This window comes from Streptomyces sp. NPDC096105 (assembly GCF_044763335.1).
Lineage (GTDB): Bacteria > Actinomycetota > Actinomycetes > Streptomycetales > Streptomycetaceae > Streptomyces.
The window spans coordinates 1-54,733 of the sequence record NZ_JBIWGC010000011.1; the positions used below are offsets into that span (position 1 = coordinate 1).

Annotated in this window: 51 protein-coding genes, 8 pseudogenes and 2 riboswitches (1 of these 61 cut by a window edge); of the genes and pseudogenes, 32 read left to right on the forward strand and 27 right to left on the reverse strand. The window is 73.0% G+C overall.

Translation table 11 applies throughout. The features are described from left to right. Nucleotides 1-468, forward strand: a pseudogene (locus ACIQ8B_RS18855) (methyltransferase); the annotation flags it as partial. 59 nt (nt 469-527) lie between these two features. Here ACIQ8B_RS18855 and ACIQ8B_RS18860 read toward each other — a convergent pair. The 5 genes from ACIQ8B_RS18860 to rpmG all read right to left on the reverse strand — a co-directional run bounded on the left by ACIQ8B_RS18860 (nt 528) and on the right by rpmG (nt 3,770). Further along, the gene (locus tag ACIQ8B_RS18860; RefSeq protein WP_403548097.1) at nt 528-1,088 is read right to left on the reverse strand and encodes a GNAT family N-acetyltransferase; all 561 of its coding nucleotides are present in this window, start codon (nt 1,086-1,088) and stop codon (nt 528-530) included. A gap of 793 nt (nt 1,089-1,881) precedes the next feature. Further along, nucleotides 1,882-2,118, reverse strand: a complete 237-nt coding sequence (gene rpsR, locus ACIQ8B_RS18865; protein WP_403548099.1) for a 30S ribosomal protein S18 — start codon at nt 2,116-2,118, stop codon at nt 1,882-1,884. 35 nt (nt 2,119-2,153) lie between these two features. Continuing rightward, a complete protein-coding gene (locus ACIQ8B_RS18870) occupies nt 2,154-3,308 on the reverse strand; it encodes a CobW family GTP-binding protein (RefSeq protein WP_403548100.1) in 1,155 nt (384 codons plus the stop codon). Next, nucleotides 3,308-3,562 (reverse strand): type B 50S ribosomal protein L31, encoded by a 255-nt coding sequence (locus ACIQ8B_RS18875; RefSeq protein ID WP_106411211.1) that lies wholly within the window; start codon nt 3,560-3,562, stop codon nt 3,308-3,310. The genes ACIQ8B_RS18870 and ACIQ8B_RS18875 overlap by 1 nt, the downstream gene beginning before the upstream one ends. A gap of 43 nt (nt 3,563-3,605) precedes the next feature. After that, nucleotides 3,606-3,770, reverse strand: coding sequence for a 50S ribosomal protein L33 (gene rpmG, locus ACIQ8B_RS18880; RefSeq protein ID WP_106411210.1), 165 nt, complete (start codon nt 3,768-3,770; stop codon nt 3,606-3,608). Nucleotides 3,771-3,840: 70 nt separating this feature from the next. Between rpmG and rpmB the strand changes: the two genes are divergently transcribed. Both rpmB and rpsN read left to right on the forward strand, forming a co-directional pair. Next, a complete protein-coding gene (rpmB, locus tag ACIQ8B_RS18885) occupies nt 3,841-4,077 on the forward strand; it encodes a 50S ribosomal protein L28 (protein WP_030833456.1) in 237 nt (78 codons plus the stop codon). Then, on the forward strand, nt 4,077-4,382 hold the full coding sequence (rpsN, locus tag ACIQ8B_RS18890; RefSeq protein ID WP_403548103.1) for a 30S ribosomal protein S14: 306 nt from the start codon (nt 4,077-4,079) through the stop codon (nt 4,380-4,382). The genes rpmB and rpsN overlap by 1 nt, the downstream gene beginning before the upstream one ends. Nucleotides 4,383-4,764: 382 nt before the next feature. Here the strand turns inward: rpsN and ACIQ8B_RS18895 are convergent, their stop codons facing one another. Further along, nucleotides 4,765-5,781 (reverse strand): GlxA family transcriptional regulator, encoded by a 1,017-nt coding sequence (locus tag ACIQ8B_RS18895; RefSeq protein WP_403548105.1) that lies wholly within the window; start codon nt 5,779-5,781, stop codon nt 4,765-4,767. Between the two features lie 53 nt (nt 5,782-5,834). Between ACIQ8B_RS18895 and ACIQ8B_RS18900 the strand changes: the two genes are divergently transcribed. Genes ACIQ8B_RS18900 through ACIQ8B_RS18910 form a run of 3 tightly spaced genes read left to right on the forward strand, consistent with a single transcriptional unit; the run spans nt 5,835 to nt 7,866 of the window. Continuing rightward, the gene (locus ACIQ8B_RS18900) at nt 5,835-6,488 is read left to right on the forward strand and encodes an HD domain-containing protein (protein WP_403548106.1); all 654 of its coding nucleotides are present in this window, start codon (nt 5,835-5,837) and stop codon (nt 6,486-6,488) included. 2 nt (nt 6,489-6,490) lie between these two features. After that, nucleotides 6,491-7,135, forward strand: a complete 645-nt coding sequence (locus tag ACIQ8B_RS18905) for a DJ-1/PfpI family protein (protein ID WP_403548108.1) — start codon at nt 6,491-6,493, stop codon at nt 7,133-7,135. Next, the gene (locus ACIQ8B_RS18910) at nt 7,132-7,866 is read left to right on the forward strand and encodes a DJ-1/PfpI family protein (RefSeq protein WP_403548110.1); all 735 of its coding nucleotides are present in this window, start codon (nt 7,132-7,134) and stop codon (nt 7,864-7,866) included. The genes ACIQ8B_RS18905 and ACIQ8B_RS18910 overlap by 4 nt, the downstream gene beginning before the upstream one ends. A gap of 71 nt (nt 7,867-7,937) precedes the next feature. On the opposite strand, the pseudogene ACIQ8B_RS18915 reads toward ACIQ8B_RS18910, so the two are convergent. The 6 genes and pseudogenes from ACIQ8B_RS18915 to ACIQ8B_RS18940 form a co-directional block, all read right to left on the reverse strand. Next, nucleotides 7,938-8,387 (reverse strand): annotated as a pseudogene (locus tag ACIQ8B_RS18915) (ABC transporter substrate-binding protein); the annotation flags it as partial. 230 nt (nt 8,388-8,617) lie between these two features. After that, nucleotides 8,618-8,739: riboswitch (cobalamin riboswitch) on the reverse strand. Between the two features lie 87 nt (nt 8,740-8,826). After that, the gene (locus ACIQ8B_RS18920) at nt 8,827-9,576 is read right to left on the reverse strand and encodes a class I SAM-dependent methyltransferase (RefSeq protein ID WP_403548112.1); all 750 of its coding nucleotides are present in this window, start codon (nt 9,574-9,576) and stop codon (nt 8,827-8,829) included. Further along, a complete protein-coding gene (locus ACIQ8B_RS18925) occupies nt 9,545-10,813 on the reverse strand; it encodes an MFS transporter (RefSeq protein ID WP_403548114.1) in 1,269 nt (422 codons plus the stop codon). The genes ACIQ8B_RS18920 and ACIQ8B_RS18925 overlap by 32 nt, the downstream gene beginning before the upstream one ends. Further along, nucleotides 10,806-12,047, reverse strand: coding sequence for an ATP-grasp domain-containing protein (locus tag ACIQ8B_RS18930; protein ID WP_403548116.1), 1,242 nt, complete (start codon nt 12,045-12,047; stop codon nt 10,806-10,808). Before ACIQ8B_RS18930 ends, ACIQ8B_RS18925 begins: the two co-directional genes overlap by 8 nt. Next, a complete protein-coding gene (locus tag ACIQ8B_RS18935; protein ID WP_290002888.1) occupies nt 12,044-13,066 on the reverse strand; it encodes a cysteine synthase family protein in 1,023 nt (340 codons plus the stop codon). The genes ACIQ8B_RS18930 and ACIQ8B_RS18935 overlap by 4 nt, the downstream gene beginning before the upstream one ends. Beyond that, nucleotides 13,063-13,971 carry a hypothetical protein gene (locus ACIQ8B_RS18940; RefSeq protein ID WP_403548118.1) on the reverse strand — a complete coding sequence of 303 codons (909 nt, stop codon included), beginning with the start codon at nt 13,969-13,971 and terminating at the stop codon, nt 13,063-13,065. Before ACIQ8B_RS18940 ends, ACIQ8B_RS18935 begins: the two co-directional genes overlap by 4 nt. A gap of 208 nt (nt 13,972-14,179) precedes the next feature. Continuing rightward, nucleotides 14,180-14,346, reverse strand: a riboswitch (cobalamin riboswitch). A 254-nt stretch (nt 14,347-14,600) separates the two neighbouring features. On the opposite strand from ACIQ8B_RS18940, the gene ACIQ8B_RS18945 reads away from it, so the two are divergent. After that, a complete protein-coding gene (locus ACIQ8B_RS18945) occupies nt 14,601-15,581 on the forward strand; it encodes a ferric reductase-like transmembrane domain-containing protein (RefSeq protein ID WP_403548120.1) in 981 nt (326 codons plus the stop codon). A gap of 108 nt (nt 15,582-15,689) precedes the next feature. On the opposite strand, the pseudogene ACIQ8B_RS18950 reads toward ACIQ8B_RS18945, so the two are convergent. The 3 genes and pseudogenes from ACIQ8B_RS18950 to ACIQ8B_RS18960 all read right to left on the reverse strand — a co-directional run. Next, a pseudogene (locus ACIQ8B_RS18950) lies at nt 15,690-15,977 on the reverse strand (5-methyltetrahydropteroyltriglutamate--homocysteine S-methyltransferase); the annotation flags it as partial. 249 nt (nt 15,978-16,226) lie between these two features. Further along, nucleotides 16,227-16,799 (reverse strand): GNAT family N-acetyltransferase, encoded by a 573-nt coding sequence (locus ACIQ8B_RS18955; protein WP_403548122.1) that lies wholly within the window; start codon nt 16,797-16,799, stop codon nt 16,227-16,229. Then, nucleotides 16,799-17,185, reverse strand: a pseudogene (locus ACIQ8B_RS18960) (tRNA (adenosine(37)-N6)-threonylcarbamoyltransferase complex transferase subunit TsaD); the annotation flags it as partial. The gene ACIQ8B_RS18955 and the pseudogene ACIQ8B_RS18960, both read right to left, overlap by 1 nt. A gap of 646 nt (nt 17,186-17,831) precedes the next feature. Between ACIQ8B_RS18960 and ACIQ8B_RS18965 the strand changes: the two are divergent. From ACIQ8B_RS18965 to panD, 5 genes and pseudogenes are all read left to right on the forward strand, one after another. Continuing rightward, the gene (locus ACIQ8B_RS18965) at nt 17,832-18,473 is read left to right on the forward strand and encodes a superoxide dismutase (RefSeq protein ID WP_290002899.1); all 642 of its coding nucleotides are present in this window, start codon (nt 17,832-17,834) and stop codon (nt 18,471-18,473) included. Nucleotides 18,474-18,780: 307 nt separating this feature from the next. Continuing rightward, nucleotides 18,781-19,392 (forward strand): annotated as a pseudogene (locus ACIQ8B_RS18970) (metal ABC transporter ATP-binding protein); the annotation flags it as partial. 18 nt (nt 19,393-19,410) lie between these two features. Next, nucleotides 19,411-19,752, forward strand: a pseudogene (locus ACIQ8B_RS18975) (heavy metal translocating P-type ATPase); the annotation flags it as partial. After that, a pseudogene (locus tag ACIQ8B_RS18980) lies at nt 19,749-20,266 on the forward strand (copper chaperone PCu(A)C). The pseudogenes ACIQ8B_RS18975 and ACIQ8B_RS18980, both read left to right, overlap by 4 nt. Nucleotides 20,267-20,646: 380 nt before the next feature. Next, complete coding sequence (panD, locus tag ACIQ8B_RS18985; RefSeq protein WP_365421233.1) at nt 20,647-21,069, forward strand: aspartate 1-decarboxylase; 423 nt, start codon at nt 20,647-20,649, stop codon at nt 21,067-21,069. A 658-nt stretch (nt 21,070-21,727) separates the two neighbouring features. Here the strand turns inward: panD and gndA are convergent. Next, the gene (gndA, locus tag ACIQ8B_RS18990; RefSeq protein WP_403548124.1) at nt 21,728-23,167 is read right to left on the reverse strand and encodes an NADP-dependent phosphogluconate dehydrogenase; all 1,440 of its coding nucleotides are present in this window, start codon (nt 23,165-23,167) and stop codon (nt 21,728-21,730) included. A gap of 429 nt (nt 23,168-23,596) precedes the next feature. On the opposite strand from gndA, the gene ACIQ8B_RS18995 reads away from it, so the two are divergent. Then, complete coding sequence (locus ACIQ8B_RS18995) at nt 23,597-24,859, forward strand: transglycosylase family protein (RefSeq protein ID WP_403548126.1); 1,263 nt, start codon at nt 23,597-23,599, stop codon at nt 24,857-24,859. 29 nt (nt 24,860-24,888) lie between these two features. Here ACIQ8B_RS18995 and ACIQ8B_RS19000 read toward each other — a convergent pair whose 3' ends face one another. Further along, on the reverse strand, nt 24,889-26,031 hold the full coding sequence (locus ACIQ8B_RS19000; RefSeq protein WP_403548128.1) for a DMT family transporter: 1,143 nt from the start codon (nt 26,029-26,031) through the stop codon (nt 24,889-24,891). Between the two features lie 228 nt (nt 26,032-26,259). Between ACIQ8B_RS19000 and ACIQ8B_RS19005 the strand changes: the two genes are divergently transcribed. From ACIQ8B_RS19005 to ACIQ8B_RS19040, 8 genes are all read left to right on the forward strand, one after another. Beyond that, nucleotides 26,260-27,063, forward strand: coding sequence for a (2Fe-2S)-binding protein (locus tag ACIQ8B_RS19005; protein WP_403548130.1), 804 nt, complete (start codon nt 26,260-26,262; stop codon nt 27,061-27,063). 37 nt (nt 27,064-27,100) lie between these two features. After that, the gene (gene glgA / locus ACIQ8B_RS19010) at nt 27,101-28,252 is read left to right on the forward strand and encodes a glycogen synthase (RefSeq protein WP_290003017.1); all 1,152 of its coding nucleotides are present in this window, start codon (nt 27,101-27,103) and stop codon (nt 28,250-28,252) included. 51 nt (nt 28,253-28,303) lie between these two features. Further along, nucleotides 28,304-29,524 (forward strand): glucose-1-phosphate adenylyltransferase, encoded by a 1,221-nt coding sequence (glgC, locus tag ACIQ8B_RS19015; RefSeq protein WP_290003019.1) that lies wholly within the window; start codon nt 28,304-28,306, stop codon nt 29,522-29,524. A 188-nt stretch (nt 29,525-29,712) separates the two neighbouring features. Then, nucleotides 29,713-32,331 (forward strand): PA14 domain-containing protein, encoded by a 2,619-nt coding sequence (locus ACIQ8B_RS19020; protein WP_403548133.1) that lies wholly within the window; start codon nt 29,713-29,715, stop codon nt 32,329-32,331. 252 nt (nt 32,332-32,583) lie between these two features. Next, entirely contained in the window at nt 32,584-34,011 is a 1,428-nt protein-coding gene (locus ACIQ8B_RS19025) for a wax ester/triacylglycerol synthase family O-acyltransferase (RefSeq protein WP_403548135.1), read from the forward strand. A gap of 103 nt (nt 34,012-34,114) precedes the next feature. Beyond that, complete coding sequence (locus ACIQ8B_RS19030) at nt 34,115-35,608, forward strand: SDR family NAD(P)-dependent oxidoreductase (protein ID WP_403548137.1); 1,494 nt, start codon at nt 34,115-34,117, stop codon at nt 35,606-35,608. Nucleotides 35,609-36,026: 418 nt separating this feature from the next. Continuing rightward, on the forward strand, nt 36,027-36,200 hold the full coding sequence (locus ACIQ8B_RS19035; RefSeq protein ID WP_106411183.1) for a hypothetical protein: 174 nt from the start codon (nt 36,027-36,029) through the stop codon (nt 36,198-36,200). 53 nt (nt 36,201-36,253) lie between these two features. Further along, on the forward strand, nt 36,254-36,736 hold the full coding sequence (locus ACIQ8B_RS19040; protein WP_403548139.1) for a GNAT family N-acetyltransferase: 483 nt from the start codon (nt 36,254-36,256) through the stop codon (nt 36,734-36,736). Between the two features lie 12 nt (nt 36,737-36,748). On the opposite strand, the gene ACIQ8B_RS19045 is transcribed toward ACIQ8B_RS19040, so the two are convergent. Beyond that, nucleotides 36,749-37,144, reverse strand: coding sequence for a VOC family protein (locus ACIQ8B_RS19045; RefSeq protein ID WP_290003030.1), 396 nt, complete (start codon nt 37,142-37,144; stop codon nt 36,749-36,751). A 485-nt stretch (nt 37,145-37,629) separates the two neighbouring features. On the opposite strand from ACIQ8B_RS19045, the gene ACIQ8B_RS19050 reads away from it, so the two are divergent. The 3 genes from ACIQ8B_RS19050 to ACIQ8B_RS19060 all read left to right on the forward strand — a co-directional run bounded on the left by ACIQ8B_RS19050 (nt 37,630) and on the right by ACIQ8B_RS19060 (nt 40,794). Then, nucleotides 37,630-38,061 (forward strand): DUF3291 domain-containing protein, encoded by a 432-nt coding sequence (locus ACIQ8B_RS19050; RefSeq protein ID WP_403548141.1) that lies wholly within the window; start codon nt 37,630-37,632, stop codon nt 38,059-38,061. Nucleotides 38,062-38,334: 273 nt separating this feature from the next. Beyond that, nucleotides 38,335-40,470, forward strand: coding sequence for a SpoIIE family protein phosphatase (locus tag ACIQ8B_RS19055; RefSeq protein WP_403548143.1), 2,136 nt, complete (start codon nt 38,335-38,337; stop codon nt 40,468-40,470). Between the two features lie 114 nt (nt 40,471-40,584). After that, complete coding sequence (locus tag ACIQ8B_RS19060; protein WP_403548145.1) at nt 40,585-40,794, forward strand: hypothetical protein; 210 nt, start codon at nt 40,585-40,587, stop codon at nt 40,792-40,794. Here ACIQ8B_RS19060 and ACIQ8B_RS19065 read toward each other — a convergent pair. The 3 genes from ACIQ8B_RS19065 to ACIQ8B_RS19075 form a co-directional block, all read right to left on the reverse strand. Next, on the reverse strand, nt 40,740-41,393 hold the full coding sequence (locus ACIQ8B_RS19065; protein WP_403548147.1) for a zf-HC2 domain-containing protein: 654 nt from the start codon (nt 41,391-41,393) through the stop codon (nt 40,740-40,742). The genes ACIQ8B_RS19060 and ACIQ8B_RS19065 overlap by 55 nt on opposite strands. 200 nt (nt 41,394-41,593) lie before the next feature. Then, nucleotides 41,594-42,106 (reverse strand): hypothetical protein, encoded by a 513-nt coding sequence (locus ACIQ8B_RS19070; RefSeq protein WP_365421202.1) that lies wholly within the window; start codon nt 42,104-42,106, stop codon nt 41,594-41,596. Between the two features lie 134 nt (nt 42,107-42,240). Next, nucleotides 42,241-42,786, reverse strand: a complete 546-nt coding sequence (locus tag ACIQ8B_RS19075) for a sigma-70 family RNA polymerase sigma factor (protein WP_290003038.1) — start codon at nt 42,784-42,786, stop codon at nt 42,241-42,243. 211 nt (nt 42,787-42,997) lie between these two features. Here ACIQ8B_RS19075 and ACIQ8B_RS19080 point away from each other — a divergent pair, with 211 nt between their 5' ends. Next, nucleotides 42,998-44,161: a CapA family protein gene (locus ACIQ8B_RS19080; protein WP_403548149.1), complete on the forward strand. Its 1,164-nt coding sequence runs from the start codon at nt 42,998-43,000 to the stop codon at nt 44,159-44,161. 223 nt (nt 44,162-44,384) lie between these two features. On the opposite strand, the gene ACIQ8B_RS19085 is transcribed toward ACIQ8B_RS19080, so the two are convergent. Next, nucleotides 44,385-44,858: a MarR family winged helix-turn-helix transcriptional regulator gene (locus ACIQ8B_RS19085; protein ID WP_290003041.1), complete on the reverse strand. Its 474-nt coding sequence runs from the start codon at nt 44,856-44,858 to the stop codon at nt 44,385-44,387. A gap of 57 nt (nt 44,859-44,915) precedes the next feature. Here ACIQ8B_RS19085 and ACIQ8B_RS19090 point away from each other — a divergent pair, with 57 nt between their 5' ends. Beyond that, nucleotides 44,916-45,731 (forward strand): alpha/beta fold hydrolase, encoded by an 816-nt coding sequence (locus tag ACIQ8B_RS19090; RefSeq protein ID WP_403548151.1) that lies wholly within the window; start codon nt 44,916-44,918, stop codon nt 45,729-45,731. A gap of 82 nt (nt 45,732-45,813) precedes the next feature. On the opposite strand, the gene ACIQ8B_RS19095 is transcribed toward ACIQ8B_RS19090, so the two are convergent. Beyond that, nucleotides 45,814-45,966 (reverse strand): hypothetical protein, encoded by a 153-nt coding sequence (locus tag ACIQ8B_RS19095; RefSeq protein ID WP_403548339.1) that lies wholly within the window; start codon nt 45,964-45,966, stop codon nt 45,814-45,816. Between the two features lie 23 nt (nt 45,967-45,989). Beyond that, nucleotides 45,990-46,164: pseudogene (locus ACIQ8B_RS19100) on the reverse strand (universal stress protein); the annotation flags it as partial. Nucleotides 46,165-46,308: 144 nt separating this feature from the next. Between ACIQ8B_RS19100 and ACIQ8B_RS19105 the strand changes: the two are divergent. Then, nucleotides 46,309-47,148 (forward strand): polysaccharide deacetylase family protein, encoded by an 840-nt coding sequence (locus tag ACIQ8B_RS19105; RefSeq protein ID WP_403548153.1) that lies wholly within the window; start codon nt 46,309-46,311, stop codon nt 47,146-47,148. A gap of 44 nt (nt 47,149-47,192) precedes the next feature. On the opposite strand, the gene ACIQ8B_RS19110 is transcribed toward ACIQ8B_RS19105, so the two are convergent. Beyond that, nucleotides 47,193-47,858, reverse strand: a complete 666-nt coding sequence (locus ACIQ8B_RS19110) for a class F sortase (protein WP_403548155.1) — start codon at nt 47,856-47,858, stop codon at nt 47,193-47,195. Nucleotides 47,859-48,194: 336 nt separating this feature from the next. Here ACIQ8B_RS19110 and ACIQ8B_RS19115 point away from each other — a divergent pair, with 336 nt between their 5' ends. Next, nucleotides 48,195-48,692 (forward strand): hypothetical protein, encoded by a 498-nt coding sequence (locus ACIQ8B_RS19115; protein WP_106411170.1) that lies wholly within the window; start codon nt 48,195-48,197, stop codon nt 48,690-48,692. 118 nt (nt 48,693-48,810) lie between these two features. On the opposite strand, the gene ACIQ8B_RS19120 is transcribed toward ACIQ8B_RS19115, so the two are convergent. Further along, the gene (locus tag ACIQ8B_RS19120; RefSeq protein ID WP_290003052.1) at nt 48,811-49,575 is read right to left on the reverse strand and encodes a DUF4239 domain-containing protein; all 765 of its coding nucleotides are present in this window, start codon (nt 49,573-49,575) and stop codon (nt 48,811-48,813) included. Between the two features lie 30 nt (nt 49,576-49,605). Then, nucleotides 49,606-49,767: a hypothetical protein gene (locus ACIQ8B_RS19125; RefSeq protein ID WP_290003053.1), complete on the reverse strand. Its 162-nt coding sequence runs from the start codon at nt 49,765-49,767 to the stop codon at nt 49,606-49,608. 622 nt (nt 49,768-50,389) lie between these two features. On the opposite strand from ACIQ8B_RS19125, the gene ACIQ8B_RS19130 reads away from it, so the two are divergent. From ACIQ8B_RS19130 to ACIQ8B_RS19145, 4 genes are all read left to right on the forward strand, one after another. Beyond that, nucleotides 50,390-51,316, forward strand: coding sequence for an SCO0930 family lipoprotein (locus ACIQ8B_RS19130; protein ID WP_403548333.1), 927 nt, complete (start codon nt 50,390-50,392; stop codon nt 51,314-51,316). Between the two features lie 280 nt (nt 51,317-51,596). Further along, complete coding sequence (locus tag ACIQ8B_RS19135) at nt 51,597-52,409, forward strand: SAM-dependent methyltransferase (protein WP_290003056.1); 813 nt, start codon at nt 51,597-51,599, stop codon at nt 52,407-52,409. After that, nucleotides 52,406-54,547, forward strand: a complete 2,142-nt coding sequence (locus tag ACIQ8B_RS19140; RefSeq protein WP_403548159.1) for a putative bifunctional diguanylate cyclase/phosphodiesterase — start codon at nt 52,406-52,408, stop codon at nt 54,545-54,547. The genes ACIQ8B_RS19135 and ACIQ8B_RS19140 overlap by 4 nt, the downstream gene beginning before the upstream one ends. Before the next feature lie 10 nt (nt 54,548-54,557). Continuing rightward, nucleotides 54,558-54,733, forward strand: the beginning of a protein-coding gene (locus tag ACIQ8B_RS19145; protein ID WP_403548161.1) for a DUF4440 domain-containing protein. Its footprint extends 214 nt past the window's final position; only the first 176 of its 390 coding nucleotides appear in the window; its start codon is at nt 54,558-54,560; its stop codon lies beyond the right edge, outside the window.

Below are 54,733 nucleotides of genomic sequence, written 5' to 3' on the forward strand. Positions count from 1 at the left end.
GAACGCCCCCTGGACGCTGCCGTCTCGACGACCGCGCTGCACTACCTGCCCGAGCCGGCGCTGCTGCGCACCTACCGCTCCCTCGCGTCCCTGCTCCGCCCCGGCGGCGTCCTCGTCAACGGAGACCACTTCCCGCCGGACGCGGCACCGTGTGCGGGCCTCACCGCCCATGTGGGCCGGCGCAGGGCGGAGCGCACGGGCGGCCGTGCCCCGGAGGACTGGCGGTCCTGGTGGGACGCCGCGGCCCGCGACCCCGAACTGGCCGATCTGCTCGACGAACGCGGACGGCGCCAGGCCGTCCATGCCGGGAACGGCGGCGACGAGCGGGTCACGGTGAGCCGCCACGCCGAACTGCTGCGCCGGGCCGGCTTCGCCCACGCCGCGCCGGTCTGGCAGTTCGGCGACAGCACCGTCCTGGTGGCGGTCATGGACGACACGCGCGGACTCCCCGCTCCCGTCAGGACCTGAGGCCGGCAGCGGAGAAAGCCGCTGGGGAGCGTTGCGGAGAACGGGGAGGCCAGGGCGTTTCACAGAGCCAGACTCATCAGGATCTCGTCCCGGTCGTCACCGGGCGCCACCCGCAGCGCGCCCGGCCACCTGCCGACCTCCGTCCAGCCCGCCTTGCGGTAGAACTCCTCCAGCCCCAGACCGGACCGTACGGCGAGCTGCAGCCGCTCCAGCCCCATCTCGTCGCGCCCCACGCGCTGGGCGTGCCGCATCAGCGCGGTGCTGACACCCATGCCACGGAAGCGCACATGTGTCTGGACATGGTTCACCACGCCGCAGTGCGCCACGAGAGGATGCGGCTCGCGGCGAAGCAGCAGCCAGCCCGCGAGCGCGCCGTCCACGGTCGCCAGGAGGAGCCTGCTGTGCTCGGGGGACAGTCCACGGGTGATTCGCCCGACCGCCGGCCGGAGCGCCGCCTCGGTCACCGGCGGGAGCGGGCAGTCCATGGGGACGACGGCCCCTCCTGCGTTGACGACTGCCGTCCAGCACGCGGTGAGGTCCCGCCGGACGGCCGCGGTGGCGTCACGGGGCCTGCTGAGTTGTGCGATCACGGGAGCGGGTGACACCTCAGGCGCTGTCATACCCGGTAGCCTGCCAGGCGCACGCACCTCCGCGTGCGCCGTCCGCCGACCCTGTCAGCGTTCTTCGTACGGGTCCGGCGGCTCCGCGACCCGTACGACGGTCGTGGCCGTCCGGCCCCGTCGCGAGCGGCGCTGTACGAACCGGGCGCGGGTGGCGGGAAGAGGAGCAGGGCGGCGGCGGGCAGCACGAGCAGCCACGCCACCCGAGGGCCTCCCTCGTGCGGGTGGGGGTGTCCGTGCCCCTCCGCGACGGGGCGCGCGCCCCGGCCGGCGGCGTCGACGCCGTACCGTGCCGCTCGCGCGGTCAGCACCGCGCACGCACCAGACCGAGCAGCCCCGGCGACACCGAGGTTGTTGCCCCTTCTGGATCGATGTGTCGGCCACGGCAGGTCGGTGCCGGAGGGCCGGTGCGAAAGCCGACCGTGCACACCGGAATCGGTTGGCCGCATTCCCTGACCCGGCAGCGGAAACCGTCACCGGGAACGGTGAGGGAATCCGCCGTCGCCCATGAACGGTGGTCTGTCCTCATGGAGATGAGGGAAGGGGCGCCATCCTTGCGACACCGGCCACATCCCGGACACGACCATGCGCACGGCGAGGGCTGTGGGCATGCCGGGGTTCCCCGCGGTGACCGCATGGGCTACGTGCACGACGGTCACCGGCGTGCCGCTCCGAGGGCCACGGGGACGACCACTGACTGCTCCACGGAATGCACCCCTCCGCCCAGGGGTGCATTCCGTGTGCCTCCGTGCCGCCGGAGGAAAATGCTTGTGCGGGACTGAGGGGTCGCTTCTCACCGAGTCGAGTAGGGAAGGAGCGCCATCTCCCGGGCGTTCTTGATCGCCGCGGCGATCTGCCGCTGCTGCTGGGCCGTGACGCGGGTGACGCGGCGGCTGCGGATCTTGCCGCGGTCGGAGAGGAACTTCCGCAGCAGATCGGTGTCCTTGTAGTCGATGTACGTGATCCCGGCCGCGTCCAGCGGGTTGGGACGGGACTTGACCGGCTTGCGCGGGCCTTGGCGGGGGCTCATGGTGCTCCTTCTGCGATGTGGTGGATGGGGCGCCGTCACGCGACGGGGTCGAGCAGAGAGTCGAAGGCGGCCGGCAGCCGCTTCCATGCTTCGGGGCCTGCCGTGTACTCGGCGTCGGTGAGCAGGCAGGACTCCAGCACCCGCGCGAGCCCGTCGCGGTCCAGGCCGGGTGAGGTGAAGACGAGGTGCTGACAGCGGTCGCCGTGCTCGGGGTGCCAGTCCAGTGCGGCGGCCGCTCGGCGCACTGGCGGGACCATCTCCCAGGCGGCGTCCGGCAGGGAGGCGAGCCACGGGCCGGCGCTCTCGACGCACAGCGCTCCGCCCGCGGCGTCCCATGCGAGCAGGGTGTCGGGGCGGTCGGCGAGCCAGAACCGTCCGCGGCTGCGGGCCGCGGCGCAGCAGAGGTCCTCCAGCGCCTGGTAGAGGCGTTCGGGATGGAACGGGCGGTGCCGGCGCCAGACGAAGGTGGTGACGCCTGCCTCGTCGGCTTCCTGGGGGAGCAGGGCGCAGGCCGGGTGCTGGGCTGCGGCGGCAGCTTCGGCGTCGAAGCCCGCGAAGGCCAGCCGGGCGAGTTCCCGGGAGTCGGCGCTCACCTGACGGGCGGTGGGATGGAGTTGGGTGAGGAGCGCCCGGTCCTCGTCGTCGGCGTCCTCGCTCTCCACGACGGCGAGGACGGGGGCGTACTCCAGTTGTCTGGCCCAGGTGTCGCCGACCGTGCGCTGGTCGCCGGCCGCGGCCGCGAGGCCCGCCTCGGCCAGGTCGTCGCCGTTGCCGAGGCAGGGGAGGACGAGAGCCGGATCGACCGCGGTGATCACGTTGGTGAGCCGGACCGCGTCGCCGCCGTGCCGGACGACGACCTCGGCCATCCCCCTGGGTTCGACGGAGTCCCACAGCTCGACGACGGCGAGCCGGGTGAGGCCGGCGTCGGCGAGCCGTTCCAGCTCGGGGACCAGGTCCTCGCGCAGCGCGCAGCACGCGCAGTCGTTGACCAGCGGGGTCTCGTCCCGGGACAGCTCGCCCGAAGCATCGCGCACCTGACGCAGGACGGTGCCGTCAGCCGCCGCGGACAGGTCGTGATGGAGGGCGACGCTGTCGGGTACCAGGCGCAGGAGGTGCTCCACGACCTGGCGGCGTGCCTCGGAGTGGAGCCCGGCGACGATGACGACGGGGAGTCCGGTTCCGTCCCGCATCAGTTGGCTCCGCGTCGGCCGTACCGGCGCTCGAAGCGCTCGACCCGCCCGGCGGTGTCCAGGACCCGGGCGGTCCCCGTGTAGAAGGGGTGGCTGACGTTCGAGATCTCGACGTCGACCACCGGGTAGGTGTTGCCGTCCTCCCACTCGATCGTCTTGTCACTGGTCATGGTGGAGCGGGTGAGGAAAGCGTAGTTCGCGGCACGGTCGCGGAAGACGACGGGGCCGTAAGCGGGGTGGATTCCGGGCTTCATGGGGCGTCCTCGAGTTCGGGGCCGGTGGCGGATCGGCGGGAGGTCAGCGTTCCTCGCGGAAGTCGACGTGGCGCCGGGCGATCGGGTCGTACTTGCGCAGCATCATGCGGTCGGGGTCGTTGCGGCGGTTCTTGCGGGTCACGTACGTGTAGCCGGTTCCCGCGGTGGAGCGGAGCTTGATGATCGGGCGTATCTCGTCGCGTGCCATGAGCGGTACTATATGGGAATGGTTTCCATTACCAAAAACTAGCCGTCCCCGACGAAAGGCAGGTACGACCTTGTCCGCCCACTGCCAACTGACCGGCGCCCAGCCGGGCTTCGGCAACACCATCTCCCACTCGCATCGGCGCACTTCGCGCCGCTTCGACCCCAACATCCAGCGCAAGCGCTACTGGCTGCCCAGCGAGGGGCGGTATGTCCGGCTGACGCTCAGCGCGAAGGCGATCAAGACGGTCGACAGCATCGGCATCGAGGCCGCCGTGGCCCGCATCCGCGCCCGAGGGGGGAAGGTCTGATGGCCAAGAAGAGCAAGATCGCGCAGAACGAGAAGCGCAAGGCGGTCGTCGAGCGGTACGCGGCCCGCCGTGCGGAGCTGAAGGAGATCATCCGCCGGCCGTCCTCCACCGACGTCGAGCGCCGGGCCGCACTGGAAGAACTGCGGCGCCAGCCCCGCAACGCGAGCGCTACCCGAGTGCGCAACCGGGACAGCGTGGACGGGCGGCCGCGCGGTCACCTCCGGAAGTTCGGCCTGTCGCGCGTCCGCGTGCGTGAGCAGGCCCACGCCGGCTTCCTGCCCGGGGTCACCAAGTCCTCCTGGTAGTCGCGCCGCTCGCGCGACGGCCCCGGTTCCGGCCGTGCCTCGGCGGAGTCACGGCCGGAACCGGCCGCGGAGCGTGCCTGCGGATGCCAGGGCAGGCGCAGGAGGTGGAGCCGGAATCCCCGGCCCGGGGGAGCCGCTGCGCGGCGACGGCGGACACCATCTGCTGGTGGGGGAGCGGCAACTGCGCCGCCAGGCCCTCGGGCAGACTGGTGAGGGTGGCGTGCTGTTCCTGAGTGCCGAAGAAACCGGGGCCGGCGGTGCCCAGGCCGGAGCGGTTCATCGAGGTGGCGGCCGAGGCCGACGGCATCGGCGACGCCCAGGTCACTGTCGGCACCGGCCGTTTCCCGCCATCGCGCGCCAGGTCCCACGGCAGCGGCGGCGACTACGGCGTAGCCGCCGTCGGGGTGCGTGCCTGGCCGGGGTCCGGCTGTGCCGTCGCGGCGAACGCCGCCCGGTACGCGGTGGGCGTCGTGCCCAGGACGCGCCGGAAGTGCAGCCGCAGATTGGAGGGGCTGCCCAGGCCGCATCGGTCGGCGATGTGGTCGACGGCGAGTCCGGTGGTCTCCAGCAGTTCCCGGGCACGGTCGAGCCGGGCGGCGAGCAGCCACTGCAGGGGTGTCGTGCCGGTCTCGGTGACGAACCGCCGGGCGAAGGTCCGCGGCGCCATGTGCGCGTGTGCGGCGAGCCGTGGGACTGTCAGTGGTTCGTGCAGACGGGCCAGCGCCCAGGCCCGGGTGGGCGCGAGGGTGACGCCGGGTTCCTCGGGGGTCAACGGCCTTTTGATGTACTGCGCCTGCCCGCCGTCGCGGTGGGGCGCCGAGACCAGGGTGCGCGCCACCTGGTTCGCCGTCCACGCGCCCAGGTCGCGTCGCACCAAGTGCAGGCACAGGTCGATGCCGGCGGCGACGCCTGCCGAGGTCAGTACCTGTCCCTCGTCGACGTAGAGCACACGAGGATCCACCGACACCGTCGGGTACCGCGCGGCCAGCTCGTCGGCGTACTTCCAGTGGGTGGTGGCCTTGCGGCCGTCCAGGATCCCGGCTGCCGCCAGTGCGAAGGCGCCGGTGCAGATGGACACCAGTCGCCGGCCCCGGGTGTGGGCCTCGGCCAGTGCCGCGAGCACGTCCTCCGGGAGCTCCCGCCGGTGCGGCGCGTACCCCGGGACGATGACGGTGTCCGCCTCGCGTACGACCTCCAGCCCGGCGGCCACCGTGACCGCGAAGCCCGCGGCGGTCGTGACCGGCCGCGCGGTCCGTCCGCACAGGGTCAGTCGGTAGGGGTCCCCGGGTACGGCGATGAAGACCTGGGCCGGGATGCCCAGGTCCAGGGGCAGTACGTCGTCCATGACCAGCACCGCCACTCGATGCGGTGCGGCAGGGGTGGCAGCTTCCTCGCGCATAATGGCAAGTCTGCCACTTTCAGCGGTAGTTGGCGCGAACGATCGTTTGTGCCATGACCGATGTGACGACCACCGGCGTACCGCCGCTGCCCGACTCGCCCGTCGCCCGCCGCGCGCTGGCCCTGGTACGCGAGACGGAGTCCACCGCGACCGCCAACCACAGCGTCCGCAGCGCTCTGTTCGCCCGCCTCCGCGCCGACCACGAAGGTGCGGAGGCGGGACGTGACTACGATCCGGAACTGCTGTTCCTGGCCTGCGTCCTGCACGACATCGGCCTGACGCAGGCCGGTGACCGCCACCAGCGGTTCGAGGTGGACGGCGCCGACACGGCCGCGGAGTTCCTCACCGCGCAGGGTCTGCCGGCCGTCGACGTCGACGCCGTGTGGGAGGCCATCGCCCTGCACACGACACCGGGCATCGCCGAGCGCCGCGGCACCCTGTGCGCCCTGGTGCACCAGGGCACCGGCATGGACTTCGGCCTGGACACCGATTGCGTGGACGACGCCACCGGCGCCGCGATCCACGCCGGCTACCCGCGGCTGTCCATGGCCACCACCCTCGTCGACGAGATCACCGCTCAGGCCCGCAACCGCCCGGAGAAAGCCCCGCCCTTCACCCTCGCGTCCGAACTCCTGCGAGAGAGGTCCGTGCCACCGCACAGGACCCGCATGGAGACCATGGCCGACGCCGCACGCTGGGGCAACTGACCGTGACCACGTACGGAATCCTGCTGTTCGACTCGGCGCAGGAACTCGACTTCACCGGCCCGTGGGAGGTGTTCACCACCTCCTCCGGACTGCGGGACGGCGCGGACGACGTCCTGCTCGTCGCCGAGCGTTCCGCGCCCGTCCGGTGCTCCCAGGGCATGCGGGTGCTGCCGGACCACGGACTCGATGACCACCCGCCGCTGGACGTCGTCCTCGTACCGGGCGGTCACGGCGCCCGGGAGGCCGAGACCCGCAACGAGCGGATCACCGGCTGGCTCACCGACACCGCCGCGCGCGCCGCCTGGGTGCTCGGCGTCTGCACCGGGACCTTCCTGCTGCACGCCGCCGGCCCGGCCCGGTCCCGCCGGGTCGCCACCCACTGGCAGTACGAGGACGCGCTCGAGGAGCGCGGTGACGTCACCGTCGTACGCGACGCCCGCTATGTCGTCGACGGCAATCTCCTCACCAGCCAGGGCGTCTCCGCCGGCATCGACAGCACCCTGTGGCTCGTCGGCCACCTGCACGGACGCGAGCACGCCCGCGCCGTGCGCCGTGCCCTCCAGTACGACTCGGCTCCTCCCTGCCTGGCGGACGAACCCGTCCCCCTGTCCCCGGCCGACCGAGAAACGGAGTACCGACCGACATGAACCGCCGGACCCTCCTGCACGCCACCACCGCTCTCGGGACCGCGACACTGATGGCCGGGGGCGCCGTGCCCCGGGCCGACGCCGCCGAGTCCGAGGCCCCCGGACGTGACCGGCCCCTGCGCGTCCACGTGGTCATGTTCGACGGCGTGGAGGAACTCGACTTCTCCGCCCCGTACGAGGTGTTCTCCGCCTCCGGCTACTTCACCGACCGGGAAGTGGAGACCCGCTACGTGACGCTCGACGGTCCGCGTACCGTCAAGGCGTCCTACGGCACCCGACTACGTGTCGACCACGGGTGGGCCCCTGAGCAGGCGGACGTCCTGGTGGTTCCCGGCGGCGGCTACGCACGCCGCGAGGATCCCGGCGTGTGGGCCGAGATCCGGCGAGGCTCACTGCCACGGGCCCTGGCCGCCGCGACCCGCCCGGGCCTGACCGTCAGCGCGCTGTGCACCGGCGTGATGCTGCTCGCCGCCGCCGGGCTGACCGCGGGGCGCCCGTGCACCACGCATCACCGGGCGCGGGCCGACCTGGAGCGGCAGGGCGGCGTGCTGAAGAACGCCCGCGTGGTCGACGACGGCGACCTGGTCACCGCCGGCGGGGTCACCTCCGGGCTGGACCTCGCCCTGTGGCTGGTGCGCCGGGAACTCGGCGCGGACGCCGCGGTCGGTCTGGAGGAGATGCTCGAGTACGAGGCACGCGGCACGGTGTGGACGGAGCGGAGCCGACGGTGAGGGGGTTTCGGCGGCACCGTTCCGGCCTGTCCGTCACCCTGGGCGACGTCCGCTGCCGGTGGCGGCCGGGGTCACCGGAAGCTCTCGGGGCGCAGCCCGCGGGCCAGGTCCTCGACCGCGCAGGCCGAGCGGATGCCGACCAGGGCGGCGGTCAGGGGGAGGACGACGAACCGCTTGTTCCTGATGGCGGGTACGTCGGCGAGCGCGGGCTGGGGGAGCAGGAACTTCTTCTTCTGCTCGACGCTGCCGGCGCCGGCGTAGTCGTAGACGGCGATGACCTCCGGCTTGCGCTCGACGACCTGCTCCCAGGAGACGTCGCCGAAGACGTCGTCGAGGTCGGCGAAGACGTTCTCGCCGCCGGCCAGCCGGATCAGTTCGGTGCCCAGGCTCTTGCCGCCCGCGGTGAAGGCGCTCTTGTCGCCGCTGTCGTAGACGAAGACGGGCACCTCGGGCGCGCCCTCGGCCCTGCCGGTGGCCTTGCCGACGCGGCCTTCGAGGTCCGCGACCAGCTGGTCGGCTTGACGCCGCAGTTGTCGATGATGACCGGGAAGCCCGTGGGCACGGCCGCGGTGGCCTTCGCGTCCCCGCCGCCCTCGTCGGACGAACCGCAGCCGACGGCCGGCAACATGGACGAAAGGGCCGTGGCAGCGGCCGTGGCACGAAGGAACCCGCGCGTGCGGGCAGGGGTGAACAAAGGGGACACGTGAAGCCTCCTGGAGTCCGCGCTCCTCGGATCGGGCCCGCGACGGACCAGTGTCCTGACTCCCGGACCGACGTTCCCTCCGCCTTCCCGCGCGGTGCGCAGGGGCATGCCGGAGGGGCGCTCCCCGGTCACAGTGGCGGGACCGTGCCGGATTCGCACCGGCTTCCTGTCTCCCGTCGCGGCGATGACCAGGTGATCCCACACCCCCGGGCCGACGGCAGAAGAGCGTGCGGACCCGGCCGCACGCCCCGCCTTCCTCACGCTTCGCGGACCGCCCGGAGGACGAGCCGCTCGGCACTCTCGTCGTAGGGGCGCCCGTCGAACCCGCCGAAGACCTCCACGCGGCCGAACCCCGCCTCCTCGGCCATCCGCCGCAACTCCACCGCGCTGTACACGAACCACGTCAAGGTGGCCCGTGTCACCCGCTCACCCCGGACCAGCACCCACTCGCTGCGCAGTCGCGCCCACTCGTCCAGCACGGTGTCGGTCTGCACCATCACGTCGTCGCCCCGTCGCACCACCTTGGGCGGGGTGACCCTGCGGGCCAGCAGCTCCTTCCCGGCGAGGTCCAGGACGAGCGTGCCGCCGGGAGCCAGGCAGGTGTACATGGTGCGCAGCACGCGTGCGTTGTCCGCGGGATCCTCGAAGTACCCGAAGGAGGTGAACATGTTGAGGACGACGTCGAAGCCGCCCGGTGCCTCGTACTCGCGGGCGTCGGCCCGCACGTACGTCACCTCGGCACTGGCGTCGGCCGACCGCTTGCGTGCCCGGTCCAGCATGGCCGGGCTCAGGTCCACTCCGGTCACACGGTGACCGCGGCGGGCGAGCGGCACGGTGAACACCCCCGGCCCGCAGCACAGGTCCAGCACACGCGACCCCTGCGGAAAGGCCAGCAGAGGGGAGGTGCCGAGCAGTTCCTCGGCCTGCTCGTAGCGCTGCTCGGGGAAGAGGAAGTCATGGAACTCGGTCCAGAAGTCATCGTCCTGGAATCCGCCCGTCCGTGTCATCGCGCGTCAGTGCTCCTTCATGGTCGCTGTCGGGGACAGGGCGCCGCGCCGTGCGACGACGCAGCGTGAGCAGAAGAAGGGGAAGCAGCAGACACTGGGCGGCTGCCAGCAGCCAGAACCAGCCGGTGTTTCCGGCCCGTTCGCCGAGGCCGTACAACTGCCCGCCCAGCACGCCGCTCGCGCAGGCGCCCAGGCCCGCGGCCAGCCGCTGCTGGCCGAAGACCACGGCGTCGGAGCGAGGACTGCGGCGCAGTGCCTCCAGGTCGTTCTTGAGGAACAGCACGATGTCGCCCAGGGTGATCAGCGCCCCGCCCGCCAGCAGTGCCGTCCGGGTACCGGCCGCCAGCACGGCCAGGCCCGCCGCCAGGCCCGTGAAGCCGACCGCGAGGGCGAGGGCGTACGGCATGCGCCTGATCAGGCCGGAGGCGAGTGGCTGTACGACGATGACCAGCGTGAAGCAGAGCAGCAGCACCACGCTGTAGAACGCGCTGGAGGCGCGCTCGACGGCGTACACCGCCAGGAAGTGCTGGAAGTGGAAGTAGAGGTAGAAGGCGAGCGCGTTGGCGGCGAAGGGCAGGAGTGCCACGCCGGCCAGGAGACCTGGGCGGGCCGTGTCCTCCGATTCGAGGGGGTGCGAGCCGTCGGTCCCGGGCAGCCGCGCGTGTCCCGCCGTGACCGCGAGGAACAGCGCCGTGACGGCCGCGAACAGCCAGCCGGGCGAGGACAGGACGAACGGCCCGGCAATCAACGGGCCTACGGCCATGCCCGCGTTGAGTGCCGCGTTGCCCGCCGACAGGAACGCCGGGCGGCGCTCGTCGTCGACGCCGTGCACCAGGTACGCCTTGTTCGCGGGCAGGTAGAGCGCGGCACCGCAGCACGTCAGGACCAGCGCCCAGATCGCGAGGGGTGGCCAGCGCAGGGTCAGCAGGAGCCCGGCGAAACCGGCGGTGCGTACGACGAGTGCCCACAGCATCGTGCGGCGCAGCCCGATCCGGTCCGCGAGGGCCCCGCCGACGATGCCGCCGGAGAACTGCACGAGCGACGCCACGGCCAGGACGACACCGACCGTGCCGAGCCCCATCCCGAGCCGTTCGTGCAGGAACACCGACATGAACGGCAGGACCATGAAGCTGCCGAGCGGAATGAGGAACGAGCTGAGCAGGAGGAACCGCAGCGGGCCGGTGAGCGGGAACAGCGAGGCCCGCAGCCCCGGTCCCCGGGTGGTGCGCTCACCCACAGGGCGCCTCCCGGCCGGCCGGGTCGGTGAGGACGCTCAGGGCGTTGGCGGCGGCCACCGCGCGGTGGGTGGCGAGTTCGGCGGTCTCCGCCTCGGCGTACACGATGCCCGCGTATCCACGGCTGTCGCCCAGGTGCTCGATGAGGTCGCCGGTCTGCTTGACCGGGTACCAGGCGGGCGTTCCCGGCATGCCGGTGAGCCGGTCGAGCCCGGCCACGCCGGTGAACACGCCGGGTGCGGCGGGGTAGCCGAGAACGAAGGCGACGGCCGGACCGCCGGGAAGGGCCGCGTCCATGAGCCGGGGGCGGTGGCCGAGCGCGGCCTCGATCATCGCCTCGTACACGTTGACGCCGAGCGCCCGGCACATGCCCTCCCCGACCAGCGCGCCTCCGATCCGGGGATTGACCTCCACCACCTCCGGGCCGTCGGCGGTCAGCACGAACTCCACATGTGCGAACCGGTCGGTGTAGCCGATGGCGGCGAGCACCTGATCGAGCCAACGCTCCAGCGATGTCCGCTGCGGGCCCGGGAAGGCGACGGGGAAGGCGGTGATCTCCTCCCGGAAGTGCGGCTCCGGTGACATAAGCCGGCTGGAGACGCCCAGCAGCCGGGTGCGGCCGTCCCAGGTGAGCGTCTCTGCGCTGTACACCGGGCCGTTGAAATAGGGCTCGGCGAACAACCGCCCCTTCAGATCCCGACCGGACGCCTCCGCCAGCGCCGCGTCGAGTTCGCCCTCGTCACGGACCAGCCACACGTTCTGGCTCCCGGTGCCCGCCGTGTCCTTGAGCACGAGCGGCAGTCCCGCCTCCTTGAGCAGCAGCCCGCGTGCCTCGCGGTCCGGCTCGGCGCTTTCGACGGCCCTTGCGCGGGTGAGGCCCGCGTCGTGCAGTCTGTTGCGTACGGCGGCCTTGTCCCGGGTCAGTCGCAGGACGGCTGGATCGAGACCGGGCAGGCCGAGGCGTTCGGTGAGGGCGGCGCCGGCCAGGGTCCAGGTGTCGGTGGAACTGATCAGGCCGCGCAGTCCCGGGGTGCGCCGGAGCAGATCGGCGGTTCGTTCCACGTCGAAGGTATCGGTCACGACGACGTCGAGGGCGTCGGCGGGCAACCGGTCCAGTTCGTAGGCGTAGTAGGCGGGGTCCCGGGTGAGGAGCAGCAGGCGCTCGCCGAGCCGGTCGGCGGCGCGGACCAGATGGCCGAGGCCGAAGGTCAGCGACTCCAGGCAGGCCACGGTCATGCCGCCCGCTCCTTCCAGTGGGCCGGGCAGGGAGTGCGCTGCCACGTCATCCTCGACCAGGGCATGGTCATCTCCTCCGGAGTGCGGACCTCGAGGGGTTTCAGCGCGGCCGGATCCAGGGCCTCGGCGTGCCGGGCGAACACGCGCTCCACGTAGCGGTGTCCGGTGTCGGCCCCTATCACCAGGTGCAGTCCGTCGGGGTGACGGCGGGCCTCGTACGTCGCCGTCAGATAGCCGGCACCGGTGGACAGCCCGGCGAACACCGCGTGTTCGCGCAGCAGGGCGACCGCGCCGGACATGGCGTGGGTGAAATCCAGCCAGTGCACGGTGTCGTAGAGGTGGTGGCGGACGTTGTCGAAGACGATCGACGAGCCGATGCCGGCGATGATCGCCTCGGGATCGTGGTGGTCCTGGCTGCCGAAGGTGACGCTGCCGAAGGGCTGGACGCCGACCAGACGCACCGAGGGGTCCGTGACGCGCAGGCGCTCCACGATGCCACCGGTCGAGGCTCCGGAACCCACCCCGCCGACGACGGTCAGCGGTACGGCCGGGAACTCCGCCGCGATCCGGTCGGCGACCTCTTGGTAGCCGAGGTAGTGGACGTCGTCGTGGTACTGGCGCATCCAGTGGTGTCCGGGCTCCTCGGCGAGAATCTCGCGCACCCGCCGCACCCTCAGTTCCTGGTCGAGCTTCAGGTTCCGCGACGGTCTGACCTGCTCCACCGTGGCGCCGAGGATCTCCAGTTGGGCGAGGGTGGTGGCGTCGACGGTGGTGGACGCGACGATGTGGCACCGCATGCCGTACCGGTGGCAGGCCAGTGCGAGGGCGTAGGCGTAGATGCCGCTGGAACTGTCGATCAGGGTCTGGCCCGGACGGACCGTGCCCCGCTCCAGCAGATGGCGGACGGCGGCCAGGGCCGAGTAGATCTTCATCGACTCGAACCGCAGCAGGACCAGGCCGTCGGTGAGCCGGACGAGGTCCGGGACTTTCAGAGCGTCGGCGATGTGGGGGTGGATCACCCGTAGCCTCCTTGGGCGAAGGTGCACTGGTGGCCGAGCGAGCGGAAGAACGCGGAGAGTTCGGACTTGACCTCGGCCCGTGGGCGTGAGGCGAAGAGGAAGCCGGCCAGGCAGCCGGTGTGGGCGACGAAGACGCCGTCGGCGCCGAACCGCTCACGATGGGCCTGCAGACTGCCGAAGGTCGCCTTGGGCAGCACCTCCTGGGACAACGCGGCACTGGTCGTCGCGGCACGGGCGACGGCGGCCGGGTCACCCGAGTCGAAGCCCTTCAGCAGATCGGTCAGACACCGCTGGTACTCCTCACCGCGGCGCCGGTAGTGGTCCAGCAGCAGGGGAGTGACGGCGGCGGTGTCCACCGTGCCGGGTTCCGTGACGTAGGCGGTGTGGAAGCCGATGCCCGGGCCCAGCCGCCGCACCACCCGGTGCCGGCCGCTGAGGTACAAGGCGAACTCGTCGAGGAAGACGCTGTCGGCGCGCTCGATGCCCGCCAGGACGCCGAGGACCACGTCCGTGTCGTACGGCAGGGAGAAGACGCGGAACAGGCAGCGCAGCGTCGCCACGATGTCCGCCGTGGAACTGGCCATCCCCACGCCCACCGGCAGTTCGGAGTGGGTGCGCCAGTCGCCCGGGGGCAGGGCGAGGCCGTAGTGGTCCAGGAAGAGCCGCACCGCTTTTGCCGACTTCTCACCCAGCGCCGGCGGACGCGGCGAGCCGGCCGTCGTCCTCGGTGTGAAGTACACCCAGGAGTGACGGTCGACGGGAAAGGACACCACCGCGATCTCAGGATCGGTGCCCGCTCGCAACGGGCCCTGGTACAGCTCGCCCAGAGTGCCGTGGCAGACACCGGACACCGTGCCGCCGGACACGTCCGGTTCCTGGAGGACGCCCGCGACGGGTCCGGGCATCGTCGGCCCCGGTCCGTCGGACGACACGCCGGCCCAGGGTCGGTACGGCCGACGCGAACAGGCTGGGTCCCGCACATCATCCTCCTCCGTACCGGGCCTTGCACACCGACAGGGAAGGAGGCTCGGCCACACGCACGACGTACGACCGCCCATACCGCCGACCCAGTCCACGAGGTCACGCGCACAGCCCGCGGGACGCGGGCGCAGTGGCAGGTCTTCGGACTCGCGGGCACGTCCGCCGAAAGGGCGGACACCTACCGGCCGTCTCTTCCCCGGCCCTGACGCGGGCCCAGTGACATCGACGGCTTTCGTTCCCACTCACCGCTGCGGGACAGCCCCGGATTCGCACCGGGTTCCCTCTTGCGTCGCGCCACCGGGCGTCCGGGCGGACGGGAGGCGCGAACCGACTGCGTGTATCAGCGTAGAGGCGCTCGTATTCCTGCGACAGTGGGGCTTCGGCGGTTGTCCTGAATGTGGAGGGGAGGCGGAAACCAGGTGTGTCCCGTGCAGTTCTCGTGGTGGCTCTGGCCGGATAACGTCTCCGGGGATCACTCCCTCATCGGCCAGACTTGTCACCTCACGCCACATGCGCACCGCTGCTGCGGTGGCCCGTGCCGGGGAGGCCCCTGATGACGTCAGACGTGAGGCCGGACGAGGACGGGGCGGCGTCGCCGCCCGGACGGCGACGGCCTCCCGGGGACCGCGTCGCGTTGCGCGGCGACCTGCGGGCCGCCCTGCCCGACGCCGGCGCGGCGGTGGGGGTCACGGCGCTGGTGTTCGCCCTGCTGTGGGCGCGCATGGACTCGGGTGCTTCGGACACGGTCGCGGTCATGCCGTTCATGGACGATCCCGGCACCTACTGGATGTACCTGCTCAGTCAGGCGTTCGGCTGGTCCGCCCTGCTGTGGGCGTGGGGCACGGTCATGCTCGGTCTGCTGCTGTCGGGGCCGCGCCCCGCCCGCCTGCCGGTCTCCCGGCAGGTGCTGGAGCGCTGGCACCGCACCACGAGCCTGACGACCACGGCGCTGATGTTCGCGCACGCGCTGATGTTCGCCGCCGAACTCGTGCGCTACGAGACGGAGGTGGACTGGGCGGAGCGGTTGTGGGTGGCCTTCGCGGACACCTTCGTGCCGGGCTGGTACGACTCCGGGACCGGCCGCATCGCCATCCCGATCGGTCAGGGAGCCCTGTACCTGGCGATCCCGCTGGGGCTGCTGTTCTACGTCCGGCACCGCATCGGGGCGAGCACCTGGCGCCGGCTGCACCGGTTCGTGATCGTCGTGTACGTGCTGAGCGTGTGGCACACGCTGCTGTACGGGACCAACGTCTGGTACGGGGAGTGGCCGCGCACCGTTCTGTGGCTGCTGCAGCTGCCGGTCGCGGTGCTGTTGTTGCTCCGTCTGCTGCGGCCGGCCCGGCGGGCCGAACGGCTGGGTCCACCCGGCGGGGGCGCGGCCCGGCCGGGCTGGTGGGTACGGGCGGCGGGACGGGTCGCCGTCGCGGCCGTCGTCGTCGGGCTCGTCGTCGTGGCGGTGTCCGGCCGTGACGGCGGACGGGACCGTCCGGTCCACCCGCCCGCGACGGCCCCCCACGCCCAGGAGACGGACTGACGGCCGGTACCGGGCGGGCCGGACGGCGTCCCGGGATGGGATGACGGCCGGCGACAGGGCGACGGCGGAACGAGGAAGCCGGTGTGCATCCGGCGCGGTCCCGCCACTTTCGCCGGTCTGCGGGAACGAGCCGATGGTCGTGGCCGGCGGCAGCCCGAGGTGGGCGCGCTGGGCGGCGGCACGCTCCGCGTAGGACTGGGAACGGCGCGCGTCGGCCCCGGTGACCGCGGAGGCGCGGGCGCGGACGGCCGGATCGCGGGTGACGGGGGAGTCGGCACGAGAGACGAGGTCGGCACGGTTCGCCGCCAGGTCGGCGGCGATGGCGTCGGTGCCCCGGGCGAGACCCCTGGCGAGGGCGACGACCTCGGAGGTCTTCTGCCTGGCGAAGGCGAACCAGCTGCTGCGGGCAGCCTACGGGCAGTCGGCCCGTCAGGAACGCGGACGTCCGTGATCCGGGCGGTGACCCATGTCACGTACCCCGAACGGCGCCAGGACCCCGCCGCCTTGGGCCAGTGCTTGACGAACGGCAGGGTCGGGGCAGGCGTCGGCAGTGGGGTGCTGGGGACCACGTTGTGGCGCGCTCGGTGACGATGTCGAGGAAATGGCGGCGGATTTCAGCGGTGCGCAAGGCGGGGCTCCGAAGGCTCACAGGGGGAGCGGGGCGAGGGAACGGGCGGGGTGGCGCGGGCCGAGGAAGACGACGATGCCCTTGCCGTCGGGGGAGGGGTGGGTGGCCTGCGTCCAGCCGTGGCGGCGGTAGAAGGCCATGGCCCGCCCGTTCCGGACCGAGGTGAGCAGCCATGCCCGCCCCTCGGGCGCGTCTGCGGTCACCGCTTCGAGGAGGCGGGTGGCGAGGCCGGTGCCGCGGGCGGTGGGCCGGACGGCGAGCTCGTCGATCTCCCGGGCCCCGCACAACCAGGCGGCGGTGCGGTCGTTGCCGAGGCCGGCGGCCGCCTGGGGATAACAGCGGTCGGTGGGGAAGGGGGCCGGAGTGGTCCACGCGGTGGCGAAGCCGACGACCTCCCCGTCGCGCACGGCGGTCGCGGCGGTGAACCCGGCACGCCGTACGTTCGCCGGCAGCCGGGAGACGAACTCGTTTGCCTGCGTCTCGTCCTCGTGCCAGGGCGGGGCGCAGAAGGCGCCGACGTACACCGAACGCAGTGACTCGGTGTGCGTGAGCATCCCGGCGTCCCGGTGCACACGGATGTCGGTGGTCATCAGGCGGCCACCGTCTTCCCCATGACGACGGGACGCAGTGCGGCGTACTCCAGCGGTGGCGGCGCGGCGCCCGCCCGTACGAGAAGGCCGCCGACGGGGGCGGTCATCGCGCCGTTGCCGATGCACAGCCGCAGCGGCGGCACCCGCAGTCCGACGCCCGCCGCCAGACAGTGCTCCTCGGCCGGCGGCCGCACCCGCGAGTTCGCGGCGACACCGCCGACCACGACCAGGGTGCCCACGCCGTGCTCGGCGCGAGCGGTGACCGCCTCGGTGGCCGGACCGTCCGGATACGGCAGCCCGAAGACCCGTGCCGCCTTGTCGAAGCACTCCGCGACCGCGTCGTCCAGCGTGTCCTCGAAGCGTGTGGTCGGGTCCCGGACCAGGTCCGCTCCCGTCTTGTCGTAGGACGCCTCGGTGCCCGGTGCCGTCGCAGACCTCATGGCCGACCTTTCTGCCATCGATAAGTTGTTGCAAGCATTGTGCAATAAGGCCTTCGATGATGTGCGCCGAACCGGCTCCGCGCACATGGCCGCCCCCGGAGGGTGCGGCCTGGACTCCTCCGGCGCTGCCCCTGGTCCCGAGGTGCGCAGCAGTGACCTCCGCCCGGCTGTCATGGGCCACCGCGGCGAAAGTCGTCCGGGCCGGCGCCGACGGCCGGGGTGGCCCGCCGGATGCCGCACGGTCCGTCCCGCTCAAGGCCCTCGGCTGCGACGAGTCCGCCGCCGTTCGCGCCGTGGCCGACGGAACGGAGGAGCGGGCCCGCGTCCTGCGTCCAGGTGATGGAGGCGTCGGCTGGGGCTCGTCCGCCATCCGTGCCGAACGCGGCGAACAGGTCGTCGTCGCCAGGGAGTTCGCGGCAGAGAGGGGTAGGGCCGGGCGCCGCACGCGGGACCGGCCGCACCGTCGTTCATCGTGCGCCGGTCGGGGTCCCGGCGACACCGGTCCTGGGGACGTCGCCTGATCAATGATTGCCACTATTGCTGCTAGCGTGCAACTGCACATCAGTGGCAATAACGTCGGAGGATGTTGGACATGGCGGTGTACACGCTCCCGGAGCTTCCCTACGACTACTCGGAGCTCGAGCCGGTCATCAATCCGCAGATCATCGAGCTGCACCACGACAAGCACCACGCCGCGTACGTCAAGGGCGCCAACGACACGCTGGAGCAGCTCGCCGAGGCGCGGGACAAGGAGCAGTGGGCTTCGGTCAACGGCCTGGAGAAGAACCTGGCCTTCCACCTCTCCGGCCACATCCTGCACTCCATCTACTGGCACAACATGACCGGTGACGGCGGCGGCGAGCCCCTGGCCGCCGACGGTGTCGGTGACCTCGCCGACGCGATCGCCGAGTCCTTCGGCTCCTTCGCCGGATTCAAGGCACAGCTCACCAAGGCCGCCGCGACCACGCAGGGTTCGGGCTGGGGCGTCCTGGCGTACGAGCCGCTGAGCGGTCGGCTGATCGTCGAGCAGGTCTATGACCACCAGGGCAACGTCGGCCAGGGCTCCACCCCGATCCTGGTCTTCGACGCCTGGGAGCACGCCTTCTACCTCCAGTACAAGAACCAGAAGGTCGACTTCATCGACGCCATGTGGGCCGTCGTCAACTGGCAGGACGTGGCGAAGCGCTACGAGGCTGCCAAGGCCCGCACCAACGTGCTGCTGCTGAACCCCTGACCGCGGGGGCCGTATGACGTCCTGCTCGCGATCGTCTTCTCAGCCTTCACCTGCAGGCGGCACAAGGAAAGGCCTCCGGCCGGGACGACCCGGCCGGAGGCCTTTCCGGCGTTTCCGGGGTACACGTCCGGACGCGCTCGAACCGGCCGGCACCCATGGCGCCGTGATTCCCGTGCCCAGCCGTCGCGGGCCGAACGCGCGGTGGTCCGTCCGGGAGACCAGGTCCGCTGCCGTCGCAACTCCTTCGCCCCGTCCGGGAACCGGCCGCCTCTTCCGTCCGACTGCTGTGAGGAGGCAGGGGGATGGCATGGAAGGGCTGGATGTCCGGATGTCGGGCGTCGTGTGCCGACACGGCCGGGCCGAGGCCGTGCGCGACGTCGATCTCGACATCGTGCGCGGGCAGCGAGTGGCTCTGACCGGTACCAACGGGTCGGGCAAGACCACGTTGCTGCGGGCCGTTCTGGGGCTGCACCGGCACGTCGCGGGCCGGATCCTGGTGGGTGGCCGGGACACCGGGAGCGCCACGGAGCGGGCGTGGCGGCGACGGGCGTGCGCGTGGGTCCCGCAGAAACCGGCGACCGGCCGTTTTCCCCTGCTGGCACGCGAGTTGCTGGCCGGCGGTGGTACGCGTGCCGAGGCGGCGGAGGCGGCCGGCAAGCTCGGGGTCGGGCGTCTCGCCGACCGGCCGTTGCACACATTGTCCGGCGGTCAGCTTCAGCGCATGTACCTGGCGCGGGCAGTCGGCTGTGTGGCGGCCGGTGCGGGCGTCCTGCTCGCCGACGAGCCGACCGCCGCCCTCGACTTCTCCGGGCAGGAGGAGGCGGCCGACGTACTGCTCTCCCTGCCGGTGACCGTCGTGGCCGTCACCCACGACCGGGCTCTGGCCGAGCGCTGCGACCGGGTGCTGGAGATGGCCGCAGACGCCTGCGGGAGGCGGGCCGGCCTCGGCATCGCCATGGGCACCGGCACCGACGTGGCGATCGGAGCCGCCGACGTCACCCTGGTCCGCGGAGACAGCGACGCCCTCGCGGACGCCGTCCGCCTCTCCCGCAGCACGCTGGCCACGATCCGCGTCAACCTGCTGTGGGCCCTCGGCTGCAACGTCGTGACCGTCCCCTTGGCCATGGTCGGCCTGCTCGACCCGATGCTGGCCGCCGCCGCGATGTCCGTCAGCTCACTCCTCGTGGCCGGCAACAGCCTGCGGTTGCGTGCCTGGCGACCGTCACCGGCCCGCAGCCGTCCATCCGCGTCGCCCGCCCGTGGGAGGAGCCTTCGATGACACCCTCCGCCTGGACGCCCACCCGGCGACGACTCGCGGACACCGCCCTGGCCGCTCCGGCACCGGTCTGCGCCTGTGTGCCGGCCCTGGGTGGTCTCGCGGTCCGGACCGCCACGGGCAACGCCGGTACCCCGCACGCGTCGGTGTCACCGGCGCGCGGCTCTTCCTCCCGTCGCGGGAGTGCCGGAGACAGCAGCATTCTTCAGGATCGTTAACACTGGTGGCGCCCAGGACCGGCCGGTAGGGGTGACTTCGTCCGACGTCACCGAGGGCATCTCCCTCAGCAGCCACCGGATGACCGCCGGCGGAGCCGCATACCGCTGGCCCACGGAGTCACTGTCCATCCCCGCCGGGGGCACCCTCGACATGTCCTCGACATGTCTCGCACAGCAGCGATGTGACCGTCCCGGCCGCGGCACGCCGGGCGGAGGGCGACCTGGTGCCCTTCACTCTTCACTTCGAGCACAGCGGGCGAACGGAGGTCCTGGCGGTGGTCGTCCGGCCCGGGTCCTGATGACGGCGCCGCGCGGCGGAGCACCGTGGGGCGTACGGCGCTCCGCCACGCGCTGTCAGGCGGTGACCGTCTCGGCCACCTCGTACCCGGCTTCGGTGACGGCCGCGCGGACCAGGGCGTCGCGGGCCTGGCGCATCGTCAGGTGAGTCAGCATCTGGTCAGCACGAGTCCGCACGCATTCCGGGACGGGTGTTCGGGTCGGTGCTTGGTCGTCCATGGTGCGACGGTCCGGACCGAACGGAAGCGCAGGCAAGGAGCCTTCTTGCCCGAGTGGGGTCGGTGTTCTCCGGAATCTTCGAGTGCGACGAGTGCCGGTGTACAGTGAAGACCGCCCTTGACCTGCACAAAGCAGGCAGGGAGCCGTCTTCCAGGAGTCCAAAGTGCTGCGTACTCTGTTCAAGTCCAAGATCCACCGCGCCACCGTCACCCAGGCCGACCTGCACTACGTGGGATCCGTGACGATCGACGCGGATCTGCTCGACGCCGCCGATCTGCTGCCCGGTGAGCTCGTGCACATCGTCGACGTCACCAACGGCGCCCGGCTCGAGACGTACGTCATCGAGGGGGAGCGCGGGTCCGGTGTGGTCGGCATCAACGGAGCCGCCGCCCACCTCGTGCACCCGGGCGACCTCGTGATCATCATCAGTTACGCCCAGGTGACCGACGCCGAGGCGCGGGCGCTCGAACCGCGGGTCGTCCACGTGGACGCCGACAACCGTATCGTCGCCCTCGGCGCCGACCCGTCCGAGCCGGTGCCCGGGTCGGACCAGGAGCGCAGCCCCCAGGCCGTCGCCACGGCCTGAACGGCGCCGGACCCGCACGTCGTCCGGGTTGGGCCGCGCGGCCACCCCCAGGAGGCCCCCGCGGCCGGCCCGGAGCCGCTTCGCGCGACCGGGCAGCGGCTCGCCGCGCGTCCCGGACGGTTCTGAGAGGGCTGACACCGGGCATGCACGGCGTGCCGCACACCCGGCCCGGTGCACACCCCGACCGGTGCGCCGCCCGGCCGTCGCCCCGTCACGCGCGTGGGTGACTGCGCGGGGGTCCGCCGGGTAGGCGGGCAAGTAAGTCCAGAGCCCACGTCGACCGACCGGCCGGAGGACACGCGTCATGACGAACCCGTACCCGGACCCCGTCCCGCCGGGCCCCACACCCGGCCCCGTTCCGGGCCCGGACCCCGCACAGCCCACCCCCGACCCGGGCCCGCCCGGACCCGACCCGGCGCCCCCGCCGCAGCCTCCGGGCCCCGGCCCGCAGCCCCCGGGGCCGAACCCGCAACCGCCCCCGCCGCACCCGGGCCCGCCCGAGCCGTCGCCCTCGCCGATCCCTCCGGGACCGGAGCCCGTGCCCCATCCGGAGCCCGGGCCGCCGCTGACCTGAGACCAACAGCATCAGAGAGGCCCCGGCAGGCGGGGGCTGGTCGCGCAGTTCCCCGCGCCCCTGAGGGCGCGGGGAGCGCGGACGTTACGCCGGCACCTCCGACCGGTCCCCGCCCCACAGCGTGTGGAACGACCCGCCCCGGTCGGTGCGCCGGTACGTGTGCGCGCCGAAGTAGTCCCGCTGGCCCTGAGTCAGCGCGGCCGGCAGCCGCTCCGCCCGCAGCGCGTCGTAGTAGGCGAGCGCCGCCGCGAAACCGGGGGTCGGGACACCCTGCCGGGTCGCCGCGACCAGCACCTCGCGCCAGTCCTCCTGCGCCTCCGCGATCTCCCGCGCGAACGTCTCGTCCGCCAGCAGGCTCGGCAGGTCCGCCCGCGCGTCGTACGCGGCCCGGATCCGGTCCAGGAACGCCGCGCGGATGATGCACCCGCCGCGCCAGATCGCCGACACCGCGCCGAGGTCGATGTCCCAGCCGTACTCCTGGCTGCCCGCGGCGACCTCGTGGAAGCCCTGGGTGTACGACACGATCTTCGACGCGTACAGCGCCTGCTCCACCCGGTCGGCGAATGCCGACGCCTCCTCCTCGCCCATCGGCGTCGGCTTCGGGCCCGCCAGCCCCCGCGAGGCCTCCCGCAGCGCCGAGTGACCCGACAGGGAGCGGGCGAACACCGCCTCCGCGATGCCCGACACCGGCACGCCCAGGTCCAGGGCGATCTGCACGGTCCAGCGGCCGGTGCCCTTCTGCTCCGCCTGGTCCACCACCACGTCCACGAACGGCTCGCCCGTCGCCGCGTCCACGTGCGACAGCACCTCGGCGGTGATCTCGATCAGGTACGAGTCCAGCCGGCCCGTGTTCCAGGTGCGGAAGATCTCCGCGATCCGCGCGGGGGAGTACCCGGCGACGTCGCGCAGCAGCTGGTACGCCTCACCGATGAGCTGCATGTCGGCGTATTCGATGCCGTTGTGCACCATCTTCACGAAGTGGCCGGCGCCGTCCGGACCGACGTGCGTGACGCAGGGCGAGCCGTCCTTCGCCTTCGCGGAGATCTTCTCCAGCATCGGGCCCAGCGAGTCGTACGACTCCTTCGGACCGCCCGGCATGATGCTCGGGCCGTGCAGCGCGCCCTCCTCACCGCCCGAGACGCCCATGCCGACGAAGTGGATGCCCTGCTCGCGCAGCGCCCGCTCCCGGCGGCGGGTGTCCGCGAAATGGGCGTTGCCGCCGTCGATGATCATGTCACCGGGTTCCAGCAGCGGGGCGAACTCCTCGATCACCGCGTCCGTCGGCTCCCCCGCCTTCACCATCACGACCAGGCGCCGCGGCCGCTCCAGCGCCGCCACGAACTCCTTGGCCGTCTCGGCCGCCACGAAGCTCCCCTCGTGTCCGAACTCCTCCACCAGCGCGTGCGTCCGGGCGGCGGTCCGGTTGTGCACCGCGACCGTGTAGCCGTTGCGGGCGAAGTTGCGTGCGAGGTTGCGGCCCATGACCGCGAGCCCGGTGACGCCGATCTGCGCTGAACTGCTCATAAAGGTGACTCCTGGTGACCTCGGTATCGGTGCCGCCGGACGCCGGTGCTGCCGGTGGGCGCCCGCCGGTCCTGACATCGACCATCCTGACGTGTCGCACTTGCGTGCGCATACGCGAGCCCTCGGAACCCGCGCAGGCCCATACGCGCGAAGGCGCCCTCCGTACTCAGCGCCCCGGTCCGTCACCTGCCGGCCGCACCCCCGGTGCGGCCGCCCGCACCTCCGGTGCGGCGGTCCGGCGCACACCTCCGCGTGCTCCCGCGCCCGGTGGCAGGCGCCCGCGCACGCTCCTCCCCGGCGGCAGACAGGGGCGCAACGGGCGTAACGTCCCGGCCACATGGCGCATCCGTGCGGCCGATAGCCGCCTTGTCACGGCCTGTTCGCAGCGCTTACTTTTGCCCCTCCTGACGCATTGTCGAGGGGGATTCCATGGCCGTGCGCGGCCGGCACCGCCGGTATCAGCCGAACAGGATCAACCGAGCATCGCTCACCGTCACCGCCGGCGGCGCGGGCATGGCCCTCCCGCTCATGGGCACCGGTGCGGCGCAGGCCGCCGACGTGGACACCTGGGAGAAGGTCGCCGCCTGCGAGTCCACCGGCAACTGGGACATCAACACCGGCAACGGCTACTACGGGGGACTGCAGTTCAGCCAGTCCACCTGGGAGGCGTTCGGCGGCACCCGGTACGCGCCCCGAGCGGATCTGGCCACCAAGGACCAGCAGATCGCCATCGCCGAGAAGGTCCTCGACGGACAGGGCCCCGGCGCCTGGCCGACCTGCTCGGTACGCGCCGGACTGACCCGCGACGGCGCCGCCCCGGACATCCGCCCGGCCACCGACCGCCCCACCGGAACCAAGAGCGGGACCGGAACCAAGGGCGGCAGGGGCGACGGCCGGACCACCGTCGAGGACGTACGGCCGCACACCACGCCTCAGGCCCGGGCGGGCCGCGCCGAGATGTACACCGTGGTGCGCGGCGACACCCTCTCCGGGATCGCCGAGCAGGAGCGCGTCCGCGGCGGCTGGCGGGGGCTCTACGAGGCCAACGAAACGACCATCGGCGCCGACCCCGACCTGATCCTGCCGGGCCAGCGACTCACCCTCACCGGAGGAAGCGGCGGCACGGCCGGGGCCCCCGCCAAGCCGCCCTCCCGGTCGACCGAGCCCGCGGACAAGAGAGCATCCGTCCCCAGGACCGAGCAGAGGAAGACGGAGAAGAAGGCCGAGAAGGCCGAGAAGACCGAGAAGCGGACCCAGCAGCGGGCCGAGCGCTCCGGCTCCTCCGGCGCGCAACGGGTCGCACCGGTGAGCGCCGCCCTCGGCACGCCGTACCACAAGGCGGGGTCGTCGTGGTCGAAGGGCTACCACACCGGCGTCGACTTCCCCGTCCCCACCGGCACGCCCGTGAAGTCGGTCGGCGCCGGCACCGTGGTCGCCGCGGGCTGGGAGGGGTCGTACGGCTACCAGGTCGTGGTGCGCCACAACGACGGCCGGTACAGCCAGTACGCCCATCTGTCGGCGATCTCCGTGAAGAACGGCCAGTCCGTCGGCGCCGGCCAGCGCATCGGGCGCTCCGGCTCCACGGGCAACAGTTCGGGCCCGCATCTGCACTTCGAAGTGCGGACGGGGCCCGGATTCGGATCGGACATCGACCCGCTCGCCTACCTGCGCGCGGGGGGCGTCAAGATCTGACGGGGCGTCATGGCCCGAGGTCCTTCACTTCACGATCTGACGCGGGCGAGCTGCCGGTCGGCCGCCGGCAGCGCCACGTACGGGCCGCCGTGGAACGGCGCGTACGGCATGACCGGCACCGCCGCCGGGTCCGCCGCGTCCGGTCCGGCGGCCGCCGCGGGGACGGTGGCCGGCAACGTGGCGTGCTCGGGCAGCGTGACGTCCTCCGGCACCGTCAGCTCGGCCAGCAGCAGCTCGGCGGGGTCCTCCGTCTCCCGTCCGGCGGCCACCGGCACGGTGCCGGACCCCGCATCCAGAGGGACAGGAACAGACGCCTCCGCCTCGGCGGCGGCCTTCTGCTCCCGCGCCAGCCTCTCGGTCGTCAGCAGGATCAGGCCACCCGCCGCGACCACACCACAGCTCAGCGCCAGCGCCGTCCCCGTCGTGCCGTAACGGAAGGTCTCGCCGAACATCGTGATGCCGACCGCCGCGGCCACCACCGGGTTCACCACGGTGAGCGTCGCCAGCGGGGCCGCGAGGCCCGCGCCCCGGTAGGAGGCCTGGGACAGCAGCATGCCTGTCGTCGCGAGGACGCCGATCACCGCGAGGGACGGCAGGTCCGCCGCCGACACCCCGCCCGTCCAGTCCACCGCGACCGTCTTGGTGAAGACGGAGGACATGCCGAACGCGACACCGGACGCCGTCGCCAGCAGGATGCTGCGCACCGCCGGGTGCCGGTGCGCCGCCCGTGCCGCCACCATCAGCGTCACGACCGCCGCCGCCGTCCCCACGGCCGCCGCGACCCGCTGCGGGCCGTCCAGCGACTGCGTGCCCGACGCGCCGACCAGCGCCAGCAGACCCGCGAGACCCACCGTCGCCATCAGGGCGCCCCGCCACGCGGTCGCCCCTGCCTTGCGGCCCACGAACAGCGCGGCCATCGGCAGCGCGAACACGATCGTCAGGGCGCCCAGCGGCTGGACCAGGCTCAGCGGCCCGTAGGCCAGCGCCACCACGTGCAGGATCGCGCCCAGACCGTTCAGCGCGACAGCCGCCCACCAGCCCGGCCGGCGCAGCGGGGCGTACTGCTGCGCGCCGGAGGAGGACAGCGCCACCTGCTCCTGCACGATCGCGCCCCCGGCGTACGCCACGGCGGACACGAACGAGAGGAGCACGGACAACGCGAGGGCGCTCATCGGCTGCTCCTCTGCGTGAGGCGGGGGCGGCGGGCCCGGCGCGGCGAACGGTCGGCTTTCATGACCAACACGATGCCCTGCCGGGGTGTTCCCCGTCGTCGTCCCTGAGCACCCAATACGTCCTACTGCCGATGGAGTAGGAGGACGCCCCCGTCATCCCCTGGGTGGGCTCCGGAAGGCCGGGGCCCCTGACATCCACCCCTGAGAGACGTGGTACCACTGCACGTCGTGGATCTCGACCCCCGCCTCACCGCCCTCCGTGACCTCGGTGGCTTCTTCAGCCTGCGCGCGGGGGAGGAAGCCGGCCGCCGCCTGCCCACGCTCGCCCACGCATACGGCCCCCACCGTCCGGACGGTCAGGGCGCCCCCCGGAGTGCCCCCTTGAGCGAGCCCCTGAGCGCTCCCCTGACCGACCCCCTGACAGGCCCGGACGTCCTGGCCGACCCCCTGACCGCCCGCGTCCGCCGGGTCGCTGCCGCCCTCCGCACCCGGGAACCCCGCGTCGCCGCCTCCGTGGCGCACCAGGGTCTGGCCGCGCGTCTGTGGTCCGTGGCGCTCGGCTGCGCCGCCCTGTACGGAGCCGTCCCCGACCTCGCCCCGGAGACGGTCCGCTGGGACCCCGAGGGGAGCGCCCCCGACGACCTGTGGCTCGCCGGGGTCCGCCCGCTGCCCGGCGACGCGGCGTCCCTCGCCGACATCGTGCTGCACGGCCACCTCGAACCCCTCTCCGCCGCCCTGCGCGCCCGCCACCGCGTCGCGCCCGCCCTCCTGCGCGGCAACGCCGCCTCCGCCCTCGCCGCCGCCGCCCGCGAACTCGCCCGCCACGCCCGCCCCGAAGCCGCCGCCCGCGCCGCCCGGCTCTCCCGTGAACTCCTCGCACACCCCCTCCTCTCCGGCGCGGGCAGCCTCACAGCCGCGGGCTTCCGGCGCCGCAGCTGCTGCCTGTACTACCGGGTGCCCGGCGGAGGCGTCTGCGGCGACTGCTGCTTCGTCCGGCCGCCCCGCTCTTCCCCGCGCGCCCCGTCTGCGTGACCATGGGAGGGACATCCGCGCAGACAGGGGGTTCAGGGTGCGAGTGGGACTGCTGACCCGGGAGTACCCCCCGGACGTGTACGGCGGCGCGGGGGTCCATGTGGAGTTCCTGGCCCGGGAGCTGCGGTCCCTGGTGGACCTGGAGGTGCACTGCTGGGGCGAGGGCCGCGCCGACGGCGTGCTGCGCCACCGCTCCTGGCCCGCGCTCGACGGCGCCAACGACGCCCTGCGCACCTTCTCCACCGACCTCGCCATGGCCGCCGCCCTCGAAGGCCGCGAGCTGGTCCACTCCCACACCTGGTACGCCAACCTCGGCGGCCACCTCGCCAAGCTGCTGTACGGCGTCCCGCACGTGGTGACCGCGCACTCCCTGGAGCCGCTGCGTCCCTGGAAGGCCGAGCAGCTCGGCGGCGGCTACGCCCTGTCGAGCTGGGCGGAGCGCACCGCCTACGAGGCCGCCGACGCGGTGATCGCCGTCTCCGGCGCCATGCGCGACGACATCCTGGACTGCTACCCCGCGCTCGATCCGGCCCGGGTGCACGTCGTCCACAACGGCATCGACACCGCCCTCTACCGCCCTGACCCCGCTACCGACGCCCTGGACCGGATCGGACTCGACCGCTCCCGCCCGTACGTGCTGTTCGTCGGCCGGATCACCCGGCAGAAGGGCGTGCCCCACCTGCTGCGGGCGGTGCGCGGCATCGACCCGGACGCGCAGGTGGTGCTGTGCGCGGGCGCCCCGGACACCCCGGAGATCGACCGGGAGTTCCGCGAGCTGTACGAGGAGCTGAGCCGGGTGCGTGAGGGCGTGCACTGGATTCCGCAGATGCTGCCCCGGCCCGAGGTGATCCAGCTGCTGACGCACGCGACCGTGTTCGTCTGCCCCTCCGTCTACGAGCCGCTCGGCATCGTCAACCTGGAGGCGATGGCGTGCGGCACCGCCGTGGTCGCCTCCCGCGTCGGGGGCATCCCCGAGGTCGTGGACCACGGCGCGACCGGGCTGCTGGTGGACGTGGACGACGACTTCGAGGCGGGGATCGCCCGGGCGCTGGACTCCGTGCTCGGCGACCCGGACACCGCGCGGACCATGGGCGAGGCGGGACGGGAGCGCGCGGTCACGGAGTTCGGCTGGGACGCGGTGGCCCGCCGCACGGCCGGGCTGTACGAGCAGGTCCTCCGGCAGGCTTAGCCCGGCCCGTCCGGGGCAGTCATGGGAAAACTCGGCGTGAGGGGAGCGGCCATGCGTCGTGGAGGGCCTTCGGTCCTGGGAATCGTGCTGGCGGGCGGCGAGGGCAAGCGCCTGATGCCCCTCACGGCGGACCGCGCCAAACCGGCGGTCACCTTCGGCGGCACGTACCGCCTCGTCGATTTCGTGCTGTCCAACCTGGTCAACGGCGACATCCTGCGGATCTGCGTGCTCACGCAGTACAAGTCGCACTCGCTGGACCGGCACATCACCACCACCTGGCGGATGTCCAGCCTGCTCGGCAACTACGTCACCCCGGTCCCCGCGCAGCAGCGGCTCGGCCCGCGCTGGTACCTGGGCAGCGCCGACGCCATCCTCCAGTCGCTGAACCTGGTCCACGACGAGCGCCCGGAGTACGTGGCGGTGTTCGGCGCCGACCACGTGTACCGCATGGACCCGCGCCAGATGCTCAGCCAGCACATCGAGAGCGGCGCCGGGGTCACCGTGGCCGGGATCCGGGTGCCGCGCGCGGAGTCCTCCGCGTTCGGGGTGATCACTCCGGGCTCCGACGGCCGCACCGTCGAACGCTTCCTGGAGAAGCCGGCCGACCCGCCGGGCCTGGCCGACGACCCCGACTGCGTCTTCGCCTCGATGGGCAACTACATCTTCACCACCAAGGCGCTCGTCGAGGCGCTGCAGCGGGACGCCGAGGACGAGAACTCGGTGCACGACATGGGCGGTTCGATCCTGCCCCAGCTCACCGAGCGGGGCGAGGCCCACCTGTACGACTTCGGCACCAACCACGTGCCGGGGGAGACCAGCCGCGACCAGGGCTACTGGCGGGACGTCGGCACGCTCGACGCCTACTACGACGCGCACATGGACCTGATCGCCGAGCGCCCCGCGTTCAACCTCTACAACCGTCAGTGGCCCATCTACACGCACTCCGGGCAGCTCTCGCCGGCCCGGTTCAACGCGGGCGGCATCGCCGGCGAGTCCATCATCAGCGCCGGGTGCCTGATCCGGGGGCAGGTGACGCGGTCGGTGCTGTCGCCGGGCGTGGTCGTCGACCCGGGCGCGGTGGTGCAGGGGTCGGTCCTGCACGACAACGTGCACATCGGGCGGGGCGCGGTGGTGCGCGGGGCGGTGCTGGACAAGAACGTCGAGGTGCCGCCGGGCGCGACGATCGGGGTCAACCCGGAGCGGGACGCGGAGCTGTACACCGTCTCCCAGGGCGGCGTGATCGCGCTCGGCAAGGGGCAGCCGGTGCCGTAGCGGCCGTGGGAGAGGCTCCGGTCGGGCGGGACGACCGGAGTCTTTGTCATGTCCCTGGACTACTGAAGGAATCCGTGCTGTCATGCCAAGTGCTGTTCTTTGACAACGTTGTACTGGACTGGCAACGCACAGAAAAGAACATGCACACCTGCACAGCGAGCCGTCATCGCCTCACCGACGGAGGATCCGTGCGCACCAGACGACTCAGGAACCGCTTCGCCCTCCTCCTGGCCACCGCGCTGGGCGTCACCGGTCTCACCGCGACCGGGCCCGCCTCGGCCGCCGCGGAGGACGACCCCGTGGAGATCCACGGACTGAAGGGCGAGTACTGGACCCATTCCGCCCCCGGCGCCTTCGACTTCCACGAACTCAAGGCCGTCGCCTTCGACCCCTGGCTCGACTTCGACAACCTGGAGCCGCGCCTGACCCTCACCACCGGCCAGGCGGACGACGTCAGCGTCCGCTGGACCGGCAGGATCGTGCCGGAGACCACCGGCGCCCACACCTTCTCGGTCAGCTCCGACAACGGCTTCCGGCTGTGGATCGACGGCGCCCTCGCCATCGACCACTGGGTCGACGACTGGGACAACGAACAGACCTCTGAGCCGGTCCAGCTCACCGCGGGCCGCGCCCACGACATCAAGGTCGAGTACTTCGAGCACTACGGCGGCTCCAACTTCCACCTGCGCTGGACCCCGCCCGGCGGCGTCAAGGAAGCGGTGCCCCGGACGGCGTTCCGCCTCCCCGACGGCTTCGACTACGACGGCGCCCTCGCCGCCACCGTCCTCGCCTCCGGACGCACCCTCAGACTCGACTTCCCCAAGCCGCTCGCCACACCGCCCGCCGGCTTCACCGACCACCTCGACGCGGTCATCGGCGGCGCCCCCTGGCCGCTGGCCTCGGCGCGACCCGACCCGGCCGACCCGAGGGCGCTGCTCGTCACGCTCGCCGAGCCCGTCGTCGGCAACAAGACCGGCACCGCCCGCGGCAGCGCCGACGTCCGCTACGACGGCCAGGGCGGACTGCGGGCCACCGACGGCGACCCCGTGGACGCCTTCCTGAGCAGCGGCCCCAACCGCTCCACCCACGAGCTGCGCACCAGGTGGGCCGACGAGGTGGGCCCCGGCAACGCCCACCCCGAGTACCCGCGCCCGCAGCTCACCCGCCCCGAGTGGCGCAACCTCAACGGCCGCTGGCAGTTCGCCGCCGCCGAGGAGGGCGAGCGCCCGCCCGTGGGCCGCACACTGAAGGAACGCATCCTGGTGCCGTACCCGGTGGAGTCCCAGCTCTCCGGCATCCAGCGGCACGAGGACCGCATGTGGTACCGCCGCACCTTCACCGTCCCGCGCGACTGGCACATCGGCTCCGGCAAGCGGCTGCGCCTCAACTTCCAGGCGGTCGACTGGCGCGCGGAGGTCTACGTCAACGGCACGAAGGTCACCACGCACGAGGGCGGCTACGACAAGTTCTCCGTGGACGTCACCGACGCGCTGAAGCGGAGCGGCCCCCAGGAGCTGATCGTCGGCGTCCACGACCCGACCGACGCCGCCGACGGCGAGAACCCGCCGATGGGCAAGCAGCGCCTCGACCCGAGCGGCATCTGGTACACGCCCAGCTCCGGCATCTGGCAGACGGTCTGGATGGAGCCCGTCGCCCGCGACCACGTGGACTCCCTCAAGCTGATCCCCGACGTGGCGGGCGAACGGCTCACCGTGGAGGCCAAGGGCGTCCGCGCCGGCCTGCCGGTCACGGCCACCGCGTACGACGGACGGCGCAAGGTCGCCACGGCCACCGGCCGCACCGGACAGCCGCTCACCCTGGAGATCGGGAACCCGCGCCTGTGGTCGCCCGACGACCCCTTCCTGTACGACCTGAAGGTCAGCGTCGGCGCCGACCGCGTCTCCAGCTACTTCGGCATGCGCTCCATCGCCGTCGAGAAGATCGACGGGGTGCCGCGCACGGTCCTCAACGGGAAGCCGATCTTCCTGATGGCCACCCTCGACCAGGGCTTCTGGCCCGACGGACTGCACACCGCGCCCACCGACGAGGCCCTCGCCCACGACCTGAAGGCGCACAAGCAGCTCGGCTTCAACTCGGTGCGCAAGCACATCAAGGTCGAACCCGACCGCTGGTTCCACTGGGCCGACCGCCTCGGACTGCTGGTGTGGCAGGACATGCCCTCCATGCGGGCCGGCCGCACCCCGGACGCCGAGGCCCGCGCCCGCTACGAGCGCGAGATGAAGGAGATGATCGACGAGCACATCAGCAGCCCCTCCGTCGTCATGTGGGTCACCTTCAACGAGGGCTGGGGACAGTACGACGTCGGCCGCGTCGCCGAGCAGGCCAAGGCCTGGGACCCCAGCCGGCTGGTCAACAACCAGTCCGGGCTCAACCTCGGCGCCGACGGCGGCGCCGGCGACATCATGGACGAGCACGGCTACCCGAGCCCCGCGCTGCCGCCCCGCCCGGACGGCGAACGCGCCCTGGTGAGCGGCGAGTACGGCGGCCTCGGCCTCGCGGTGCCCGGCCACGCCTGGCCCGTGCAGCAGTCGTACGTCGACGTCGACCCGGCGACCTACACCGACGACTACCTCACCAAGCTCGACGAGGTGCGGGCGCTGGTGTGCCGGGGCAGCAACGGCGCCGTCTACACCCAGATCTCCGACGTGGAGGGCGAACTCAACGGCCTGCTCACCTACGACCGGCGGGTGATGAAGCCCGACGTGCCGCGGGTGCGGGCCGCGCACCAGGACCTGATCCTGGACGCCTCCCGCGCCCGGCCCGCGGGCTGCCCGGCCACCGGCTGACGGGCTCGACGGGCGGAGCGTCCGCCCGTCCGGGCGGCGTGCGTCCGGGTGGCGTGCGTCACCCCGCCGGACGGCCGGAAGGCCCCGGCGGCCCCGTACGCCACCCGGTCTCCGCCCCTTCCGCCGTGGCGGCGGAAGGGGCGGAGACGTCACATGCTGTTAGCTAGGAGTAGCCAGATCGTACTTGACCGTAATCGGCCGGGAGCGATCGACGGCTGATCCGTTCCCGTCGTCGATGCGAGGCCCCCGCCCATGACCGCAGACCCGCTCGCCCCCCTCGACCTGGCGTTCTGGAACCTCGAGTCCGCCGGTCACCCCATGCACCTCGCGGCGCTCGGCGTCTTCACGGCCGGCTCGCCCTCCGCCGCGGCCCACGCCGCGGACCTGCTCGCCGCGCGCGCGGCCGCCGTCCCCGGGCTGCGCATGCGTATCCGCGACACCTGGCAGCCGCCCGGACTGCGGCGGTCGCTGTCGGCGCTGCGCCGCCCCTGGCCCGCCCCCGGCGAGTCCCTCACGGCTGCCCTGGGCCGCCCGCTCACCTCCGCCGTACGCCACTCGCTCGCCTTCGGCGGCGCCGCCCGCGAGCCCGACCCCGGCTTCGACCCCCTGGACCACGTCCGCCTGCACCCGCCGGCCGCCGACTTCCACACCGCCGCCGGCGAGCTGATGGGACGCCCGCTCGAGCGCACCCGTCCGCCCTGGGAGGCGCACGTGCTGCCGGGGGAGGACGGCGCCCGCTTCGCCGTCCTGTTCAAGTTCCACCACGCCCTCGCCGACGGACTGCGCGCCCTCGCCCTCGCCGCCGCGCTCATGGACCCCACCGGCCTGCCCGCACCCCGGCCGAGGCCCGCCGAGCCGCCCCGCGGCGTCATCCCGGACGTGCGGGAGGTGCCCGGCATGGTGCGCGAGGCCCTCACCGAGGCCGGCCGGGCCCTGGACATCGGCGCCGCCGTCGCCCGGTCCACCCTCGACATGCGCTCCTCACCCGCCCTGGCCTGCGCGCCCAGCGGCACCCGCCGCACCGCCGGCGTCGTCGTCGACCTCGACGACGTGCACCGCATCCGCAAGAGCGCCGGCGGCACCGTCAACGACGTCCTCATCGCGGTCGTCGCCGGCGCGCTGCGCCGCTGGCTCGACGAGCGCGGGGACGGCAGCGAGGGCGTCGCCCCGCGCGCCCTCGTCCCCGTCTCCCGGCGCCGCCCGCGCACCGCCCATCCGCAGGGCAACCAGCTGTCCGGGTACGTGATGCGGCTCCCGGTCGACGAGAAGGACCCGCTCGCCCGGCTGACCCGGGTGCGCACCGCCATGGACCGCAACAAGGAGGCGGGCCCGCACCGCGGCGCGGGCGCCGTCGCCCTGCTCGCCGAGCACGTGCCGCCGCTCGGCCACCGGCTCGGCGGACCGCTGCTCGGGCAGGCGGCCCGGTTCTGGTTCGACGTCCTGGTCACCAGCGTGCCGCTGCCCGGCTTCGGCCTGCGCCTCGGCGGCGACCCGCTCGGCGCCGTCTTCCCGCTCGCGCCGCTCGCCCCCGGCCACTCCCTCGCGGTCGCCGTCTCCACCTACCGGGGGCACGTCCACTACGGGCTGGTGGCCGACGGTGCGGCCGTCGAGGACCTCGGCCTGCTGGCCCGCGCGGTGACCGAGGAGGTGACAGCACTCACCGTGGCCTGCGATCACTGAGCGCAGCGGTTTGGTGCTGGGGCCCGGCGCTCCGTAAAATCCCCCGTTCGACAGCGGACGCGAACGGAGCGCCGCGAGAACCGAAGCGGGAACGGCAGCGGCGATGACGGTGACACAGGACGGCCCCGACACCACGGACGAGGTGGCGCACGGGCCCGGCATCGACCCGGAGCGGCTGGCCGTCTGCCTGAGCGTGCTCGAGGAGCTCGACAAGCTCGACGTGGACCACCCGGACGCGATCGCGGTCCGCCGGGCCACCTCGCACATCTACCGCACGGTCAAGCAGCGCCGCCGCCAGGAGCGCCGGGCCGCCAAGACCGCGCACGACAAGGCGGTCACCGAGGCCACCGCCACCGGCTCCGCCCAGCGCATCGACGACGAGACCGAGGGCATCCTGCCCTCCTCCCGCGTGGAGCCGGGCCGGATCGCGGGGATACTCCAGCGCCCCCGCTCCTGCTACGTGTGCAAGACCCGCTACGTCGAGGTCGACTACTTCTACCACCAGCTCTGCCCGAAGTGCGCCGCCGAGAACCGGGCCCGCCGCGAGGCCCGCGCCGACCTCAGCGGCAAGCGGGCGCTGCTCACCGGCGGCCGCGCCAAGATCGGCATGTACATCGCGCTGCGGCTGCTGCGCGACGGCGCCCACACCACGGTCACCACGCGCTTCCCCAAGGACGCCGTCCGCCGCTTCAAGGCGATGGACGACTCCGCGGACTGGATCCACCGCCTGGAGGTCGTCGGGATCGACCTGCGCGACCCGGGCCAGGTCGTCGCGCTCGCCGACCAGGTCGCGGAGCAGGGCCCGCTGGACATCCTGATCAACAACGCCACGCAGACCGTGCGCCGGCTGCCCTCCGCCTACGCCGCGCTCGTCGAGGGCGAGAGCGCCCCGCTGCCGGCCGGCGAGCTGCCTGCCCACCACGTCATCGGCGCGTTCAACTCCGGTGCGGTGGACGGTCTGACCGCGCTGCCCGCCGGTACCAGCGGCCTCGACGCGCAGGCGGTGGCCGACCTCGCGCTGGTCGCGGGCAACGCCAGCGTGGAGCGGCACCGGGACGGCACCGCCATCGACGCGGGCGGCCTGCTGCCCGACGTCGTCGACAGCAACACCTGGGTGCAGACCATCGAGCAGATCTCCCCGGTGGAGCTGCTGGAGACCCAGCTCTGCAACTACACGGCGCCGTTCATCCTGATCAGCAAGCTGCGCCCGGCGATGGCCGAGGCGGCCCGCCGCTCGTCCTCGAACCGCGCCTACGTCGTCAACGTCTCCGCGATGGAGGGCGTGTTCGCCCGCGGTTACAAGGGCGCGGGGCACCCCAACACCAACGCGGCCAAGGCGGCCATGAACATGGTGACGCGGACCAGCGCGCAGGAGATGTTCGACACCGACCGGATACTGATGACCTCGGTCGACACCGGCTGGATCACCGACGAACGCCCGCACTTCGACAAGCTGCGCCTCGCCGAGGAGGGCTTCCACGCCCCGCTCGACCTGGTCGACGGCGCGGCCCGCGTGTACGACCCCATCGTGCGCGGCGAGGCGGGCGAGGACCTGTACGGCGTCTTCCTGAAGGACTACGCGCCCGGCCGCTGGTGACACCGGCGGACGCCCGACGGCAGCCGAACGGCGCCCCGGGCGTCCGGACTTGTCGGGTACATCGGTGGGCGCGTACTCCGATCGAGTGAGCTGTGGTGTGCGTTCTGTCACGACATGCCCGGACATAGTGCCTGATGATGGGCGTTCCGTCATGTGATGATTACAGCCAGTGTGCGGCCCCATCGAGCGGGGGGTCGCTCATTTGGTTACCCTGGGGCGGACGGAGGCAGCGACAAGGGTCCTACCCGCACCCACGATCCGTCATGGGACGGCCGGTTCACCACGGCCCGCTCTCCCTCGAACGACCGGCGCCACCGCGCCCGAACGGCATGGGACACAGACCCGCTCGGGCGCCGGGCGCCGGCCACAGGGTCGACGCGGTACGTCCCGAGGGTGACCGACACATAAGGAGTGCGCGGTGACACCGGAGCAGACGAAACTCGAACGGCGCCCCGACGAACGCATGGAGCGTTCCGGCCGCCGCCCAGGGGAACTGGGAAGCCTCGACGTGTGGGCCCGCTCGGCCCCCATCCGCCTCGCCGGGTACGAGGAGGACCTCGCGGAGCCGCACATCCTCCCCAGCGTCGACTGACACACGTCACCCCCGCACCCTCGCCGCGTACCGGGCCTGAAAGACTCGCCCCCATGCTGATCAGGGAAGCGAACCCCGACGACTGGCCGCGCATCTGGCCGTTCTGGCACCGCATCGTCGCCGCGGGCGAGACCTACACCTGGGACCCGGGCACCTCCGAAGAGGCCGCCCGGGCCCTGTGGATGAGCCCCGCGAAGCGGGTGTACGTCGTCGAGGACGACGGCGGAACCGTCGTCGCCTCCGCCTATCTCACCCCCAACTACGGCGGCCCCGCCGCGGACATCGCCAACGCCGGTTTCATGGTCGACCCGGACCTGGCGGGCCGGGGGACCGGGCGGCTGCTGGCCGAGCACGTGCTGGCCGCGGCGCGCGACGCCGGGTACCGGGGCATGGTGTTCAACGCCGTCGTCGAGACCAACCCCGCGGTGAAGCTGTGGAGTTCACTCGGCTTCACCGTCCTCGGCACGGTCCCGGACGCCTTCGACCATCCCCGGCACGGACGGGTCGGACTGCACATCATGTACCGGTCGCTGTGACCGGACCGGCGCTCAGGGCCGGGCGTACGGGCGGGTCATGATCTCCATGTTGTGGCCGTCCGGGTCGTCGAAGTAGGCGCCCTTGCCGCCGAACAGGCCGTTCACCCGGCCTGGTTCGGTGTGCTGGGGGTCGGCGTAGTACGTCACCCCGGCCGCCTCCAGGCGCGCGATCATGGCGTCGAACCGCTCGTCGGGCACCAGGAACGCGTAGTGCTGGGACTGCACGGGCTCGTCCCGCATCTCGTAGTAGTCCAGGGTCACGCCGTTGCCCAGGTCGACCGGGAGGAACGGGCCGAACGGCGCCCCCACCTCCAGGCCCAGGATCCCGGCGAGGAACTCGGCGGAGCGTCTGGGGTCACGGGCGTGGACGACGGTGTGGTCCAACTGGATGTGCGGTGCTGCGGACATGGCTGTCTCCCGTCTCAGGAGTCGGATCGTCGGTCCCCGCCGGCGGAAGCACGGCGGGCGGAAGGAACGACCGACGACGGAGGCGCACGCGCCCGCCCCGGACTCACTCCGGAGCCGGGAGCGCCTTTCGTGTGAGGCCCATGGCCGACCCGGCAGTCACGTTCCCGACCTTAGGTCGTGAACGCCCGTCGGGGCAATGGGACATGACTCGGGCGCCTGACGTCCGCCACCGGTGTCCGGGGGGGTCGCCCGGCGGAGTGCCGGCCCGTTCTCCTGGGCGAGCCGGCGCGGGGCCGTCGGCGCCGGCTCCAGCGGGAAGGCCGGCAGGACCGCCCGCAGGTGATGCGTGACCGTCGCGGCGGGCGCCCCGGTGCGGCGGCTCGGCTCCGAGATCCTCACGTGCGTCCCCCGTTTCCCCTGGCGTCGGGCAGTGGCACTCTCTAACATGGATAGTGTCACTACCCAACCATGGAGGCGAGAGCACCGTGCCCACTCTTCCCTGGGTCACACCCCACCCGGCCCGGCCCGACACGGAGGCCTACGTCATGGCCTCCCGCTTCGAAGTGCGGTCGCTGAAGGACGTCCCCCGGTTCTTCCGGAAGTCCCTCGCCGCATGGGGTCAGGTGCGCCGGGCGCCCGGGGCGCTCGGCGCCTCCCTGGTGGCCAGGCCGCTGCGCCGGACCTTCCTCACCCTGTCCGCGTGGGAGAGCCGCGAGGCCCTCTACACCTACGCCCGCACCGAGCCGCACAAGAGCGTCATGACCGGTCTGCGGGACACCATGCGCACTTCGACCTTCACCTTCTGGGAGGTGCCGGCCGACGCGCTGCCGATCGACTGGGCGGAGGCCGAGCGCCGGCTCGAGGAGCAGGCCCGCGCCGACGCGGAGGGCCGCAGCCAGGCGCCGGAGGCCCGCTGACCCGGGCTCCCCCCGGGGGGAGCGGCCGCGCCGCGGCCAGGTGGGCGCCGCCGGTCCTTCCGAGGACCAGCCGGCCGGTCCGGTACCCGGCCGCGCCGGATCACTTCACGACCGCGCCCCTCTTCCTCCGCCGCACCGGTCCCGCGTCCGCTCCCGGCCCTCGTGCCTCCCTGCCGCCTGTGACGTCCCGTGTCCCACCGGGTGACCCGGGACGCCCGTGTCCCAGGTGTCCCAGCGGTCGAAGAATCGCCCGAATCCTGGCAAGGTGGCCCCATGGCTGATCGGGGAGCGAGCCCCCTGTCACTCCCGGACGACTGGCCGGAACACCCGGATCCGATCCTGGCGCTCAACCGCATGGGCAGTTTCGACTGGGACCTGGACGCCGGGGTGATGCAGATGGACGCCCAGGCGCACGAGATCTTCGACGTGCGCCCCGACGAGTACGACGACCGCCCGGAGACCCTCGCCGGCCGCGTCCCGCCCGCGGAGGCGCGGCGGCTCGACGCCGTCGTGGCCCGCGCGCTCAACAGCGGCGAGGAGAACTACGGCGCCTACTTCCGCCTCCGCCGCCGCGACGGCTCCCTGCGCTGGACCCACACCCAGGGCTACATCCGGCGGGACCCGGCCGGCCGGCCCCACCGCATCATCGGCATCGTCCGCGACGCCACCCAGGAGCTGCGCGACAGCGGCGACCGGCGCGACCAGGCCCTCCAGGAGGCCCTGCGCCGCCGGCAGACCAACGTGGTCCAGCTGACCACCGCCGCGCTCGCCCACGCCCGGACCGTGCAGGACGTCATCGACGTCCTCAAGGACACCCACGGCCTCACCCATCTGGGCGCGACCAGCCTGGTGATGGGACTGGTCGAGGCCGGGCGCATCCGGCTCATCGCGGAAGGCCCCGCGGGCAGCTTCGTCCCCGGCACCGAACTCACCCGGATCGACGAGCCGTACCCGATGAGCGAGGCGGTGCGCACCCTCAGCCCGCGCTTCATCGAGTCCCCGGAGGAGTTCGCCGAGCACTACCCGGAGCTGTGGCGGGGCATCACCGGCCTGAACATCACCTCGGCCGCTTATCTGCCGCTCATCGCGCAGGCCCGCCCCATCGGCGCGATGGGCCTGCTCTACAGCGACCGGCGCGGCTTCTCCGCCGAGGAACGCAACATCCTCGTCGCGCTCGGCAGCAGCATCTCCCAGAGCCTGCAGCGCGCGATGTTCTACGAGCAGGAGATGGACCTCGCCCAAGGGCTCCAGCAGGCGATGCTGCCCCGCACCATCCCCAGTGTGCCCGGCGCCGACCTCGCGGTCCGTTACCGCGCCGCCTCCTTCGGCGGCGCCTTCGGCCGGGACATCGGCGGCGACTGGTACGACCTGATCCCGTTGCCCGGCGGCAGCCCCACCGGCGGCAGCCGGGTCGGCGCCGTCATCGGGGACGTCCAGGGCCATGACACGCACGCCGCCGCCGTCATGGGTCAGCTCCGCATCGTGCTGCGCGCCTACGCCGCCGAGGGGCACACGCCGGCCACCGTGATGGCCCGTGCCTCCGTCTTCCTGCACGAACTCGACACCGACCGCTCCGCGACCTGCCTGTACGCCGAGGTCGACCTGTCCACCGGCGTCATCCAGGTGGTCCGCGCCGGGCACATCGATCCGATGGTGCGCCGCGCCGACGGCTCCTGCCGCCGGGTGCCCGTCCCCGGCGGGCTGCCGCTCGGCCTGTCCGCCGAGTTCGGCGGGCTCGACTACCCGGTCGGGACGATAGAGCTGGAGCCGGGCGACACCCTGGTGCTGTGCACCGACGGCCTGGTCGAACAGCCCGGCGCGGACCTCGACGACGGCGTGGAGACCCTCGCCGCGCTGATCGCCGCCGGCCCCGACGACGTACGCGACCTCGCCGACCGGCTGATCGACGTGGCCGAGGAGCGCGGAGGCGACGACGACGTGGCGCTGCTCCTGCTGCGCCGCCGCGAACCGGAGGGGCCGCGCTCCGGCGGCCGGCTCAAGCAGCTGGTGCCGCCCGGCGACCCGGAGGCGCTCTCCGACACCCGGCGCATGATCCGCACCGCGGCCGTCGCGTGGGGCGCCCGCGACCGGGCCGACGAGATCGAACTGGTCGCCGACGAGGTGATCACCAACGTGCTGATGCACACCGAGGGGGCCGCGCAGGTCACGCTCCGGGTGCTCGACGGCGCCGAACGGCGGCTGCGGGTGGAGGTCGAGGACTCCTCCAGCGCGCTGCCGCGCCGCAGGGAGGCGGGCGAGGCGGGCGTCTCCGGCCGGGGCCTGCTGCTGGTGGAGACGCTCACCGACCTGTGGGGGGTGGAGGCGCGCGGCGGCGGCAAGTGCGTGTGGAGCGAGTTCGTGGTGGCGAAGGACCCGGTGCGGGCCGAGCGCAGGCCCGGCACGGGCTGAGGCCGCGGGCCGCCGGCGGCACCCCTGGCGCATGCCGGAACTCCCCGGGGCGAGGCGCTCAGGGACTTCCTCGCCGCACACCTGACCGGCCACGGGACCGTCCGGACGCTGCCCGTGGCGACCGGCGTCCTGAAGACCTGCGACCCGCCGCTCACCGCCGTGGAGGGCCGCGAGGTCACCGCTGCCCGCCGGTACGGCGCGTTCCTCGCCCTGGCCACGGACGGCGGCCCGTACCTCGTCACCCGTCCGGCGCGCTCAGAATGCCCGGGTCATCCGGGCCGCAGCACCACCAGCGTCTCGCCCTCCGTGGAGCGCACCTCGTAGCGTTCGATGTCGCCGGAGCGCAGCGCGGAGCCGCCCGGCACGGTGTTCGGGCGGGCGTCGTGACGGGGCACGGCCCAGCTGGTCAGGACGTCCTCGGAGCCGTCGCGGCCGATCCCCACCAGGACGCACTCGCGCGGCCCCGCGGCGTCCTTGACCCGCAGCTCCACGCTGCTGCCCCACTCGCGGTCCTCGACCTCCACCTCGGCCCACACCCCGGAGCGCTCGCCGGTCGCCTCCACGGTCAGCGGGCGGGGCCCGTCGTCGCCCCGCGCCACCACCGTGACCGCCGGCGCGGACACCGCCAGCACCACCGAGGCGGCCAGCGCCAGCAGCGTCCGCCGCCCGGCGCGCCGTCGGAGCGACACCTGCGCGAGCAGGCGGTCCAGCATCCGCGGCGAGGGCCGCGCCATCGGGTGGACCATGCGCGGGGTCGCGCTCCGGTAGAGCATCAACTGGCGTGTCGCGGGGCCGAACTCGGTCACCTGGACGGCGCAGCGGGGACACTCCATGAGGTGGTCCTCGAAGCGGAACGCCTCCGCCTCGTCCAGCACGCCGAGCGCGTAGGCGCCGACGTCGCGATGCCTCTCCAGGGACCTCATGCCGAATCCTCGTGCCGTCGGGTGCGGGTGGGGTTGCTCCTTGCTCCCACCGGTACGCACCAGGCAGCCGGATGACTCAGCCACGCACCGAATCGTGACCTACGCGTTCGGAGACCCGCGGCCCGCGGACCGGCCGGATCTCCCGCGGCCCGCGGACCGGCCGGATCTCCCGCGGGCCGCGAACCGGGCCGGCGCGGCTCCTAGAAGAGGTGGATGGCGAGGTGTCCGAGCGGCAGTCCGAGCTGCCACGCCGGCGTCCACACCTTCGGCCCCTCGTCCTCCCCGGCCGCCCCGCCGCCGGGCACCGCGTTCAGATCCGGGGCCAGCAGCTCCGTCTCCCGCAGCCAGCGCCAGGCCTCCACCGCCAGCTCCAGGTCCGGGCCCGGCGCGCCCCGGCCGGACGCGGCGGCGTCCGCGGCCAGGTCGTCCAGGCGGCCTTGCACCCACTCCTGCCACGGCTGGTCGTAGGCGGTCAGCGACAGCCAGGTCTCCAGCTGGGTGATGACCCGGATGCCGGACAGCTCGCCGTCGGTGTCGGACAGGAACACGGTCAGCGCCAGCGCGTCCCGGCCCGCCCGGAACTCCACGGACGTCGGCGGCATGAGGTCGCCGGTGCGCAGCAGCTCGTCCGCGATGTACTCGGCGTAGAACCAGGCCATGGGGACGTCCGGCCGGCCGTCGCCCTCCGCGTTCTCTCGACCTCTGTGCAGCATCCCTTCCTGCCTCCTCCGGTGCGTGCGCGTCGCCCGAGCCCGGGTCCCCGGTCCGGAACACGGATGAGGACAGCCGATCCCCAACCGGGTTCCACGGCAAGGCGCTTTACGGAGGTTTGACCCGGCGGCTGGTTTCACCGCATGTCGGAGGCGTAGCCCGGAAGCACCCGGCGCAGGGCGCGCAGCGCGTAGTACGCGCGGGACTTCACCGTACCGGGCGGGATCCCGAGGGCCGTCGCCGCTTCCGCCACACTCGCCCCCTGGAAGTACACGAGCACCAGGACCTCACGGTGCTCGGGAGTGAGAGTCTTCACAGCCTCCCGGACGTCGAGCATCGCGGCGGCCCGTTCCGCGTGATCGGAGATCACCCGGGCGTTCTCCAGCACGGCGTCGCCGACCTCGGCGGGACGCGCCTGCCGGGCACGGCGCGCGTCGATGGCGAGCCGCCGCGCCACGGTCAGCAGCCAGGGGCGTACGGAGTCGAAGTTCTCGGCGCGCAGGGCCTCGGGGTGCTGCCAGGCGCGTACCAGCGTCTCCTGGACCAGGTCCTCCGCGCGCTGCCGGTCCCCGTCGCAGAGCCGGAGCAGCAACGCGAAGAGGGGCCGGCCGTGCTCCCGCTGGAGTGCGGCGAGCTCGTGCTCGGCGGTGGTCCCGTTCGTGAGTGTCATTCCGGCCGTCATGGCCGTATGGCAACGCACGCCGCCGCCGGGGGACAGGGCGCGCACAGGAGTGTGCGACGGACGGTCGATCGCGTCGACGAACGGTTCGACGAACGGTCGAGACGGCCGTTCTCGCACGCCGGACGGCCTAAAGGGCGTGTCGGAGCGCCACGCGACGAGAGGAGGATTCTTACCTGTTCATCCATAAATATGACCACAGCGGGGTGACGTGATGATCGCACGCAGCAGACAGCTGGCCCTCGTCCTGACCGCCGTCCTCGCCGCGGGCGCCGCCTGCCAGGCACGCGGCCACGAGCCGCCGGCACAGGGACGTCCGGCTCCCTCGGCGACGGCCCAGCGCGGCTTCACCCTGGTCGCGTCGGGTGATGTGCTGCCCCACGCCTCGGTCGTCGAACGCGCCCGGTACGACGCCGGCGGCAGCGGACACGACTTCCGGCCGATGCTCTCCGGCATCCGGCCCGTCGTCGCCCGCGCGGACCTGGCGCTGTGTCACATGGAGACCGTCCACGGCGCGGACGGCGACTACAGCGGCCACCCCCTCCTCACGTCACCGCCGGACGTGGCCGCCGGCCTCGCCGCCACCGGCTACGACGGCTGCTCCACCGCCTCCGACCACACCCTGGACGACGGCGAGGCCGGAATCCGCCGCACCCTGGACGCCCTCGACCGGGCGGGAGTGCGCCACGCCGGCTCGGCCCGCTCCGCCCAGGAGGCCGCCACGCCGACGCTGCTGAAGGCGGGGGCGGCGCGGGTGGCGCACCTCGCCTACACCTTCGGCATCCACGGGCATCCGCTGCCGCCGGACCGGGCGTGGGCCGTGAACCTGATCGACGAGGAGCGGATCGTCGCCGACGCCCGCGCCGCCCGCGGGGCCGGGGCCGATGTCGTGGTCGTCTCCCTGCACTGGGGCACCGAGTGGCAGGACGAACCCGACGACCTCCAGCTCTCCCTCGCGCGCTCCCTCACCGCCTCAAGGAGTGGCGGCCGCCCGGACATCGACCTGATCCTCGGCGCCCACGCCCACGTCCCGCAGGCGTACGAGAAGGTCAACGGCACCTGGGTCGTCTACGGCATGGGCGACCAGATCGCCGGCGCGACGACCGGCCCGGAGGGGGGCACGGACCCGCGCGGCAACCAGTCCACCGTCGGCCGCTTCACCTTCTCCCCGCCGTCCCGCCCCGGCGGCCGCTGGGAGGTCACCCGCGCCGAGTTCGTCCCCCAGTTCTACGACGTCGACGCCGGCCGGGTCCTCGACCTCGACCAGGCCCTGGCCCAGGGAGCCGAACTGCACGCCGTGCGCGACCGCATCCGCGACGTGGTGTTCAGCCGGGGCGCGGCGAAGGACGGGCTCGTGATGGCGGGCGGGGAGGGCTGAGGGCGAGAGCTGAGGGCGAGGGCGTCCGTACCGGTCGCGTCGGCCGGCTCGGCCGGCCCGCGCCCGCGGCGGAACCGGGCGGCGACCGTGCCGGCCGGGACGCCGCCCACCGGGCCGTGGCGGTGTGACGGCCGCCGAAGCGGGTGCGGTCGCGGACCGGCGTCACCGAGGCGTCGCCGGGGGTGGTCCCGAACGGCCGACGGTCGGGACCCCGGCGGAACCGTCAGTCGTCGTCGACGTGGTCCAGCGCCTTGAGCATCTCACCCAGCACGCGCAGACACGCCGTCACCTCGGCGTCCGTCAGCCTGCCGCCGGTCTCCCGCAGCAGCGCGTGCTCCCGGTCCAGCACCTCGCCGATCGCCGAGGCGCCCCGCTCGGTCAGGCGGATCAGCGAGGAGCGGCGGTGGGCCGGGTTGGGGATGCTCTCCACCAGGCCCCGGGCAGCCGCGTCGTTCACCATGCGCTGCACGAACTGGCGGCTGATCGCCTGTGCCCGGCCCATCTGCGGCACCGTCATGGGTCCGTTGCGGTGCAGCAGGGTCAGCACGGCGCGCACGCCCAGGGACAGTTCACCGTCCGTCAGGCCGTGCTCGACGCTGCGCTGGGCGCGCCGGTACAGGGGGCCGACCAGGTCGTACACCTCGGTGAGGCGACGGCCGAGCTCGTCCGGGGGGAGGGGGGTGTCGTGGTCCGTCACCCGTCCATCATGACATCCGGGTTGTCAAAGTGGCAGCAAAATGACACCCTAGTTGTCATGAATGGTGCTTCGGATCTCCGCTTCCTCCCGTCCGCCGACGGCGACCTCGCCTACCGCGACACCGGCTCCGGCGACCTCGTCGTCCTGCTCCACTCCGGCTTCCTCGACCACCGCGTCTGGGACGACCACGTGCCCGTCCTCGCCCGGCGGTACCGGGTGATCGCCCCCGACACGCGCGGCCACGGCTTCTCCGCCAACGCCACCGAGCCGTTCCGCTGGGCCGACGACCTGGCCGCGCTGCTGCGCCACCTCGACGCCGGACCCGCGGTTCTCGTGGGTCTCTCCATGGGCGGCGTGATCGCCACCGACACCGTGCTCGAACACCCCGACGTGGTCCGCGCGGTGGTCACCGCCGGGGCCGTGACCGGTGACTTCCGCTACACCGACCCCTGGCACCGCGAGCTTCAGGACACGATCGACCGGGCGCTGACGGCCGGCGACGTCAGCGCCTGGCTCGACGCCTTCCTGCGGCTCGTGCCCGGCCCGGACCGTACGGCGGGCGACATCGACCCGGACATCCTGCGCCGCGTCCGCAAGATGGCCCTGCACACGCTGTCCAAGCACAGCCCTGACGAGAAGGACTGGCTGGTCCGGGTGACCGGCTCCTTCGACCGGGCCGGCGAGATCCGCGTCCCGCTGCTCGCCGTCAACGGCTCCCTGGAGCCGGCCGATCTGCACGCCGCCGCCGAGCGGCTGGCCGGCGCGGTCCCCGGAGGCCGGACCGCCACCGTCGACGGCACCGGCCACTACTCGGCCATGGAACGCCCCGACGCGTTCGTCCGCGTCCTGTCCGACTTCCTGGAGACCCTCTGACCCCGCGCCGTCACCGGTAACCGGTAACCGGAGGAGGCGACCAGGCCGACCGCGCACCACACGGCGAACCGCGCCCGGTCCGTCACCGCAGGAACGTGATCAGCCGGGCCGGGGGCGCCACACCCCCCGCCGGCACCACCGGCATCCGCGGCGTACGGAAGGCGCACGGCAGCCCCGGCCGCCGGTGGCGCAGCACGGTCACCGCCGTGCACACCACCACGAACGCCGGCGGCATGCCGATGTCGCTCGGCTCGGCCGCCCCGGCCCCGGCACCGGCTGCACGTACACGAGGGCGGGCAGCGCGCCCTGACGCCGCGCCAGGTCCGAGGCGTACGCCGCCGCGCGCAGTGACGAGTCGGAACCGTCCCCCGGCCCCGATCACCTTCGGGCCGTCCGTGCCCCGCCCGAACCGACGGGACCGCTGTTCCGTCACGGCCGCGAGGCCGTCGGAGCGTCCCCCGGCCGGACGTGCGGTCCCCGCGGAACTCCGCCGTATGCTGCGCCGACCAGGTGAAATCGTGCCGCCGCACCGGTGTCGCGGAGCTGCGCCGGACCTCCGCGGGGCGACTGATGAGTCATGCAGAAGGATCACTCGCTCACCCGGCGCAGGGCCTTGTTCGCCGGTGCCGCCGCGCTGGGCGCGGCAGGCGTGGCCGCGGCGCTCGTGCCGGGGGCCGTGGGCCGTGGCGCTCCGGCGTCGCCGCCCGTCGCCGGAGCGCCCGCGGCCCGCCGCCCGCTCAGGCCCTCCGAGTACCGTCTGAGGCCCCTGACCGGCTACGGCCCCCCGCGCGCCGCGCCCGGCAGGACCCCGGTGCGCAAGGAGCCGCTGCTGAAGGTGCCCGAGAACGGCCGCACCATCGTGCTCAGCTTCGACGACGGACCCGACCCCCGTTACACCCCCGACATCCTCGACACCCTGGCCCGCCACGAGGTGCGCGCGATGTTCTTCGTGTGCGGCGAGATGGCGGCCTACCACCCGGACCTGCTGGCCCGCATGGCCGACGAGGGACACGTGGTCGGCAACCACACCTGGTCCCACCCCCTGCTCACCGGCCTGCGCCGTGCCCGCATCCGCTCCGAGATGGAACGCACCAGCGACGTCGTGGAGGAGCACTACGGCGCCCGTCCGGAGTGGTTCCGCGCCCCCTACGGCGCCTGGAACCGCGCCGCCTTCCAGCTCGGCGCGGAACTGGGCATGGAGCCCCTGGCCTGGACCGTCGACACCCTCGACTGGACCGAGCCCGGCACCCGCACCATCGTCGGCCGGGTCGAGGACGGCGCCGCCCCCGGCGTCGTGGTGCTCTCGCACGACGCCGGGGGCGACCGCTCGCAGAGCGTGAAGGCCCTGCGCTCCTATCTGCCGCACCTGCTGGACTCCGGCTACCACGTCACCGTGCCCCGCCGTGAGTACCTCTGAGAACCCCTGAGAGGCCCCCGTCCGCCCCGGGCGGGGACCCGCGCTCAGCGGACCTCGGCCAGGCGGGCGAAGGCGACCACGTTGCCGTCGTAGCCGTCCTGCTGGGTGAAGCCGCCGCCGCAGGTGATGACCCGCAGCTCCGCGGTGCCCTTGGACGCGTACACCCGGTCGCCGGGGAAGTCGTTCTTGGAGAAGACCTCCACGCCGTAGATCTCGAACACGGCCGTCTTGCCGTCGCCCCGGGCGATCTCGACCCGGTTGCCCTTCTTCAGCGCGCCCAGCCCGTAGAACACGGCCGGGCCCTGCGCGTTGTCCACGTGTCCGACGACGACCGCCGTGCCCTTCTCGCCCGGCGTGACCGCGCCGGTGAACCAGCCCGCCAGGTTCGGGTCCTCGGGCGGCGGCGCGTCCACCCAGCCCTCCGCGTCCAGGCCCACCGGCACGATCGGCGCGTCCACCTGTATCGCCGCGATCCGCACCCGGCCCGGCACCGCGTACGGCAGCGGCGGCAGCGCGCCGACGGTGACGCCGGGGGTCGCGCTGTCCGCGGCGGCCGCGCCGGCCGGCTGCGGCGGGCCCACGTCGAACTCCCCGGAGCCGTTGCGGAGCAGCGCGAGACCGGTGAGCAGGACCAGCGCTATCACGCCCCACGGAGCGCGCCTCCTCGGACGTGCCTCCTCTTCGGCTTCGGCCGGCTCGAAAGCAGACATTCGCCTTCCCCTCTCGACACGGCCGTCGCCGTGTCACTCGCGCATGACGTGAACGCTAAGCGGAGGGTGCGCCTCCGGCGACGGGACGGCGGCGAACGGGTGGCCTCCGGACGGGCGGGGTGCGCCATCCGGGGTGATCCCGGACGAAGATCCTCTGACGGTCCGTGACCTGCGGCGATGGCCCCGCCCGCACGGCCGGGCCGGGCGCGGCCCTCAACCGTACGGACCACTCCCGAAATGCGCGGCGGCGCAAGGCATCTGAGGGTCTATCCGGGAGGCGCTTTCTCGCCGATCGGACCGGGGACGGGACCCGGGGCGTCTCCCGCGGAGGAACACATGCGCAACACACGTGCCCTTGCGGCCGCCGGCGCCGCGGTCGCCGTCCTCGGGGTCGCCGCCCCGGCGGCCGTCGCGGACGGCGGGCGGGTTCCCAACCCGTCCAACATCGTCGCCCTGCCCAGCGTCATCGCCCGCGGCGGCCAGCTCACCATCACCGTCGACGGCTGCCCCAACGGCGGCACGGCCACCTCGAACGCCTTCCAGCGGACGCATCTGACGCCCGTCCACGGTGCCAACGACACCGCCAAGGGCACCGCCACCATCAACAACGACGCCCGCCCCGGTTCCTACGACATCACCGTCCACTGCTCCGGCCGCAGCCTGACCCGCCCGGCCGCCTTCACCGTCATCGGCGGTGTCCGCGGCGGCATCGGCGGCAGCAGCACCACCGGCGCCACCCCCGCCGACATGGCGATCGGCGGGTCGCTGGTGGCCGCCGCGGTCGTCGGCAGCGGCGTCTTCTGGATGCGCCGTCGCGCCGAGAAGCGGATCTGAGCCGCTGTCCCCCTCGGTCCCCCGTTCCGCACGCGCTCGAGGACCGCGCCCCGGCCCCTGACGGTGTCCGGGGCGCGGTCGTGCGCGCACGGCGGTTCGGGCCGGGAGCGGCGTTCCGCTAGCTCCCGGCCTCCGGGAAGAGCCGCAGGAACGGCTCCGCCGTCGCGGCGAGGCCCCGGCTGTAGGGGGCGTCGAAGTCCCAGATCAGGAACAGCAGGAAGGCGATGAGCGCCGAGAAGAGTCCGGCGAGGATCAGTTCGCGGCGGGTGCGCCGGATCTGCAGGGCGAAGATCATGCCGATGGTGATGACGGCGCCCGTCACCAGGCCGAACCACACCACGCCCGGCATGGTCGCCCCGGTCGACTCCGCGCGGGCGCTGCGCGCCTGGTCGGCGGCGGCCACCTGGTCCACCAGCGGCTGGTAGGCCTGCGCCTCGAAGTCGTCGCGCGGTTCGTAGTCCGTCACGTGGTGGCGCAGCCGGTCGAGCAGTGCGGTGCCCTCGTCGGTCAGCCGGTCGTGGTCGGCCATGGTGCGCCACTCGGTGGTGACGACGTGTCCGACATAGGCGTTGACATCGTCACGGATCCGGTCGCGGATCTCGGCGGGATAGACCCGTACCCGCTCGGAGATCTCGTGCAGGGCGACCGCCTCGGCCCGGACGTTCTCCTGGGCGGCGCTGCGGCCCTCCCAGACGCCGGCGATGGCGAGGCCCAGGACGATGGCGTACACCACGCCGATCCACATCGTCATGTACTCGATGACGTCCGGGGTCTCGCTGGGGTCCTCGTCCTCGGCCGCCCTCCGGTGCCGGAGAAGGGTGATGATCACCACGACGGCACAGGCGGCGAGCATGGCGAGGGTGAGAACAAGCCATTCCGGCAAGAGGTGCCTCCAGGGAGAGAGGGGCGGTCGTCAGCGCGGGCGGAGCGCGGCCACGGCGACCACCGCCGGGGTGATGATGAGCAGGACGAAGACGAGCGGGGACGTGGTGCTCCGGGCCGGCCTCCGCACCTCGGTCGCGCGGTGGCGCGGGTAGGTGACGGTCCGCACGGTCGGACGGGGACTCGGGGTCACGGACGGCTTCGGCGCCGGAGGCGGCGGTGCGGGGCGGACCGTCGGGCGCGGCCGGACGGTGGGCGTCGGCCGGGGCGGCGGCGGTGTGGGACGCGCCGCGGGCGGCGGGGCGGGCCGCGCGGTGGGAGCGGGCTTCGGCGGCGGAGGCGAGGGCGGTGGCGGTGGCGGTGGTGGCGGGGGAGTCGGTGTCGGGGTGGGGGTCGGGGTGGGGGTCGGCGTGGGGGTGGGTGGCGGTGGCGGGGGAGGCGGGATACAGGGCGGGACGTCCCAGTCGACGGAGCCCGCGATCGCCACCGCCTCCGTGCCGCCCGGCCCCGTCGAGGCGTACGCGCAGGCGTCGGCCGCCGCCTGGCCGGGTGCGCCCGCCAGCGCCCAGAGCAGCGTGACCACGGTCAACGCGCGTACCCCGGTACGGGTTTGGGTCGGTACGAGTGCGTGCACGACGAAGATCATGAGTCGTCCGGGGCCGGGACACGCGCGAAAGCCCGAGGATTGCCCCGAAGGAGTTAAGAAAAGAAAAACGGGCTGCCGTTGAACACAACCTGTGCCGTCGTGCGTACCCCTCGTCGAGCGGCGGCGCGGCAGGGCGCTGCACCACCTCTGCGATCATCTGGAGTTGACGATGAAGACCTCCTGGCGGACCGCCTCACTGGTGGTGAGCGCCGCGGCGGTGCTGACCCTGACGACGGCGTGCGGTCAGGACACCCAGCCGCCCTCCAGCCAGAACGTGGGGATCACGGCGCCGGGCGACCTCGGCGGCGTCGGCAGCGGCGCGCAGGCGGGCCGGACCTCCCCGGCCCCGGACCGGCCGGCCGACACGGCGGGCCGGCTGAACGTGGCCACCGACGCCGAGCTCGGCAAGGTGGTGACCGACGAACTGGGGCTCACGCTGTACCGGTTCGACCAGGACTCCGCGAACCCGCCGAAGTCCAACTGCGACGGGGACTGCGCGAAGACCTGGCCGCCGGTGCCCGCGGACGACGCCTCGGCGGGCGAGGGCATCGACAAGGCGCTGCTCGGCGAGATCACCCGGGCCGACGGCACCAAGCAGCTCACCGTGGACGGCTGGCCGGCGTACCGGTACGTCAAGGACGTCAACGCCGGTGACGTCAAGGGCCAGGGTGTGGGCGGCAAGTGGTTCGCGTTCACCCCGGAGGGCAAGAAGGCGCAGGCGGCCGAGCAGGCTGGGCTCTCCACCCGGCAGGACCCCGAGCTCGGCGAGATCGTGGTCGACGGGAACGGCATGACGGTCTACCGCTTCATGAAGGACGAGGCGTGGCCGGAGCCCGTCTCGGCCTGCACCGGTGACTGCGTGGAGAAGTGGCCGATCGTCCCGCCGGTCGACTTCGCCGACACCGAGGGCATCCAGAAGAAGGGCTACATGACCTTCACCCGGCCCGACGGCGCCGACCAGCAGACGATCAACTGCTGGCCCCTCTACATCTTCGCCGGCGACGAGGCCCCCGGCGACACCAACGGTCAGGGCGTCGGCGGCACCTGGTACGCCGTACGGCCCGACGGGAAGCCGGTCGGCGCGCCGGAGAAGTGACGACCTCCCCAGGGTGCCCGTCCCGGCGCGGCCGGCCCCGTGTCCGCCCCTCCGCGAGCCCGCGGAGGGGCGGACTGTTTTCCTTCGGTTCCTCCGCGCGCCGGAACCCTTCGGAGTGACGTGATCACATCACGTGACGATCCTGTGCACCCGCAAAGTGGGCACGTGCCAGAGGCAGTGACCGGGAACGGATGGTCAATTTCCGTTTGGGGTCGCCCTGTTGGCGGGCGATCAGTAGCCTCTGCTCGAACAACGGATCGCCTACGCCTTGGAGAGGTACATGGAGCGTCCCGTCTGGGCCCCACGGAGCATCGACGTCACGGTGCCCAGCGTCTCCCGGATGTACGACTACTACCTGGGCGGTTCGCACAACTTCGAGGTCGACCGGGAAGCCGCCCGCAGGGCCATGGAGTTCATGCCGGGACTGCCCAAGATCATGCAGGCGAACCGGGCGTTCATGCGGCGGGCGGTGCGGTTCGCCGTCGCCGAGGGCGTCACCCAGTTCCTCGACATCGGCTCCGGCATCCCCACGTTCGGGAATGTGCACGAGGTGGCCCAGGCGGCCGACCCCGAGGCCCGGGTGATGTACGTGGACCACGACCCGGTGGCGGTCGCGCACAGCAAAGCGGTGCTGGAGGGCAACGGCCGCGCGGACATCCTCGCCGCCGACCTCCGCACGCCGCGGGAGATCCTCGGCAGTGACGAAGTCGGCCGGCTGATCGACCTGAATCGGCCGGTGGCGCTGCTGCTCGTTGCCATACTTCACTTCGTGGAAGAAGCGGACGACCCGTACGGGGCGGTGGCCGAACTGCGCGAGGCCCTGGCACCCGGGAGCCTGCTGGTGCTCACCCACGCGGCGTACGAGGGGATCCCGTTGCCGCCGGAGCGGGCCGAGGGGGCGGTCGACGTGTACCGAGACACGCGCAACCCGCTGATCATGCGCACGCGCGACGAGATCGCGCGGTTCTTCGAGGGGTACGACATGGTGGAACCCGGACTGGTGCCGATGCCGCGATGGCGTCCCGACACCGCGCCGGAGGACGAGGATCCCTACGCCTTCTCCGGCCTCGCGGGCGTGGGGCGTGCGGCGTGAGCGCGGAGCCGGACGGGCCGGAGGACAGACTGCGCCGGTTCGCGACGATCTGGAGCCGGGCCGTGTACCCGGTGACCTCGACCGCCGCCACCCGCCCCGAGTTCGAGGAGCGGCTGCTCCCGGTGGCCCGGCGGCTGAGTGAGGCGCTGCGCGCGAGATCCTTCGACGCGGAGGCGGGCCGGGCGGCCGGCGCGGCGCTGGTCGAGGCGCACTGCACGGACCCCGAGGCGCTCAGCCGCACCCTGGACTGCGTCGACGCCTACCTCGTCCTCTACTGCGGCGGCGACGGCGACCGCGAGACCCTCGGGGCGCGCAGCGCGCGGCTCCAGCACGCCATGGCGGCCGGTTTCGCGGAGGCACTGCGCGAGCGGACGCTGGCCGAGCAGGAGGCCGTCGCCAAGGCCGCGCTGGAGGCGCAGGGCGTGGTGGCGCAGGCCCTGCACGCCACCGAGACCCGCTTCCGCGCGGTCTTCGAAGGCGCGGCGATAGGGATCGGCATCGCCGACCTCGAGGGCAACATCCTCCAGGTCAACGGCGCGCTGCGGCGCATGTTCGGCCTGACCGGGCAGGCCCTGCCGGGCCGCAACGTCAAGGACTGGACGCACCCCGACGACGCCCCGCAGACCTGGCGGCTCTACGAGGAACTGGTGAGCGGCGAGCGCGAGCACTACCACCTCGAGAAGGCCTTCTACCGCCCTGACGGAACGGTCCTGTGGACCAACCTCACGGTCTCCCTGCTGCGCGACGCCGACGGCGCACCGCAGTACCAGCTCGCCCTCATGGAGGACACCACCGAGCGGCGGCTGCTCAACCTCCGGCTCCGCTACGAGGCCACCCACGACGCGCTCACCGGGCTGCCCAACCGCACCTTCTTCTTCGAGCGCCTGGAGAAGGCCCTCGCGGCCGGCCCCGGACAGCGGTTCGGGCTCTGCTACCTCGACCTGGACGGCTTCAAGACCGTCAACGACAGCCTCGGGCACGCGGCCGGCGACCGGCTGCTCGTCGAGGTCGCCGACCGGCTCCAGTCCTGCGCCACCGCGCCCGGCGAGATGGTGGCCCGGCTCGGCGGCGACGAGTTCGTGGCGCTCACCACCGGCCCCGACACCCGCCGCACCGTCGACGAGCTGGCCGGCCGCATCATGAACGCGCTCCTCGCCCCGATCAGCGTCGACGGGCGGGAGCTGACCGTGCGGGGCAGCATCGGCATCGTCGAGGGACCGGCGGGGGAGCGCAGCGCGGCGGAGGTGCTGCGCAGCGCCGACATCACGATGTACCGGGCCAAGGCGGCGGGCGGCAACCGGTTCGAGCTCGCCGACCCGGAGGCCGACGCCCGCGCCATCACCCGGCACGGCCTCACCACGGCACTGCCCACGGCCCTGGACCGGGGCGAGTTCTTCATCGAGTACCAGCCCCTGGTGCACCTCGGCGACGGCAGCGTCCGGGGCGCCGAGGCGCTGGTGCGCTGGCTCCACCCGCAGCACGGGGTGCTCTCCCCGGACCGCTTCATCCCGCTCGCCGAGCACACCGGGCTGATCGTGCCGCTGGGCCGCTGGGTGCTGGAGCAGTCGGTGCGCCAGGCCCGCGAGTGGCGGGACGCCCACGGCGGTGACGCGCTCGGCCCGCTGCGCATCAACGTGAACCTGTCGCCCTGCCAGCTCACCCACCCGGGCCTCGTGCAGGACACCGTCGAGATCCTGGAGCGCACCGGCGTCACCCCCGACGCGCTGTGCCTGGAGGTCACCGAGTCCGCGCTCATCGGCGCCGACGACGACCTGCTGAAGCCGCTGCGCCGGCTCGCCGAGATGGGCGTCGACATCGCCCTCGACGACTTCGGCACCGGCTACTCCAACCTCGCCAACCTGCGCCGCCTCCCGGTGAGCGTCCTCAAGCTGGACCGCTCCTTCACCCAGAGCATGCAGCAGTTCCCCGTCGACCCCGTCGACCTCAAGATCGTCGAGGGGATCGTCTCGCTCGCCCACAGCCTCGACCTCGCGGTCACCGTGGAGGGCGTGGAGACCGGCGCCCAGGCCGAACAGCTCCGCGTCCTCGGCTGCGACACGGCCCAGGGCTGGTACTACGCCCGCCCGGGCCCGCCGGAGCGGCTGCACAAGCTGGCCCTGGTGGACGCGACGGGATGAGGTGCGAGAGGTGACCGACGAGGAGACGGAGGCGGTCCGGGCGGCGATCGAGGGGGAACTGCGGCTCCTGGACCCGGCCGTGCGCTCCTCCCGCGCCGAGACGACGCGCCTGCTGGACCCCGGGTTCACCGAGGTGGGCGCCTCCGGCCGCCGCTACACCTACGAGGAGACGATCGCCGGCCTGGC

Excerpts from the sequence above, each read along its gene's own strand:
- ACIQ8B_RS18860 (WP_403548097.1), bottom strand. The coding sequence starts at position 1,088 with ATGACAGCGCCTGAGGTGTCACCCGCTCCCGTGATCGCACAACTCAGC.
- ACIQ8B_RS19110 (WP_403548155.1), bottom strand. The coding sequence starts at position 47,858 with ATGTCTGCTTTCGAGCCGGCCGAAGCCGAAGAGGAGGCACGTCCGAGG.
- rpmG (WP_106411210.1), bottom strand. The coding sequence starts at position 3,770 with ATGGCACGCGACGAGATACGCCCGATCATCAAGCTCCGCTCCACCGCG.
- ACIQ8B_RS19025 (WP_403548135.1), top strand. The coding sequence starts at position 32,584 with ATGACCGCAGACCCGCTCGCCCCCCTCGACCTGGCGTTCTGGAACCTC.
- ACIQ8B_RS18900 (WP_403548106.1), top strand. The coding sequence starts at position 5,835 with ATGACCGATGTGACGACCACCGGCGTACCGCCGCTGCCCGACTCGCCC.
- ACIQ8B_RS19045 (WP_290003030.1), bottom strand. The coding sequence starts at position 37,144 with ATGTCCGCAGCACCGCACATCCAGTTGGACCACACCGTCGTCCACGCC.
- ACIQ8B_RS18920 (WP_403548112.1), bottom strand. The coding sequence starts at position 9,576 with ATGACACGGACGGGCGGATTCCAGGACGATGACTTCTGGACCGAGTTC.
- ACIQ8B_RS18965 (WP_290002899.1), top strand. The coding sequence starts at position 17,832 with ATGGCGGTGTACACGCTCCCGGAGCTTCCCTACGACTACTCGGAGCTC.
- ACIQ8B_RS19105 (WP_403548153.1), top strand. The coding sequence starts at position 46,309 with ATGCAGAAGGATCACTCGCTCACCCGGCGCAGGGCCTTGTTCGCCGGT.
- ACIQ8B_RS19135 (WP_290003056.1), top strand. The coding sequence starts at position 51,597 with ATGGAGCGTCCCGTCTGGGCCCCACGGAGCATCGACGTCACGGTGCCC.
- gndA (WP_403548124.1), bottom strand. The coding sequence starts at position 23,167 with ATGAGCAGTTCAGCGCAGATCGGCGTCACCGGGCTCGCGGTCATGGGC.
- ACIQ8B_RS18895 (WP_403548105.1), bottom strand. The coding sequence starts at position 5,781 with ATGCGCGAGGAAGCTGCCACCCCTGCCGCACCGCATCGAGTGGCGGTG.
- ACIQ8B_RS19115 (WP_106411170.1), top strand. The coding sequence starts at position 48,195 with ATGCGCAACACACGTGCCCTTGCGGCCGCCGGCGCCGCGGTCGCCGTC.
- ACIQ8B_RS18940 (WP_403548118.1), bottom strand. The coding sequence starts at position 13,971 with ATGCCCGGACCCGTCGCGGGCGTCCTCCAGGAACCGGACGTGTCCGGC.
- ACIQ8B_RS18995 (WP_403548126.1), top strand. The coding sequence starts at position 23,597 with ATGGCCGTGCGCGGCCGGCACCGCCGGTATCAGCCGAACAGGATCAAC.
- ACIQ8B_RS19080 (WP_403548149.1), top strand. The coding sequence starts at position 42,998 with ATGATCGCACGCAGCAGACAGCTGGCCCTCGTCCTGACCGCCGTCCTC.
- ACIQ8B_RS19000 (WP_403548128.1), bottom strand. The coding sequence starts at position 26,031 with ATGAGCGCCCTCGCGTTGTCCGTGCTCCTCTCGTTCGTGTCCGCCGTG.
- ACIQ8B_RS19090 (WP_403548151.1), top strand. The coding sequence starts at position 44,916 with ATGAATGGTGCTTCGGATCTCCGCTTCCTCCCGTCCGCCGACGGCGAC.
- ACIQ8B_RS18945 (WP_403548120.1), top strand. The coding sequence starts at position 14,601 with ATGACGTCAGACGTGAGGCCGGACGAGGACGGGGCGGCGTCGCCGCCC.
- ACIQ8B_RS19095 (WP_403548339.1), bottom strand. The coding sequence starts at position 45,966 with ATGCCGCCGGCGTTCGTGGTGGTGTGCACGGCGGTGACCGTGCTGCGC.
- ACIQ8B_RS18875 (WP_106411211.1), bottom strand. The coding sequence starts at position 3,562 with ATGAAGCCCGGAATCCACCCCGCTTACGGCCCCGTCGTCTTCCGCGAC.
- rpsR (WP_403548099.1), bottom strand. The coding sequence starts at position 2,118 with ATGAGCCCCCGCCAAGGCCCGCGCAAGCCGGTCAAGTCCCGTCCCAAC.
- ACIQ8B_RS19070 (WP_365421202.1), bottom strand. The coding sequence starts at position 42,106 with ATGCTGCACAGAGGTCGAGAGAACGCGGAGGGCGACGGCCGGCCGGAC.
- ACIQ8B_RS18910 (WP_403548110.1), top strand. The coding sequence starts at position 7,132 with ATGAACCGCCGGACCCTCCTGCACGCCACCACCGCTCTCGGGACCGCG.
- glgC (WP_290003019.1), top strand. The coding sequence starts at position 28,304 with ATGCGTCGTGGAGGGCCTTCGGTCCTGGGAATCGTGCTGGCGGGCGGC.
- ACIQ8B_RS19030 (WP_403548137.1), top strand. The coding sequence starts at position 34,115 with ATGACGGTGACACAGGACGGCCCCGACACCACGGACGAGGTGGCGCAC.
- ACIQ8B_RS19055 (WP_403548143.1), top strand. The coding sequence starts at position 38,335 with ATGGCTGATCGGGGAGCGAGCCCCCTGTCACTCCCGGACGACTGGCCG.
- ACIQ8B_RS18955 (WP_403548122.1), bottom strand. The coding sequence starts at position 16,799 with ATGACCACCGACATCCGTGTGCACCGGGACGCCGGGATGCTCACGCAC.
- ACIQ8B_RS18870 (WP_403548100.1), bottom strand. The coding sequence starts at position 3,308 with ATGCGGGACGGAACCGGACTCCCCGTCGTCATCGTCGCCGGGCTCCAC.
- ACIQ8B_RS19130 (WP_403548333.1), top strand. The coding sequence starts at position 50,390 with ATGAAGACCTCCTGGCGGACCGCCTCACTGGTGGTGAGCGCCGCGGCG.
- rpsN (WP_403548103.1), top strand. The coding sequence starts at position 4,077 with ATGGCCAAGAAGAGCAAGATCGCGCAGAACGAGAAGCGCAAGGCGGTC.
- ACIQ8B_RS19065 (WP_403548147.1), bottom strand. The coding sequence starts at position 41,393 with ATGAGGTCCCTGGAGAGGCATCGCGACGTCGGCGCCTACGCGCTCGGC.
- ACIQ8B_RS18930 (WP_403548116.1), bottom strand. The coding sequence starts at position 12,047 with ATGACCGTGGCCTGCCTGGAGTCGCTGACCTTCGGCCTCGGCCATCTG.
- ACIQ8B_RS19040 (WP_403548139.1), top strand. The coding sequence starts at position 36,254 with ATGCTGATCAGGGAAGCGAACCCCGACGACTGGCCGCGCATCTGGCCG.
- ACIQ8B_RS19075 (WP_290003038.1), bottom strand. The coding sequence starts at position 42,786 with ATGACGGCCGGAATGACACTCACGAACGGGACCACCGCCGAGCACGAG.